A 41,787-nucleotide genomic window follows, 5' to 3' on the forward strand; every position below is an offset into this window, starting at 1 on the left:
TGGGGACGCCTTCTTTCATTTCATTTATCGTGTAGGTTCTGTACGGTGATCCCGTTCCAGTTCCTCTGTCGGTTTGAACAGTAATCCAAGATTGATCAGTCCTGAAATTCCGACCAGACCATAGATGATCCGGGAAAGTCCGGCACCTTGTCCTCCGAAAATGGCGGCGACGAGGTCGAATTGGAAAAATCCGATCAGCCCCCAGTTCACGGCACCGATGATGGTGAGAACCAATGCAATACGTTGTAAAGCACTCATGTTTGTTTCCTCCTTATTGTATGGTTCACTATTACTATGCCCCGATCGTCAATGGTTATGTGCTGGCCTTTTTAAATTTTTGGGCAAGTTCTTTGCATTTTACGCCGGGTCTCATCCATAATAAAAAAGGTGAACACGAACATATACTCTTTAGGAGGTATTTATAATGAATGAATTTACGTTTTATAATCCGACGAAATTGATCTTTGGTAAAGGTCAAGTCGAGCAGCTGAAGGACCTTGTCCCTCAATACGGTAAAAAAGTGCTTCTCGTATACGGTGGCGGAAGCATCAAGAAAAGCGGCCTTTATGACCAAGTGACGGCTGTCTTGAACGACATCGATGCCGAAGTATTCGAACTTGCCGGTGTTGAACCCAATCCACGTTTGACCACGGTAAGACGCGGTGTGGATATCTGTAAAGAAGAAGGCATCGAGTTCCTGCTTGCCGTAGGTGGAGGAAGCGTCATCGACTGTACCAAAGCAATCGCTGCCGGTGCGAAATATGATGGAGATGCATGGGATCTTGTCACGAAGAAAGCTTTTGCTTCAGAAGCCCTTCCATTCGGTACCGTGTTGACCCTTGCTGCGACCGGTTCTGAAATGAATGCAGGATCCGTTATCACAAACTGGGAAACCAATGAAAAATACGGTTGGGGAAGCCCAGTTACATTCCCTCAATTCTCAATCCTTGATCCGGAAAACACATTCACTGTTCCTAAAAACCACACGATCTACGGAATGGTCGACATGATGTCCCACGTGTTCGAGCAGTACTTCCATAATGCTACGAATACACCGCTTCAGGACCGCATGTGTGAATCCGTACTGAAAGTGGTTATTGAAACAGCTCCTAAGCTGATCAACGACCTTGAGAACTACGAGCTTCGCGAAACCATCCTATACTCTGGAACCATTGCCCTCAACGGCATGCTTCAAATGGGTTACCGCGGAGACTGGGGAAGCCATAACATTGAGCACGCTGTGTCTGCCGTGTACGATATCCCGCATGCAGGCGGTCTGGCGATCCTGTTCCCTAACTGGATGAAGCACAACCTGAACGTGAACCCTGCCCGTTTTGCACAGCTGGCTGAGCGCGTATGGAATGTCGATCCTGAAGGCAAAACACAGGAAGAAGTAGCGCTTGAAGGAATCGAGAAGCTTCGTGAATTCTGGTCCAGCATCGGTGCCCCTTCACGCCTTGCTGACTACGACATCGACGACAGCAAGCTTGACCTCATTGCTGATAAAGCAATGGCCAACGGCGAATTCGGTAACTTCAACAATCATCAATTGAACAAAGAGGACACGCTCAGCATCCTGCGCGCATCTCTATAAGACTCATGGCCGGTCCGATATTGGACCGGCTATTTTAAGAAATACGAAGATCGTGTAAAAACTTTTGAATGAATGCGTTTTCAATCATCTGCGTTTCTTGATTATGAAGGGCGGATTCGATAAAGTGAGATAGAAGCAAAATAAAACAATCGGAGGATGGTTATGACACACATTCGTTTTGATTATTCAAACGCGTTATCCTTTTTTGGTGAACATGAAATTACATATCTACGTGATGCCGTAAAGGCAGCACACACCTCCCTGCACGAAAAAACGGGTGCAGGAAGCGACTTCCTAGGGTGGATCGATCTTCCTGTCGATTATGATAAAGAAGAATTTGCCCGCATCCAAAAAGCGTCAGAAAAAATCAACAAAGACTCCGATATCCTGCTCGTTATCGGAATCGGAGGATCTTACCTTGGTGCAAGAGCGGCCATTGAAATGCTCAATCACAGCTTCTTCAATACCGTTTCAAAAGAAAAGCGTTCAGCACCACAGGTCCTCTTCCTTGGACAAAACATCAGCTCTACCTACATGAAGGACCTGATGGATCTTCTTGAAGGCAAAGACTTCTCGATCAATGTCATCTCGAAATCCGGTACAACAACCGAGCCGGCAATCGCCTTCCGTATCTTCCGCAAAATGCTTGAGGAGAAATACGGAGTGGAAGAAGCACGCAAACGCATCTATGCGACAACGGATAAGTCAAAAGGAGCGCTTAAGACCCTTGCAAACGACGAAGGCTACGAAACATTCGTTGTGCCTGATGATGTCGGCGGTCGTTATTCTGTCCTGACGGCTGTAGGTCTCCTGCCGATTGCCGTAAGCGGTGTGGATATCGAAGCGATGATGGACGGAGCAGCAAAGGCAAGGGAAGACTTCGGTCAGTCCGAGCTTTCTGAGAATCCGGCCTACCAATACGCAGCCGTGCGTAACGTTCTGTATAACAAAGGCAAAACGATCGAAATGCTCATCAACTACGAGCCGGGTCTTCAATACTTCGCTGAGTGGTGGAAACAGCTCTTCGGTGAAAGCGAAGGAAAAGACCAAAAAGGGATCTATCCTTCATCTGCAAACTTCTCGACCGACCTTCACTCACTTGGTCAATATGTACAAGAAGGCCGCCGCGATATCTTTGAAACCGTCGTGAAGGTTCAGGAATCGCGCCATGAACTTGTGATCGAAGAAGCTGACAGCGATCTTGACGGCCTGAACTACCTTGCTGGCCAAACCATCGATTTCGTCAACAACAAAGCTTTCGAAGGAACCTTGCTCGCCCATACAGATGGAGGCGTTCCGAATCTGATCGTCGAAATCCCTGCCATGGATGCGTATACGTTCGGATACCTTGTGTATTTCTTCGAGAAGGCATGTGCCGTGAGCGGTTATCTCCTTGGCGTCAATCCATTTGATCAGCCTGGGGTAGAGGCGTACAAAGTGAATATGTTCGCCCTCCTTGGTAAACCTGGATTCGAAGAAAAGAAAGCTGAACTTGAAAAACGATTGAAATAATAGAAGAATAGACTGGGACAAACTCGTTTCAGTCAAATGAACATCCGAACGAATTCGACAAAGATCGAGTTCGTTCGGATTTTTTGCATCATCCATTTGGTAAGTCCGACTGTTGATTGGAATGCACGTGATTACATTCTTTCACCATTAGAGGGAGCCCTGAAGTTGCTCCCTCTTTTTAATTCCCTTAAAAATCATTCGTGTCCCGTAAAGTTATTTACCTTAAGTTGTAAGAAATCCATGTCTTTTTGAAGCGTGGGTCAGCATGACTGCCGTCACATATCTTTAGGATAATGATGGAAGCCTCCATAGACCATGGATGCCATTTCGTTAAAACGGAATATCTTTCTTTGACGGAGCTGAAGGGGAGGGTTTACCATCTTGGTAGACCGAGCGATCGGTTTAACATTGGAGAAAGAAGGCGTATAGAAATGTGTGGAATTGCAGGCTGGATTGATTGGAGTAAAGACTTACGAGAACAACAGCATATTTTAAAATCCATGACCGATGCCATTGAACATAGGGGGCCGGATGCAGAGGGTGCCTGGGTGAGCGAACATGCAGCCCTTGGACACCGTAGACTCATCGTCATCGACCCGAATGGCGGGAAACAGCCAATGATTTATCAAAACAACCATCATCAAATCGCACTCACTTATAATGGTGAGCTTTATAACTATCTTGAGCTTAAAGAAGAATTGACGGAGAAAGGCCACACCTTCAATACCAGCTCGGATACGGAAGTTCTGCTTCACTCTTATCTTGAGTGGGGGGAAGATTGCGTTCGTCACTTTAACGGGATCTTCGCATTCGGAATCTGGGATGAAGAAAAGAACCAACTCATGCTTGGTCGCGACCACCTTGGTGTGAAACCACTGTTCTTCACTGAAGAAGGAGATGGACTTCTATTCGGTTCCGAAATCAAAGCGCTCCTTGCCCATCCGGATGTAGACGCAGAAATCGATCAAACGGGTCTTTCTGAGTTATTCGGAATGGGGCCGATGAGAACACCGGGACAAGCCATCTTCAAGAACATCCAAGAAGTCCGTGCCGGACATTATATGATCTACAATGAGCAAGGAAAGAAAGACGTCCAATATTGGACACTTGAAAGCAAGAAGCATACGGATGATATGGATACGACCGTGAATACGATCAAAGAGATTCTTGAAGATACGGTCAAGCGTCAGCTCATTGCCGATAAGCCGCTTACCACCATGCTGTCGGGAGGACTCGACTCAAGCGGATTGACCGCTATTGCGGGGCGTGAATACGGTGAAAAGACGCTCTCCTCTTATTCCATCGACTTTGTAAATAATGAAGCGGACTTCGAGGAAGACTTCCTCCGCAGGGATCTTGATGAGCCGTGGGTGAAACGTGTGTCCGAACACGTAGGGACGGATCATACGTCCATCGTGTTTGATGCCAAGAAGCTCGTCGACAACCTATTGGTTCCCATGAAAGCAAGAGATCTCCCTGGTGTCGGTGAAATCGAGACGTCCCTTTACCTCTTGTTCACGGAAATGAAAAAGACCGCAACTGTCGCCCTCTCAGGAGAATCAGCGGACGAAGTATTCTCAGGCTATCCTTGGTTCCATCAGGAAGAATACCTTGATGCAGGTGTGTTCCCATGGCTCTTGAACATCGGTGGTATCGCCGACTTCATGAAGGATGATCTCCTGGATCGACTCCATATCGAGGACTATCGCAAACAGCGCTATCAGGAAGCACTGAAGGAGCTTCCGACCCTTGAAGGGGAGTCCGACATCGAAGCGAAGCAAAGAAGGATGTCCTTCATGTTCATCACGCGTTTCCTTCCGTTCATGCTAGACCGGAAAGACCGTGCCAGCATGATGACAGGCTTTGAAGTGCGTGTGCCATTCTGTGATTATCGCCTTGTGGAGTATCTTTGGAATATCCCATTTGAAATGAAAAATGTGGATGATATCGAAAAAGGGATCCTGCGTCGTGCACTGAAGGATTATCTTCCGGACGACGTGCGCAATCGCAGGAAGAGTGCTTATCCGAGTACGAAGGATGAGGCCTACTATGAAGGCGTGAAGGACTGGATGCTGTCGATCTTAAATGATCCAGCTTCCCCGATCCTGAATCTGATCGATGCGGATAAAGTGCGTGCCATGATCGATGATAAAGAACAATCCACCACCATGGTGAAGTCGTTATTCGATTACTTGATCCAAGTGAATGAATGGCTGAAGGAATATGATGTTTCAGTCAAGCTGTAAGACCTACATGTTTTCCCGCTAAAAGGAGAAACTATCCCTAAAATGAAAGGGGATGGATGATGTGATCGAGATTTCATCAAGCCTTGAAGGGAAGCATTATCAGCTTTACAAATTGGAACAGGAATTGAAGCCACTGGGGTATTCCATCGGGGGAAACTGGGATTATGACCATGGATATTTCGATTATAAAATCGATGATGAGGTGGGGTATCAGTTCCTCAGGCTGCCGTTCACCTCGGTGGACGGGCAGTTGGACTCAAGGGGGGCGACGGTCAAGTTCGGGAAGCCATTCCTCCTGTCCCATAAATATCAGATAGGGCTGGATGATCATGCCTCGACCGGGAATCTTTCAGGATCCTTCAATCAGTTCTCGGAGCCACAGGATTCAGATGCCAGCTTTCCTGAGGAATACATTGAAGTAGGCAGGGAGCTCGTGAAGGAACTCGAGCAGACCCTGCTTCATTAATTGGATATGACAAGCAGTTCGTCTGTGGTTTCGACCACAACGTCCATGGGGGGATTCACTAACGTGTTTTCCCCCTTTTTGATGCCTAAAAGGATGACCCTTTCCTTCAGCAGCAGGGCACTGAGGGATTGGAATGTAGACCCGGCGTGCTCATCCATGACGGGAATCAGCTTCAGGTTATTGCCTTTCAGATGATTCAAGAGCTTAAGGATCGTCCTGGACATTCCTTGGGAGATGATGCTGTTCATCATGACGAGGCTGGTCTGCATATTCGTCTGGATGACTTCATCTGCGCCTGCCCGCTTCGCATTTTCGACCTGATCCTTCTGAAGGACTTCCACCACAGTATGGAGGGACGGTTGGTTTCCTTTAATGGCAAGCAGGGTCAGGATCGTGTTCATATCCGACGTCATCTCATCCTTATTCTGATCTGATGTGACCAAGGCGATCTTCGCTTCCCGGAGATTGGCCTTTTGAAGGATGGTGTCCTTGAAAGGGGAACCTTTGACGAAATGGACATGGTTGTTACGATAAGGGTTCTTCTGAAGGGAATCATCAATGAGGATTACATCGCAGCTTGATTGCAGGGATGTGAGCTGATGGATGATTTCACGGGTGCGTTCGTTCCACCCGATGATGATGACCTGTCCTTTTCCTTTATAAGCGGTCTTCCCCTCCATATATCCGTTTTGGGTGGTCACGGTTTCCGTTGCCAGCATGACGAAATAGGTGGAGAGAAACCCTGCCCCTACCAGGATGAGGAGGATACCCAGGGTTTTCCCTTCAGCGGTCTTGGGGACGAAATCTCCGTATCCTACAGTCGAAGTCGTGATGACCGCCCACCAGATCCCGTCAAAAAATGAGGGGAAGGTGTCCGGTTCGAGATAGTGGATCATGACACCGCAGGTGCTCATGACGGCGAGGGCCATGATCAAGATCCGGATGACAAGCGGCCAGCGCAAAAAGCCGTGGATGAGTTGTTGCATGGGTACCAGCTCCTTTTTATCTGCACTGACCATTATTGCCGAATCGGGGCTAACTCATAACTCCGTCTGCCCATTCTTTCTTCAGCATGCTGTAGCTGTATACATCATGCGACTGCTGATTCTGCATGATGTAGTCACGGAGCAGCCCTTCCCTTGTGAATCCAAGCTTCTCCACGACGCGTGAAGACCCCGCGTTCTCCGGGATGATGACCGCCCCGACCCTGACGACGCCTTTTTCACGGAACAGATAGTCGATGACGGGCTGCAAGGCTTCCGTCATGTATCCTTTCCCCCAGTGGGAGGGCATGAGGTCATAGCCGATTTCACAGCGTTTGTGGGGCACGGAGGTTGCGTGAAATCCGCATGTGCCAATGAGGTTGTCCCCCTGATCGGCGATGGCCCATCGCATAGGGGCGAGTCCTTCGGCTTCCTGTCTCGCTTCGATGATTCCTTCGGCTTTGGTGATGGATTCGAGGGGCTCCATGCCGAAGTAGGTCAGCACTTCAGGTGTCGTGTAAAGGGTGAAGAGCGCTTGTGCGTCCTTTTTGTGGAGCTGTCTGAGCGTAAGTCTTGGAGTGGTGAATGTCGGATAGGTGGTCATGGTGGGATTCCTCCTTTATGTATGAAAGGATTATACCATGATTATCCAGTTCGGGGTGCGGGATTTTTCAACGGATCCCCTTGTCCAGGTTATATTGGAAATGAAAAAAGTGCCGCTTGAACGGCACTTCCGGGGTCAGTCTCTGAACTTTTTCTCGATCTCATCCACTTTTTTCTTCATGTCATCGGACGTCTCTTTGATTTCGTCCTTTTTCTCTGATTCCAGACCGCTCATGTAATCCTTGATTTTCTGGTTTCGCTCATCCAGGATCGCGAGGATTTCCTGTTTCTTGTCCAGGTCGATCAATTCATCGTTTACAAGGGCATTGACTGCATCAAGGAAGCGGTCATTCTCGAGGCTCCTCATAGTAAGGTAAGAACTGTAGAGTTCCCGCAGATTATTATAATGGTCGACGGACGTCCAGATATTGTCGCTGAAGTTACCTGATTTCCACCAGATCCACGTCCCTTCACTGATGCTGTCCTTCCAGGAGGTTTCAATGTCTTTGAGCTCTTGTTTCGTTTTGACGGAGGTGTACTCACCGCCTCCTGCCCGGGCGACGTTTTTAAGCTGGTCGTCGGCTTTGGAGTCGACGTCGAAGCCGATGATGTTGACCTGGACGTCGGTATTGTCTTCCTTCACTTTCTTCGCGGCTTCGACGGGGTCTCCGTCACAGGTTTCGATCCCGTCGCTTACCACGTAGATGAAGTTCTGGGCATCCTTCGGGAACTGGTCATTGGCAAGGAGGATGCTTGAAGCGAGTGGGGTCCATCCTTTAGGGTCGAAGCCGTCCAATGCGCTTGCGAATTTCCCTTTGTCATATTCCTCCATCGGATAAAAGGATTCAACGGCTTTACAGCTCATTTCCTTATCGCTGTCCGATCCGGTCCCTTTATGGCCGAAGGCGATCAAGGAGACATTTGCGCCTTCAGGAAGTTCACCGGCAAAGTTTTCTAGGCTTTCCTTTGCCAGTTCCATCTTGCTTTCACCGTCCACTTCCGCTTTCATGCTGCCACTGGAGTCAATGAGGAGGGCAATGTTGATTTCCTTTTGTTCTTCCGTCAGTTCTTCAAGCTCGACGTCCTGAAGGAGGCGTCCATCGGGGAGCTTGATTTCATCAAATACCACATCATAGTTTTCAAGCTCTCCTGCTTTTCCCTTATAGCCGGTCCTGAGATTCTCGGTGATGGAGGCCGCCCATCGTTCCGCATCCCAGTCCTCGGTATCTTCTTTTTTGATGTGTTCAAGGTACTCATCTGCTGCATCCTCTGAAGCGGATCTGGCTGCGTTTTGGTTGTCATCTGGTGAAATATGCTTCTCATAGATCTCGCCGTTCGTTTGGTCAATCAGTTCTTCCGTTGTTTGGGAGGACACCTTTTCCACTTTGGTCTCCTGGGGGGGTGCGGCTTTTTCTTTCTTCCCGGTCGGTTGTTTTTCGCTCTGGCATCCAGAGAGAATGAACACTAGAATAAGGGGGAATAACCATCTTTTCTTCATTTTTTCATCTCCTTTGGGTGGATCTTGTATGTAGGGATTCCGTGGACAAGGTTATCCAATAATTTACTGTAAATCCAGTACCCAATGACCCATGACGATAAACCTAATGGTGGAATGTGTTGGAAGACGGGACAAACACCCCTTCGGATCAAGGAGCTCCTTCATACGATACGAGTAAGGAATGTAAGAAGGAGGACTACAGTTGACTAAAAAGACGTTACAGTGGAGCGGATATGAGTGGATCGTGAAGAGCGGTGCCAGGAAGACCGGACCTGGACCGAATTACTTCGCCGCGGAAAATGCATGGGTGGACCGGGATGGCCGTCTTCATTTACGAATCACGAAACACAAGAACACATGGAGATGTGCCGAGGTGACGCTGAGCGAGACACTGGGGTATGGGACGTACCGGTTTTGGCTGGAAGGAAGACCGGACAGGATGGACCTGAACGGCGTACTTGGATTATTCACCTATGATGGAAGCTCGCCTGAGCATCACCATCGTGAGATCGACATAGAGTTTGCCAGATGGGGAAATCCCGGAGGGCACAACGCGCAGTATGTGGTCCAGCCCTATTCAATACCGGGACATCTCCACTCGTTCCCCATGAAATTGAACGGAAACTGCTCGACCCACACGTTCAAGTGGACGCCCCGTAGCATACGGTTCATGTCCCTGCACGGACATTACACCGATCTGCCGTCACCCCTTGAGTGGTTCAAGATCCAGGATTGGGAGTTCACAGGGGACATCCCGGACAGCAGGGAAGAAAAAGTGGGCATCAATCTGTGGCTCATGGACGGAAAAGCTCCTGCTGAAGGAATGGAGATCGTCGTGGACCGGTTTGAATTTGAGCCGCTAACCTGACAGGTGGGAATCTAAATAAGGAAATAGAAAAGGAGAATGGGGGATGGCCTCCATTCTCCTTTTCTAGTAGGTTTCAGTTCATGAGGATACTAGGTATAGTTAGTCCTCATTCCCCTCACGATCGGCTTCTTCCCGGATCTTTTTATCCTCATCCGTGACGTAGCCGTTATGTAAGACCTCTTCAATCAGATTGCGGTTGAAAAACACGTTGTAGTCAGCAGATATATTGCCTTCGGGATATGGAACCCCGATGTAATCAAACTGCTTTTTTGTACTAACTTGAATTTGATTGTAGCCGTAGATCATCACCAATTTATCCATATTCGAAAGCTTGACCACCGTTCCGATGGGAAGCAGCTTGGTAGGGTCAAGGCTGACTTCTTTTGCTTCTTCTTTTTTGCCTTCTTCGGTTGTTTGCTGACTGCATCCGACTACCATCAATATGGTGAGGATAACCACCAGGATCCGTTTATGAGTCATCAGCTTCCTCCTTATTCCAATTTGTGAATCGATGTGATTTAACCTTTCCTTAGTGCTACAGCCTCTTGATGGAAATAGAGTGTCAATCAGATGCCTTCCTGATCTTCAGGATATCTCTCATCTTTCTTGAAGAAGAAGGCGCGGATGAAGAGGGAGATGAGGCAGGGGAGATAAAAGACCAAGGCCAAGGTCACCACAACAGGTAGTTGGGAAAGCAAATCTTCTGGTGGTATTCCCCAAGTGACCAGAACAATTAAGCTGGTGGTACCCATGGTCCCAAAAAAAATGGGGAACAAGAGGAGAAGCAATCGGAATAATTTTTTGGGCTTTTCTTTGGTGAATGTCATATCATTCTCCTTCATAGCTTTCCTTACTATCATGTTGACAGTTGGTAGAGTGTGGTCCTCCGTTGTCAAGATGAATGTCATCCATAGGATATTGAATGGATAAGCGATCGCTCTTGAAACAAGAAGAGTTAATATTTACCGTATACCCAAATAGTGGGTTTGTAATCCTCTTTGATCTAGTGTCAGAAGTGGTATAGACGAAGCCGAGTTTCAACTAACTTGGGCATGGAGGCAGACGAATGCATCCATGCTTTCTGCGTGGATGCATAAAAAATCCGGACGCGTTCCCTGTCATGGCATGACAGTGGAATTCCAGTCCGGATTTTGTGATCACTTCGTTTTCTTACCTTTGGATTGGTTTTATTCGAACCTCAACTTCTTGACCTCGACTTTATCATAGTAGACGGTTCCCACGGAGTAGGAGGTAATGAAGCAGATCACTCTGGCTGATGAGGCATGTTCCGGTGCTTCAGTGGTCACGTATACCCTTTGCCATCTGTTCAGATCTTTGTCTGTGTGGACCGGCGTGGAAGAGAGTTCTTTCCCATTCTTATCGAAGTATCGGATCATGAAGCTTCCTGTCCCTTCTCTGATGAAGAGGTTTGTGGAGGCTTCGATGGTATCCCCTCCTTTGACCGGGATGGGGTCACTCATCAGTGCAACGGATTTATTCCGTGCTTTGTCTGTCAGTTTCAGGCTCTTTCTACCGTGGGAATGTTCCTCTCCTGATTGTTGATACTTCACATCACCTGAGGTCTGGAACATGGAGGTCCACCCCGGTATGGCATCTTTTTTAAGCGGCTGTTCGAACTGATGATTCGTGACCTTGAGGTCGTCTTTCCCCTGCAGCGACTTGACTTCCATTTTGTGAAGCATCGTCCGGTTTTCCCTGGATGCGTAATAGATGTTGCCATCTGGAGCAATGGTGTAGGCATAGACCCTGGCAATCTGTTTATGCTGAAGGCTGGTCGGGTCGATGGCAGTGAGGTTCCCGCTGAAGTCGGCATACAGGAGACCTTCGTACCATTGGAGCTTGATTTTATTCCAGGCACTGAGTGGTGGAGAATCGTAGAGTTTCTTGCTTTTCACCACTTCCAGGGTGTCCGGATCCAGGGCGAATACCGTTCCGATGGCAGCTCCCCATAGGAGTCCGTCTGGACCGAATGACAGATCCCCGATCGATTCGGGTTTATCCAGGCCATCGATATCCAATGAGACTTCCTGGATCTTTTCTACTTTTGCCACGTCCCATACAAAGATCTTCGCTTCCTCGGCCGTCGGGTCAGCCCCCAGTCCACCATTGATCGTCGTGGTTCCGTATACCTTCCCATCTCTGTATGCAAGACTGTTCACGCTCTGGTCCTGCACGACATTCCTATAGACCGTATAAGGGTCATCTTCCTTATCGGGATCATAGACGGTCAGTGCACCTCCGAGCTCCCCGTAAAACGGGATGCTTCCAATGAAGGCTTTTCCGTCACCTTCTACAATGGAACTGACACGATTTTGGCCCTCTCCCAATGTGAAGAGCTTTTCCGGATTGGTGGATGAAGGTTCAAGGGACGTATCATATTCCCTCACATCACCGGCAGGATAAACACCGAACAGGACATTCTTCCCGAAGGATGCAATGGCATCTCCCTGCCCCATATCGAACACCTTCTTGGTTTTCCCGATGGGGTCATAGATGGCCCCTTTCCCTGTCTGTACCCCGCTTATATAGAGGTTCCCATCGGGTCCTGTATGGATCTTGTTGATGACATTGGCCGTTCCCTGAGCGAGGGGAGGGGTCCGGACCGTTTCCCCCTTTTCGAGATTGAGAATGGAAACGTATCCCGAGAAATTGATCGTCACAAGGCTTTTTCCCGGAAGGTCGGGCGTCCCGAACTCGACCCAATCCACACCCCGGAATCCACTCTCATATTGAATACCCGAGTCTTCGATTGCCAGGGTGTCTAAGTTCAGCGTTTGAAGTTTGTTTTCTGTATTCATGAAATAGATCTTACCTTCATGCGACGTTTCGGGAACATGGAGACCGCGTGCCTTTGGAATGACGACATCCAGCCATTTTTTCTCCTGTGTATCATAAACATATGCGTTGCTTGAAAGCTCGTAGCGTGCGAACAGGTAACGGTCATCCACTTTATCTAGATCATAGATGTGGCCCGGCTCCCCGATGGAAGCAGCGATGTCTTCTTTCTCGCCGGTTGCGCGGTCATAATGGATGATTTTCCCGTGACCCGTACCGGAATAGGCATCATCCCCGATCACGGCAAGGGAGCGTATGTACTCCTGTGAGGACTCCCCGATCATCCTTCCGTAATCATCCACCTTACCGGTATCGGGTTCATACTGATACACTTTTCCGTTAGGATACGTTCCGACATACACGTTCCCCTGATCAGATGTGATGGCAAAGGGGAAGCTCTCACCCGGGAAGGTGGCGACCACTTCCGCTTGATCGGAACCAGGGGTGTATTTCCACAGCTTGGCGCCACCGCCGATCGTGGCGATGTAGAGATCTCCATTCGGCAATACTTCATGTGCCCATGTGTTCTCGGCTCCTTCAAGGGGAATGACGCGCAGCAGCTTCTCCGACTGGATGTCAATGACATTCAACTGTGCCGGAAGCCCCTTGGTCGTGGTATACATGACGGGTTTCCCGTTCTCTGTTCCGACAGCCCCGTTGAAGATACTGATTGCATCCGTCAGAGGAGTGAGCAGTTCCTCAGGTGCACCGTAATGGGTCATATCAAGTTTACTTGGCGCGGCGCCCGCCGTCATCGGTGTAGCAGACAGAATCAACAAAAAGATTACAAAACGTATCATGACTTTTTTCATCCTGTTCGCCTCCTGTTTATAGGATCCTTCTCCTTCATGGTAGAGGCGATGGAAGAGAAAACCAATATTATAGTAGGAATGTAAAGGCCCTTCTGCCTTCAATCCTTGTCTAGTAAAGGAGGGGAGGGACTTGACGAAAAAAGGACCGATAGTCCTTGAATTGATCACAAAGGAGACGGCAGGTCCAATGGTCCTGTCATCAACTGGGTCAAGAGCATTAGATGGAACCCATTTATACGCTAGAAGTCGGGATAAAGGATGGGTATGCAACCTATGGACTAAAGAGGAGAAGAAAAAATCCTTATATCAGCATAATGAGAGCCCATTCTAATTGATCAGCAGCTTTCTTAATCCATACGTTTAACCGTCTTTTAAAAGACGTTAATGATCAGGAAAACAATGATCGATTATGCTCATGAACTCCAACGCTAGAGGAGAAGGGGCTTTTCCCTTCCTTGTAATGTAACCGATGTTCCTTACCAATTGCGGTTCAAGGGATGCATAGCAGAGATCCATCGATTCCTCAGGAAGTGCAAGATTGGGCATGATGCTAATGCCAAGGTTCTTGGACACCATTGAAATGACGGTCTGATTGTCCTTGATATCATACGAGATGGATGGGGAGACACCATGTTGTTTAAATGCTTCCTCGATAAGTGTTTCGCATCCCGAGCGTAGCATAATGAACGATTGGCCGGTCATATCTTCTACATGGACTGTGCCTCTACCAAAAAAGGAATGTCCTTTAGGGATCACTACATAAAGGGGGTCTTCCAGCAAGGGGATGAAATCCACTTTTTGAACAGGAAGGGCGGTGAATCCGATGTCGACCGTTCCATCTTGGACCCACTTGCGGATGTCTTCATATCCTCCTTCATAAAGGTGGACATCAATTGTTGGGAACTGTTCCTTGAATAGCGCAAGCAATGTAGGAATATACCGTGCAGAAAAACTGGGAAAGCTCCCGATTGACAGTCTCCCAATGGTCAATCCATTCAGGGCAGCCACTTTCTGTTCAATCTGTTCCATGTGGCCAGCAATTTCCCGCATATGGGCAATAACAGTTTGCCCCTCTGCCGTCAATGAAGATCCAGTACGAGCTCTGTGTAATAACGCGATGCCCAGTTCGTTCTCCAGCGCTGTGATGATATGGCTGACGCCGGACTGGGTTAAACCAATCTGGTCCCCTGTCCTGGTGAAGCTTCCGCTATCTATTACTTTTAATAGCACCTTGAGTTGAAATGAATTCAAGTGAGCACGCTCCTTATAATGTTATGCAAGAGAATCTCTAATGGTAAAGATAATTAACATTCATTTCCCTTATGTTAAATAGAAGAATACACTATTAATAGAACAAAAACCAGATAGGAGATGGATAAAATTGAACAATCAGTATCTTGAATTGACGACACCATATGTACTTTCACCCAATGCGATCCTTAAGAACAGGCTTGTGATCGCTCCCATGACGACCTATTCAGGGTGTGAGGATGGCAGAGTGTCAGAAGAAGAGTTTGCTTATTACGGTAGAAGGGCTGGGGGGGCAGGGATGTTCATCACGGCTGCAGCCGCCATTTCCCCCGTCGCCACAAGCTTTCCCCGACAGATGAAAGCATATGGGGAGGAAGCAATCGATGGTCTAACGAAGCTTTCTACCATCATCAAGGAGAAGGGAGCTAAGGCTATCCTTCAATTACATCACGGTGGGAGTGAAAGTCTTCCGGGGTATACCCAAGGGGAGCGCCTCGTCAGCCCAAGCGGTGTAACAGCAACAGTGTATGAAAGATGTGGATGGGAATATCATCCCAGAGAGATGACGCACGAGGAAATCCTGGAGACGATCAGGGATTTTGGACAAGCTGCTCATATCGCCATCCGAGCTGGTTTCGACGGAGTGGAAATCCATGGAGCCAACGGATATTTGATTCAGCAGTTCTTCTCCCCATTTTCCAATCATCGAACCGATCACTGGGGTGGGACACGATTGAAGCGGATGAGGTTTGCAGAAGCAGTCATCGATGAAATCAAGCGGGTACGTGACCTGTATGCAAGGGAAGGATTCATTATCGGGTACCGTTTCTCCCCGGAAGAACCGGAGAAATCGGGACTGAAAATGGACGATACGGTCGAACTTGTCGATGCATTGGCAGATAAAGGGTTATCTTACCTTCATCTTTCCGTAAAGAATGTATGGTCCATGCCGAGAAGCGGATCGAACTTGAACATGACACGGACCGAGATTTTCCGTGATGTTATTGGAGTAAGGACAAGCTTTCTCACCCTCGGGTCCATCCATACACCTGATGAAGCCATTGTCGTCATTAAAAAAGGAGTGCCCCTGTTTGGATTGGGGAGGGAAATCCTGATGGAGCCTGACTGGATGGAAAAGGTGCAAAGTGGACGTCAGAGTGATATCAATACGTTTCTCCCCAGGAATAGTCGGCATAGACTTGTCATCCCTGAGCATATGTGGAACAACATTTTGAAAAGGGATGGGCTACCGGCACATCCGTAGAAAAGAGGAAGCCAGAATGCATCAAGCTTCATTGCTCCGTTTCGCTTTGGCGATGGCCTTATTTGGATCCGTCGGTTTTTTCTCGAAACTCACCGGATTGCCATACATAAAATTGATTGCCGTCCGCCTTCTGTGCGCAGCCCTGCTCCTGTTTGTTGTTTGGCTTGTTAAGCGAGAGGGCGGAATGGATAAGTTGGACCGGAGAGAAGTGGGCATGATCTTATTATGCGCCGTGGCAAATCTATTAAACTGGATTTGCCTGTACGCATCTTTTGAAAAAACATCCGTAACGATTGCGATCTCCCTGTATCGTCTTGCTCCCATATTCGTCCTGATTGCAGGGAGGTTCTTATTCAGGGAGAAGTGGACCACGCGGACGCTCCTTGCCCTCTCCCTTTGTTTCATCGGTACAATCTCCATCATGGGACTGAAAGCCGGCGGCCATCCCGTCTTGGGCGGGGAAGGGATTGCCTGGGGTGTGATGGCTGCTTTCTTCTATGCCGCCACCATGTTGCTAGGGAAAAGTGTGACGAAATCAAGCCTGTATTTGGTCACCTTCCTCCAGATGGTGATAGGACTCCTTATCCTGTTGCCCTTCGTTGATTACACAGTTTTTTTTTTCTCTAAGTAGAGAGCAATGGATGTATTCAATTTTCACAGGGGTGGTGCACACCGGTTTTGTGTACCTGTTATTCTTTCAAAGTCTACGCCATTTGACAGCCAAGACCATTTCCTTCATGGTTTTCATTGATCCCGCTGTCGCCATTTTACTTGATATCCTACTGTCAGGATTCCGCCCAGATCGATTTCAATGGGCAGGTATCATCCTGATTTTTTCCGGGATGCTTGCCACGATCTCCCCACGGGAGCGTAAAACCCGAAGAATGATAAGCTGATTTCATGATAATAAAACCCTCACTGATTCAAGTGAGGGTTTAAAGATGTATTGAAAGCCTTTTATTTTCCCGTTGTCGGGGAGTGAAGGATGACGTAAGATAGATAGGCATAAACGACTGAAAGGAGGGGGGACATGATCCACCTCATTCCACTGATGATCGAGCGAGTAGGCATCGTCCTCATTGCCGCCTTCTTGTTCTCGCAAGTGAAATCATTCAGGAAGCTCATTGAACAACATCAAGGGGGAAGGGATAAAGTATTGTTGGTCCTGATCTTCGGCCTCCTCGGCGTTGTGAGCAATTATACCGGCATTAAGATTTTCCCGGAAACCATTACGGGCAATACATGGCTGATGGAAGTGGAGCCGGATAGCGCCATCGCCAACACACGGATCATGGGGATAACGATCGGGGGTCTCCTCGGAGGTCCCGTCGTGGGGATCGGAGTTGGTCTCATATCGGGGATCCACCGCTACTTCCTTGGGGGATTCACCGCCACTGCCTGTGCCGTCTCGGCGGTACTGGCAGGGGGCGCGGCAGGCTATCTTGGCCTTTGGAGGAAAAAACGAAAATCCATTACGGCCGGTTACGCAGTTGGCGTGGGGGTATCGATGGAAGCGGTTCAGATGCTTCTGATCCTTGCCTTAACAGATCCGTTCAGCCGGGCTTTCCGACTGGTCGAAGTCATCGCATTCCCGATGATCGTCGTGAATGGACTCGGGATGCTCCTGTTCATGCTGATCATCCAAAATATCGTACGGGAGCAGGAGAAGACGAGGGCCTTGCAGACAACGAAAGCGTTTACGATTGCTGACCGGACGCTCCCGTATTTTCGTAAGGGATTGAACGGAGAATCCTGTCAGGAAGTTGCCAGGATCATGCTGGACCTGACCGAGGCCGATGCGATTGCCATCACAGATTCAGAAGGGGTCCTGGCCCATGTAGGGTCTGCCGAGGATCACCACAAGCCAACGAAGGGGTTCGCCACCGAACTGACGAAAAAAGTATTGAAGCAAGGGGAGGTCCTCATGGCGAAGAGCAGGGAGGAAATCCTGTGCCGGAATGAAGACTGCCCCCTTTTGGCTGCCGTTGTCCTTCCGTTGAAAGTGCACGGGGAAACGGTGGGAACGTTGAAACTGTACTTCCATGATCCCGCATCCCTGACGGAAGTGCAGCAGCAGCTCGCAGAAGGGTTGGCCAAGCTGTTCTCGACGCAGCTTGAGCATGCGGATGCCGAAGAGCAGCTGAAGCTCCTGAAGGACGCTGAAATAAAGGCCCTGCAGGCGCAGATCCACCCGCATTTCCTATTCAACTCGATCAACACGATTTCCGTCCTCTGCCGGACACAGCCGGAAAAGGCGAGGGAGCTGCTGCAGGAGCTCAGTCACTTCTTCCGCAGCAATCTGCAGGGAGCCCGGAATCTGGTCATTCCCCTTGAGAAGGAAATCGAGCATGTGAAAGCCTACCTTTCCCTTGAGCAGGCGAGATTTCCCGATCGATATGAGGTTTCATGGGAAGTGGAGCGGGGACTTGAAGCAAGGCTCGTGCCCCCGTTTGTCCTCCAGCCTCTCGTCGAGAACAGCATCCGTCACGCCTTCACCCGCAGAAGGGAGAAGGGGGAGGTCCTCGTGAGGATCACGATCGAGGGGAGCGACCTCCACATAAGGGTCTCGGACAACGGGAATGGGATTCCCGAAGAAAAGCGCATGATCCTCGGGAACGAAACCGTCCCGTCCAAGCACGGGACAGGGACGGCGCTCGTGAACATAAAGGAAAGGTTGGATGGCATCTACAGTCACCGCGCACGATTTGCCATCACGAGTAAAGTAGGGACGGGTACGGAGATATCCATCCGGATTCCCTATGAGAGTACAGGAGGTTTGCAATCATGAAGCTGAATGCATTTATAGTAGACGATGAGCCACTCGCAAGGGATGAGCTCGCCTACCTATTGAAGCGCACCCATGAAGTGGAAGTCATGGGACAAGCAGGGGACGTGGAAGATGCCCTGGAACAGATCCGCTCACAGAGGCCCGACATCCTGTTCCTGGACATCGAGCTGTCCGAGGAAAGCGGCCTTATGTTGGCGACGGAGATCAACAAGATGGATCAGCCTCCTTTTATCATCTTTGCAACGGCGTATGATGAGTTTGCACTGGAAGCTTTTGAACTGAATGCAGTGGACTATCTGTTGAAGCCGTTCGGGGAGGGGCGCGTGCGTCAGACGATTGCCAAGGTGCGGTCGATGATGCAGCGGTCGATACCCGTCGAAGAAAAGAAAAGCAGGCCGAACCTCGATACAGGGAAGTTCGCCATCGCGACGGATGAGAGGATCTTCCTGATCGATAAAGACGCCATCGTGTATATCGGTACGTCAGAAGGGAGAACCGAACTGAAGACAGTGGACTCGGTCTATCAGATACCGGAGCCCTTATCCGTGGTGGAGAAACGGTTGGACTCCCCTGCTTTCCTCAGGGTGCACAGAAGCTATATCATCCAGCTGACATGCATTGAAGAGATACAGCCCTGGTTCAATTCAACGTACAACCTGATCATGAAAGACGGCTCCAAAGTACCCGTGAGCAGGACCTATGTGAAAGAACTGAAGCAGCTGATCGGCTTCTGATGCATTTCAACCCTCGAATTCTGCAGGTCAATCCGATTTGCAGGCCTCTCATAATGAAAACGCTATCAGTAAGCGTTTTATTTGATATAGTGAACCTACTTAATCGTCAACGGGAGGTTTGAGAGATGAATGCCATTACGATGGTGATCGGTTCGATTTGTATTCTGATGATTGCGTACCGGCTTTACGGTACATTCATGGCTGTGAAAGTCTTGAAATTAGAAGAGATGGAGAAAAAGAGAAAGACCCCGGCCCATGAGCTGGAGGATGGAAAGGATTATGTCCCGACCAGTAAATGGGTGACATTCGGCCACCATTTCGCCGCCATCGCTGCTGCTGGTCCCTTGGTCGGACCGATCCTGGCCGCCCAGTTCGGATACTTGCCCGGCCTGCTTTGGCTCTTGATCGGTGCCGTGATCGGAGGGGCCGTCCATGATGCCGTCGTCCTTTTTGCTTCCATGCGACAAAACGGTGAATCCCTTGCTGAAGTCGCAAAAAAGGAGCTTGGACCGGTAGCGGGATTCTGTACCGGACTTGCCATGTTGTTCATCATCACCATCACGATGGCGGGTCTATCCATGGTCGTCCTGCATGCACTGGAGCGGAATCCTTGGGGTACATTTGCTGTCGGGATCACGATCCCGATTGCCATGGGTGTCGGTCTATATCATCGCAAGACAGGTAACCTGAAGGGGGCTTCCATCGTCGGGTTCCTGCTGATCATGCTGGCTGTCTTCGTGGGTCCTTACATCCAGGATACCAAGCTTGGGGATCTGCTCACACTTGATGTGAAGACGCTATCCATCATTCTGCCAGTCTATGCATTCTTCGCAGCGGCTCTGCCGGTCTGGCTGCTTCTGGCACCCCGGGATTATCTGAGCAGCTTCATGAAAATCGGGGTGTTCGTGGCCCTCATTGCCGGAGTTTTCGTCGTGAATCCTTCCATTCAGATGCCGGCCTTTACAGAATTCATCCACGGAGGAGGTCCTGTCCTGAATGGTCCTGTGTGGCCGTTCATTTCGATTACCATTGCCTGTGGTGCCATTTCCGGGTTCCATGCATTCGTCGGATCAGGTACGACACCGAAGATGCTCGATCGCTGGCGTGATATCAAGTCGGTCGGCTTCGGTGCCATGCTGGTGGAATGTGTGGTGGCAATCATGGCATTGGTTGCGGCCACTGCCCTTCATCCGGGTGACTACTTCGCCATCAACGCCACTCCGGAAGTTTTCAAGACGCTCGGGATGTCCACGGTCGACCTTCCGAAGCTGAGTGAAGAGATCGGGCTCAATCTTGAAGGAAGAACGGGCGGTGCGGTCACGCTCGCGGTCGGGATGACCTATATCTTCACCGACATTGCCTGGTTCGATAAACTGGCTTCGTTCTTCTTCCAATTCGTCATCATGTTTGAAGCCCTGTTCATCTTGACGGCGATTGATTCCGGTACACGGGTGGCACGCTACTTGATCCAAGACTTTGGCGGTGCATTCTACAAACCGCTGAAGCGTGTGGACTGGATACCAGGGAACATCTTTGCGAGTGCCCTTGCCTGCCTCCTGTGGGGATATCTGCTCTTCTCGGGTGATATCGGTTCCGTCTGGGCCCTCTTCGGGGTATCCAATCAGCTCATGGCCTCGATCGGACTGATCATCGGAGCGACCATCATCCTCAAGGTCGCGGACAAGAGAAGATACATGCTCACCTGTTTGATTCCGCTTGCCTATCTGTATGTGACCGTCAACTATGCCGGTTACTGGATGGTCAAGAACGTATATCTGAATCAGGCAGCGTCTGGATACAATGTGCTCAACGGGATTCTTTCCATCGTGATGCTCATACTCGGACTGATCATCATCCTCACGGCCATTAAAAATTGGATCCAGAATTGGAACAACCCGGCCCTTGCCATGCAGCGCAGGTCGGCGTAAAAGGTACGAAACGTCCCGGAAGCATATCCGGGACGTTTTTTTATCGGAAAAATTTAAACATCATGTTCCGATAGGAGTAGAATCCGTCCATCCATCCGTTTGATAAAGTAGTTTTGTAAGCGCTTTATTAATAGGAAGGGAGAATGAGAGTGAAGAATATTTTCAGGTGGATGGGGGTTATCTTGATGCTCGGGTCATTATGGACACTATCTGGTACAAGCGGCTCTGCTGCAAAGGGGGATGATGCGATTTTCGGCTATGTCCCATTATCGGGGGATTGGAAGCAGGGGAAGAAAGGGAACGTCGATGGAGAAGCAAGGAAAAAGGCCCCTGCCCTTATGGTGTCGGCGGATAAGAAGGGGGGATATGCAGAGTATGAAACAGCGATCACCGCGGACAAATCGGCCTCGTTCATCCTCGGTGCAGATGAACGGGGAGAAGGGGGAGTGGAGATCCAGTTCAACGTGAAGAAAGATAGCGTCATCCTCATGTCACGGAGTGATGGGGAAGTTTTGAAAAAAATAAAGCATGCGCTCCGGTCCAAAAAGGAAGTATCGATCAAGGTGAGAACCGATGGGACAACTGCAAGCCTTTGGTTGGATGGGGATCAGGTGATGCAAGGGGTGGAGACCGGCCCCGTCCACGGACATCATGGATTCCTTGTGGAAAAAGGCAAGGCCCATTTCCGTCAGACAACCGTAAGCGAGTGGCGTGCCAACCTTGATGGGGTGAAGATCGGGAGCAAGGGTTGGGCGCTTACCCCGGGCGGTCTGAAATCAGTGAAAACGAACCAACAACTCCTATCGGATACAAAGGCGGAGGATTTCTCTTTCGAGACCCGGCTTTACCTGACAGAACCTGACTCTTCGGCATCCCTGATCTTCGGGATTGATGCTACAGGGGAGGGAGGATGGCAAGTGGAAGTCGACGAAAAGCGGGACCTGATCCGTTTAGTGGACCTGAAAGGAGGAAAGACCCTGCAGTCGGTTTCAACCGGGATACAAGAAGATATCCTGTATCATGTGAAGATCGTGGCAGAGAGCGGCAAGGTCCACGTTTTCTGGGGGGAAGACCCAGGCCCGCTCCTGACCGATGAGGAGGTGGGTACGACTGAAGGATATCTGGGGTTCGCGGCTGAAAAAGGAGCCGTCTTCCAGGATGCGAGGGTGAGCGGGCTCGAAGGGAACCTTGAAGGGTGGACCCCTGACAGGGGAGAGTGGCTCCCCCATTTGCAAGGGGTGATGGGTACCAGTGATGGAGAAGACAACGCATTCCGCATGGCCACCACTGTTGGGAATGATTTTATCCTGGAGGGCGATGTGACTATCCAAGATGATTCTTCCTACGGGACGGCCGGTTTGATCTTCAGGTCCGATGGGGCATCCGGATATATGCTTCAAGTCGATCCGAACCTTGATCGGATCCGGCTCCTGGATCTGAAGGGCGATCGGACAATCGGGGAATCCAAACGGGAACTTTCCCCGGGACAGACCCACCATGTCGAACTCCACGTCGTGGGGGCATCGATCAAGGTATATGTGGACGGATATGAAGAACCTGCAATCGATGTTGTCGATCCCGCTTATTCCGAAGGGAGATTCGGGTTGAATGTGTATAACGGCAGTGCCATCTTCCAGCATGTGTATGCGACGCCGCACGAGGAGTATTACAGTGAACTATACCGTCCTCAATATCACTATACCCAGGCAAGGGGATATGCGAGCGATCCGAATGGACTTGTCTATTACAAAGGGGAATATCATCTCTTTCATCAGGACGGCGGTAAGTGGGCACATGCTGTCAGTACCGATCTCGTCCATTGGAAGAGGCTGCCCATCGCCATTCCCTGGAATGAGATGGGGCACGCCTGGAGCGGGTCTGCCGTCATCGACCACGATAATTCTTCTGGCCTCTTCCCGGAGCAAGGTTCCGGGATGATCGCGTACTACACCTCCTTCAACCCATCAAAACCGAATGGGGATCAAAAAGTGGGGCTGGCCTACAGCAAGGATGAAGGACGATCATGGCAGTTCCATGAAGGGAATCCGATCATTCCGAATATCGGTGAGTTTTATGATAGCGGTGGATGGGACTTCCGGGATCCCAAAGTCGTCCGTGATGAGGAAAGGGATCAATGGGTCATGGTCATCTCCGGAGGCGATCACATCCGGTTCTTCACCTCCAAGAACCTCATCGATTGGGAAATGATCGACTCATTCGGATATGGAGACTATGTCAGGGGCGGAGTATGGGAATGCCCTGATTTCTTCCCGCTAGCTGTTGATGGGGATGAAGGCAATCAAAAATGGGTCCTATCCATCAGCATGGGAGCGAATCCCAAAACAGACGGATCCGATACCGAATATTTCATCGGATCATTTGATGGAAAGAAATTCGTCAGTGATCATCCTGCGGGGACCGTACTGAAGAATGAATACGGAAAAGAAATGTATGCAACGATGTCCTTTTCGGATATTCCAAAAGAGGACGGTCGCCGGATCTCACTCGGATGGATGAGCAACTGGGACTACCCATTTGCTTATCCGACGTCCCCCTGGAACGGTCAGATGAGCATACCGAGGGAGTGGGAGCTGAAAACGTTGGCTGACGGAGAGGTCCGAATGGTCCAACGTCCCATTGGGGAATTGAAGGGAATCCGCGGGAACAAAACATCCTTCGGAGTGATCTCGCTCTCCCCGGATTCAAAGAACCCCCTGGCCGGAACTACAGGTATCGCTTATGAAATCGAGGCGGATATAGAGCTGCTGGAGGATGATTCAGGATTTGAAATCGGGCTGAGAGAGTCAGGGGACCAGGAGACCCTCGTCGGATTCGAAGGGGCGGGACAGACGATGTATGTTGATCGCTCCAGGTCGGGAGAGGTCGATTTCTCCGAGAAATTCTCCACGAGGCATGAAGCAGGAATGGATCCAGCCGACAGGCGAGTGAAGCTGCGCATCTTTGTTGACGGGTCTTCTGTGGAGGTTTTTGCAGGGGACGGAGAGATCGCTTTCTCAAATCTCATTTTTCCGGACGGGGCGAGTGACGGTATGAGCCTGACGTCCACCGTTGGAAACATTAAGGTCCACCAGTTCGATGTGTATCCCCTGGACACGGTATGGAAGGAAGCCAATGGGGAACGCCTTCAAATGGATCATGATCGGTTGAGCCTGAAGAAGGGCGAGAGTCATACCCTCTCCGTCAGGTCCGACTCATCCTCTGCCATCCACTGGTCGTCCTCCAACCCCGAAGCGGTCGAAGTCCGGGATAAGGGGACCGGGGAAGCAGACATCACGATGAAAGGAAGCGGCCGCAGCATCATCACGGCGAAAACCAAAGGTGGAAAGCTGAAGGGGGAGACCGTGGTCGACAGCAGGGAGGCGTACACGATATCAAGAGGGGTTCAAGGCCTTGCACTGGAATCACCGGTGGAAAACGGCTCCACCGTGTTGATGGGAGATCCCGTTCAGCGATGGGAATTCTCCCTTCGTCCAGGAGGCGGCTACAGCGTGACGGCTATTGACAGTGGGAAGGTACTCGACTCCTCGGGAAGTATGCGCGGGGATGCGCTTCAAGTATGGGACGATCTTGGCTATCGAAACCAACAGTGGGAGGTGACCCCTCTGGGAGATGGTACCTTCGCTTTCAATGTCCTGAATAGCGGGCGCTCTCTTGGAGCAGTGGATGAGGCACATGGGGGCGGGGTCGTACTCCATGAGGTAGGTATGGAAAAAAGGAGAGGGTGGAGAATCATCGGCAAAGAGTAAGGAGGGGCCGTCCAGATACACTGGGCGGTCCTTTTCAATCCAGCAACTTCCTGGCATCTTCTGCCGAATCAATACCCTCCAACTGCCGGAAATTGAATGTCCTGGTATTTTTCGTAGAAATGACATCGGACTGATGTTCATAAAGGGCGGGATAGTCAGAGAGTTCATTGACTTCCACAATGGTGAGTTCAAAACCGGTCTTGGTGAGCTCGTCTTTGATGGTTGTTAGGGAAGAGGCCGCTCCTGCCAATGCTTCGGCATCGGATTCCTCCAAAGGCATCTTCCTGTACAGAAAGAGTGCTGTTTCAAGGTCATGCAGATCCCATGTATCCCCGTCCCTGTAGTAGTTGGTCAAATGGGGATGCTCAAATCCGAGTGTTTTCAACGTTGCAGCTTCCGGGGAGTCCTCGAGCCACTTATTGAATTCCAGGAGGAGCCCGGCTTCACCATAATTATCATAGAGGACCTTGGATGAGAATGTTTTTTCTTCCATTTCCATCAGGAAAACGACTTCCGGTTGGTCCGTCCTCTTGACGATGAAGATGGTCGGATGCTCATGTTTCGTGCTCATGATGGTGACATTGAATCCGTACTTCTCTTTTGTATAGTGATTGAGCACCTTCTCGACTCCAGACTCCCGGGAAAGTAGCCAAGCGAAAAGGAGGATGAAAATGATGGCGGCTGCCAAGATGATCCATGTGTTCTTTTTCATTGCATCACCTCCTTCTCATTCTACCTCATTATGAAGCAGGAGATGGGTCCTGTTTATTCCATGACCTGTCTTTTCATGGCGTATAAAGACAGGAGGAAATAGCCTTCCGATTGTATGATGAAGAAGAAAGAAAGGGGTATCGCAGATGAGAATACAGTACATTACTATCTTACTGCCGGAACACAATGAGTGGGTCGATGCCTTGATCGGGTTCATACGCCCTCTTCAAAATCCCTCTTTGCAGGGAATCGCCAAGCCTGAAGTGAGGTTGATGCGCTCCTCCGTCAAGCATCCGGAAATCTGCTTGGAAGGAGGGGATGAAGACGCCCGTCTCATCTTGGAAGGGATGACCGTTTCACCTTCACCGATGGGACAAGGGGAGATCCCTCAACTGCCGGAATGCACCTGGGGCGTCATCAGCATAGAGGAGTGCGCAGATTTACTTCAGGATCTCATTGAAGGCGTGGACCATGTCGGCCTGAATATCCCCACGCGGCAGGTGGGGGAGAGGGAGTGGCAAACCTTCAGAACGTCCTTGAGTAAAGGAACATCCCTTTACCGGTATCCAGGGGAGGAATGGCCCTTCACCATTCCTTCAACAGACGAAGAATTTCATGATGACATACGGACTTTTTCATATGATAGGGCCCCGAAGTTTGAGTGGGTATATGATGAGTACGCTGATCTGCCGTATTTGCAGTTTGCCCTATATACAAAAGCGACGCGCAGCGAATTGGAGAAGCTTCTTCCATCGCCGGTTGCCTTTTCCATCCAGGGACTAGAGGATCATTTTCGATCGCTTTTCATAAAGAGCCCCTGGCCGGGATTGGGGATCCGGATGGATCTATACTACAGTGAAAAGGAAGATAGGCAGTGGAGGACCGGTGAGTGGCTGGTGCGGGAGGGAAGACGGATTGGATCTGCAGGATAATACTATAGAAGAAAAGCGGTATGACATTCAATGAAGAGACAAAAAAGAACGGCTTCCGTGGAAGCCGTTCTTTTTCTGTGTCGTATGTATGGAGCATAGGGGGCTCGAACCCCTGACCTCTACGCTGCCAGCGTAGCGCTCTCCCAGCTGAGCTAATGCCCCATGAAGAATATGTATGGCGTATTCCCTCACTGAGGATACTTTTATATTATAACGTCAGAGTGGGAGAATTGCAATACAAAAACGATAATTTTTTATGTTTGGCACAAAATGAATAGTCCATTCATTACGCGACCATTTATTGAATAATTATTCTATTATTGGTATGTTTTATGTATAAAATATCAAGGAGTAGAGGGATGAGAGAGCTTGCAATCGAAGAAGTGGAACGCCACGCTGCAGCATCATGGCCGAGTGTTCAATCAGAGTCCTTAGGAGATTGGAAGTTGCGTGCTACATACGGAGTGACGAAGAGGGCGAACAGCGTCCTGACAATCGGGGAGCCTTCCCCCGGATGGATCGAAACAACTGAGCATTTCTATCAAAAGCTCGGACTTTCTGCTATTTTTATGATTAGTGCTAGTTCCCCAAGTGGAATCGACGAAGAGCTTGAGCGGAACGGGTATGAAAAGATCGATGAATGTTACACCATGGTGAAAGAGGCTGGCATCCTGTCACCTCCGGATTTGCATGAAGGGGATATACTCCTGGTTGACGAAGCTGACGATGCCTGGCTTCATTCTTTTCTATCGTTGGAAGGTTTTCCAAATGAAAGGGCGTCTGCCTATCAAGCGATCTTTTCACGCATTAATGGAAAAAAAGCATTTGCTGTCTATCGGGAAGCCGGTCTCACCCTTGCCGTAGGTACAGCAGTCTGTGAAGGAGATTTGTGTTGTATAAGCAATATCGTCGTGGGTGAAAAGAGCAGGGGGAAGGGGATCGCTAAGAAGCTTGTCTCCAGTCTATTGGAATGGGGAAGAGCCCTTGGTGCCGGTTACAGCTACCTGCAAGTGGTCAAAAGCAATGCACCAGCCATCGGGTTGTATGAGAAGTTGGGATTCACCCCGCTTTCGTCCCACCATTACCGCATCAAAAGTGAATAAGAAAGAGGCATCCGTCGACCAGGATGCCTCTTTTTCATTTTTGACCGATTGTTTTCAGCTGATGGACCAACCCGAGGGCTTCTTCATCTGCAATGACCGTAACGTGCGGGTGTTGATTGAGGATGGATGCGGGAAAGTCCTCCGTGATTTCTCCTTCGAACAATCGTTTCATCGCTTCCTGCTTCGCCTTGCCTGAAACCAGAAGCACGATCTCCCGGCTTTTCATGATCGTGGCGATCCCCATCGTGATGGCGCGTTTAGGCACTTCCGCGAGGGAGTCGAAATAACGGGCATTGGCCTCCCTGGTAGAGGGTGCAAGGTCCACGATATGCGTCCCCGAAGCAAATGACGTTCCTGGTTCATTAAACCCGATATGCCCGTTTTCCCCGATGCCAAGAAGCTGGAGGTCGATTCCACCGGTCTTCTCGATCATGGCGTCATAGTCCATGCATTCTTCTTCAAGATCTTCCCTCGTACCGGACGGCAAATGAACGGCATCTTCCGGGATATCGATATGATTGAACAGATTCGAGTCCATGTAGTGATAATAGCTGTTCGGATCCTCTTTAGGCAGGCCGATATATTCATCAAGATTGAAACTGGTCACATCCCCATAGCTTGTTCCGTTCTGTTCATGATCATGGATCAGGGCTTCATACAGTCCTTTCGGCGTCCCGCCGGTTGCCAGACCAAGTACGGGCTTTTTGATCGATTGGATCTTTCCGATGATAAGGTCAGCTGCGCGCTGGCTCATTTCGTCGTAATCCTTCACTTCAATCAGTTTCATGGGAATCCTCCTTCCTCTCATATGCGAGCGTTCCGTTGCAGTATGTCGCCATGATCTTCTGTGCTGCATCCATAATCACGATGTCTGCATCTTTGCCGGCCTTCAGGCTTCCTTTGCGGTCGAAGACACCAAGCTGCCTTGCCGGATTCTCAGAGGCCATTCTGATGGCATTTTCCATACCGGCGCCGGTGAAGTCCTGAACGTTCGTGAAGGCGTGATTCATTTTCAGGACGCTTCCTGCCAGGGTATCTGGATCGAGCAAGGCCACTCCATCTTTTACTGTGACCATCTGTCCACCAAGGTCGTATTGTCCATTTTTCAGACATTTTGCTCTCATGGAGTCTGTAATGAGGATGAAGCGCTCATCCGTCACCTGTCGGTAAGCAATGTTGACGACTTCGGGTTTTACGTGTACACCGTCGGCAATCAGTTCGACCATCAGTTCCGGGCGGGCAAAAGCGGCTCCGACGACACCGGGTTCCCGGTGGTGCAGCCCGCTCATCTGATTGAAGAGGTGAGTCACGTGGGAGAGACCCGCATCGATGGCATTCTCCATTTGTTCATAGGTTGCACTCGTATGTCCCGCCGAGGCGACGATCCCCTTGCTGCGCAGGTAGGAAATCAGGGCGTGGTCTCCATCGAGTTCAGGAGCAAGTGTGACGAGCTTGATGGTCCCCCCGGACAATTGCTCCCATTTCATGAATGCTTCAAGGTCCGGTTTCAAGATGCTCTGTACGGGTTGGGCACCTGCGCGCCCGGGGTTGATGAACGGACCTTCCAGATGGATGCCGAGGATCTCTGCCTGTCCCGCATGCTGATGCCGCTCCATATAGTCACGGACATTTTTCAGGGCATCCTCGATGACTGCTCTCTTCTCTGTGATCGTGGTGGCCAGGAAGCTGGTCGTCCCTTCCGCTGGAAGGATGGCTGTCATGACATCGAGGCTTTCCTTTGTAGCGTCCATCGTATCGGACCCATTTGCTCCGTGAATGTGTACATCGATCAGTCCCGGTATGATGGAATACTCCGTCGGCACTTGGACCACTTCGCAGCCTTCCATCGAATGAAGTTCTTGTTTGCTGCCCATGGAGGAGATCGATCCGTCTTCGATTTTCATGTAGCCTTCCTGAATGACCCCGTCTTCCCCATAAATGGTGCCGCCAAGAAGAATGATGGGTTTGCTGTTCATACGTATCCGCTCCTTTGTTGCGTTGTTACTCTTATTATACAATAAAAAGTATAGATGTCTATACCAGTTTGGTTTTGCGGAAGACATTGAATATCTGCAGGAATAAGAAGAAGTGGTCTATACATGCTGAATGTGCTACGATAGGGGAAACGAATGGAACGGAAGGAGAAGATCGATGATCAATAAACAATCGCCTCTTCCTTTATATTACCAACTCGAGGAATACCTTAAACAACAGATTGAATCCGGGGAATGGAAGCCCGGTGATATCATGCCCTCCGAGAGGGAGCTTTCAGAAGAGTTCAAAATCAGCAGGATGACGGTGCGGCAAGCCCTGACCAATCTGGTGAACCAGAACATCCTCTTCAGGGAAAAGGGGCGAGGGACGTTTGTTTCCCACCGTAAGTTTGAACAAAACCTCCAAGGGTTGACGAGCTTCAGCGAAGACATGGAGCGGCGCGGATTGGCTTCGGGAAGCAAGCTTCTTTACTTCGAACAGGTGAAGGCCGGGGAGCAAGTGGCGGAGGCGCTCGCCATTTCGCCGGGGGACCCCGTCTATAAGTTGAAGCGGATCCGTCTTGCCGATCAAGAGCCGCTTGCGGTTGAGACAAGTTATAACCCAGTGAGCCTTTTCCCGGAGCTTGATCAAAAGATCTTCGAAAAATCGTTATATCATTATATAGAAGAAAATCGACAGATGAGGATCAGCCACGGGACACAAACCGTGGAAGCGGCCCTCGTGACAGATGAGGATGCCCAACATCTCATGATGGAAGAGGGGCAGCCGGTCCTCTTGATTCAGCGGGTGACCCATCTCGAGGATGGAAGGCCGTTCGAGCTCGTCTGGTCGATCTACCGAGGGGACAGCTACAAATACCGGATCGAAATGAATCGGCGCTGAGGGTGTCTTCTCAACATTCATGAATCGTGTTACACTACTACAATCTTTAGCAACATGTGAAAGGAAGTTCATCATATGACCTATAAAATGATCGTTCTCGACCTGGATGACACCCTATTGAGGGACGACCAGTCCATCTCTCCTCGAACCAAAGAAGCGCTACTGCAGGCACAACAAGAAGGCGTGAAGGTGGTCCTTGCTTCAGGGCGCCCTACTTATGGAATGAAGTGGGTGGCGGAAGAACTTGAGCTGGCCCGTTATGGCAGCTATATTCTTTCATTTAACGGATCCAAGGTCATCAACTGCGAAACAGGGGAAGAACTCTACAGCAGGACCCTCTCAAAAGAATCGCTTCACCGCCTGTATGATATCAGCAAAAGGGAAGATGTGGGCATCCTTACGTACGTGGATGACGCCATCATCGTCGAAGAGGAAAATGAATTTGCCGATATTGAAGCCAAGCTTACCGGACTCTCAGTGAAGGTCGTCCCAAGCTTCAAGGAGGCGGTCGACCGCCCTGCCGTCAAGGCCCTCATGCTGAAGGATGCAGAGAGGTTGGCGGAAGTGGAGAAGCAATTGCAGGAGGAGCTTGACGGAGAGCTCAGCGCCATGAGATCCAAGCCGTTCTTCTTAGAACTGACCGAGCCGGGAGTCACAAAAGGGGCGAGCTTGGATATGCTGATCAAAACGATGGGGATCACAGCTGAAGAGGTGATCGCGGTCGGGGACAGCTATAATGATCTGACAATGCTGGAGTTTGCCGGTCTAGGTGTCGCCATGGGCAATGCACCTGCCGACATTAAAGAGATAGCCGATTATGTGGCCCCATCGAATATGGAGGACGGGGTCGCAGAAGTTGTCGAGAAATTCTTATTGAAGCAATTCACGCAGGTATAAAGGGGAGATGGGGCCAAGCAGGGCCTCATCTCTTTCTGATTTGTCCTATTATGATCCAGGGCACATATAATGAGTTTGGTATATTTTTCTCATGTAAAAATTGTTTGGGGTTTGTAAAATGGGGGAAATACCTTCTCTGATGACACATCGCCTATGGATATTTGTAGCAGATCTAGTACATTGTTGCAGCCTGATAAGCACCGTCCATTTTGCAGATAGTAAAGAAGTGTATCATCACAAGCTTTCCCCTTCAAATGTGACAAATTGTCGAATCCCCTTGAAACATTTTTGAGACGAATTACATTAAATTGTTATACAAAGGAAAATGATTTTTGTTATAATACATTCTGTTGATTCAATTGGTCTTTACATTCATGAAACACTCTTCATAAATCCAATCGGTCTTGAACCGAAAAATACAAGTCCAACCCAGGTTGACTTGAAAAAGGTGATGAAATATGAACTTCGTTAAAAATTTCTTTAAAACACAGTTTGAGGATCTCCGCACAGGTAAGCTTACGTTCTTTTTCATTGTCGTAGGATTATTCTGGGTCAAGACCTATGCCGTATATGTTTCAGAGTTCGAGTTGGGCATCCAGAATGCGATGCAGCATTTCCTGCTGTTCCTCAATCCGTTGAGTTCGGCGCTCCTGTTCTTCGCGATCGCGCTCTTCTGGAAAGGAAAAGGACGCAACGCGGCGTTCCTCGTCATCAATTTCCTGATGTCGTTCCTGCTTTATGCAAACGTCGTTTACTACCGATTCTTCAATGACTTCATTACAGTGCCGGTTCTTCTTCAAGCGAAGACGAATAACGGACTTGGAAGCTCGGCCCTTGAGCTTCTCAGACCATGGGATATCCTTTACTTCCTGGATTTCTTCATTATCATCGGCCTTATGCTCTTCAAGAAAGTGAAAGTACAGGAAAAACTGCGTTTCCGCTCCGTCATGGCACTCATGACATCAGCGGTTCTGATCTTCCTGTTGAACCTTGGTCTTGCCAATATCGACCGTCCTGAGCTTTTGACTAGAAGCTTCGACCGTAACTATTTGGTGAAATACCTCGGTATGAACAACTTTACGATCTATGACGTCATCCAAAACTCCAAGACCTCTGCAAAACGCGCGCTGGCAGACAGCAACGAAGTGTCCGAGGTCGAGAACTATGTGAAGGCGAACAAAGCTGAGCCGAACCCGGAATATTTCGGTAAAGCAAAAGGTAAAAACGTCATCTACATCTCCATGGAGTCCCTGCAATCCTTCGTGATCGGCAGAGACCTTAACGGAGAAGAAATCACACCGTTCCTTAATTCCCTCATTGATGACAAAGAGGCCATCTACTTCGATAACCTCTTCCATCAAACGGGTCAAGGGAAAACGTCAGATGCGGAATTCATCATGGAAAACTCCCTATACCCACTTCCGCAAGGGGCCGTATTCATGACGCATGCGAACAATACGTATCAGTCATCACCGGCCATCCTTAAAGGGGAAGGATACTCATCAGCGGTCTTCCACGGGAACTACAAAACGTTCTGGAACCGTTCTGAAATGTATCGCTCAATGGGATATGATCAATTCTTTGATGCCACTTATTACGATATGAGCAAACCGGAAGAACAACTTCCATATGGATTGAAGGATAAACCGTTCTTCGAAGAGTCCATCCCGTTGCTCAAGTCAATGAAACAGCCGTTCTACAGTAAGTTCATCTCACTATCGAACCATTTCCCGTTCGACCGTCATGAAGAGGATACCGATTTCGGTCAGGGTGATACAAAAGATGGTGTCGTGAACCGATACTTCCAAACGGCCCACTATATGGATGAAGCGCTGGAAGACTTCGTCAACGACCTGAAGGAAAATGGTCTCTATGACGACACTATGATCGTCCTTTACGGTGATCACTATGGTATCTCAGAGAACCATAACAAAGCCATGGCTGAAGTCCTTGGCAAAGAAGAAATCACCGATTTTGATAACGCACAGCTGCAACGTGTACCACTTCTGATCCTGAACTCTGGAGCTGAAGGCGGGGTCGACCATACGTACAGCGGACAAATCGACGTACGTCCGACCGTATTCCATCTTCTTGGAATCGACACAACGGATTATATGAGCTTCGGTCAGGATATGCTGTCCAAAGAGCACAAACAAATCGTACCGTTCCGTAACGGTGATGTGATCACGGATAAGTACTCCGACATCAAAGGTGTATGCTACAACAATGAAACGGGTGAACCAGTCGATGAGGCAGATGCCAAAGCCTGTGACGACGCAAGTAAAGAAGCGAATAAGCGCCTGGAACTCTCAGATAAAGTGGTCTATGAAGACCTCTTGAGATTCTATACGCCAGAAGGCTTCAAGCCAATCAACCGTTCAGACTATAACTACAACAATCCGAATCCGAAAAGCACCCAAGAATCAGACTCGGCTCAAACAGAACAATAACCAAAGAACTGCCTGGAAGATCCCTTAGGATCACCAGGCAGTTTTTTTGTATTCCGATTGTGTTTAAACAAGAAAATATGAGATGAAAAAGAGAACCAATCATATAAACCTGATTCTTCCGTGGTAATAAGAATGAAAATACTACAGAGTGGAATGAAGCGAAGGAAATTCGACTCTTCGGAAAAGCGTGCAGGAAGGTTCTTGCAGGCAGCGCCGAGCGACCTGCAAACACTCGTTCAGTAGAAAAATTAATCAAACCAAGAGAAACATGATCACCCCAACCAACGAAGAGGTGCACTTCACCCATCAAATAACCACAGAGTGAAATGAAGCGAAGGGAGCTCGACTCCTGCGGAAAGGCGTGCAGGTAAGACCCTGCAGGCAACGCCGAAGCGGCTTACCGCACGCCCCGCGGAAAGCGAGCTCCCGCAGCGAAATGAAACGAACCACTCCCATTTATACCTCCATTAAATTCTAAAACATGTTTATTTATGATAAACGATGATTGTTTTTGAAAGAATGTGCTCATTTATGAAAGAAAATGATTGATTTCTGTAAACGTTGTCATTATAATAAGGTATGCAAAGTGATTAGAAAGTAGGAGAAAACATGTTGACCGACGAAAGGCACCGCATCATCCTTGACCTGTTAAAAGATAAGGAAACGATCAAAATCCACGAAATCGTCGATATGACTGACGCTTCTGAATCTACCATCCGTCGTGACCTGACGCAGCTTGAACAGGAGAAATTCCTCAAGCGAGTACACGGTGGTGCATCCAGACTTCAGGGCAAACTGAAAGAACTGAGTGTATCTGAAAAATCTTCCAAAAACCTTCATGAGAAACGACTGATCGGTCAATACGCCGCGAGCCTCATAGAAGATGGAGATTGTATCTTCCTGGATGCCGGAACCTCTACGCTAAGCCTGATTGACTATCTTCCGCAGATGGATATCGTGGTTGTCACCAACGGATTGACCCACGTCGATCTTCTTTTGCAAAAGGGATTCAAAACCTATCTCATAGGAGGAATGGTCAAGCAGACCACCAAGGCGATGATCGGGAGCGGGGCTGTCGAATCCTTGAAGCATTATCGGTTCGACAAAGCCTTCATGGGGGCAAACGGTATCCATGCTCAATATGGGTTTACAACCCCCGATCCGGAAGAAGCACAGGTGAAACGGGTGGCGATTGAACTATCAAGGGAAGCCATGTTCCTCACCGATGATTCCAAATTCGGAGAAATTTCATTCAGTAAAATCGTTGATATAGATAAAGCAATGGTCATCACGAATGCTCTTGATGAAGAGCAAGATACCGCCATTATGAAACAAACTACGATAAAGGTTGTGACAACATGATCTATACACTGACATTAAACCCTTCGGTTGACTACATTATTGAGGTTGCCGATTTTACAAAAGGCGGCTTGAACAGGAGCGAAACCGAAGCAGCACTGCCGGGCGGGAAGGGGATCAATGTATCCCGAGTCCTTCATACGCTTGGCGTTGAAAGCGCCGCTTTGGGCTTTGCATCCGGTTTTACGGGAGAATATATCAAGCAATTCCTGCAACGAGAAGACGTCCGTACCGATTTCGTTGAGGTGGGCGGGATTTCCCGGATCAACGTAAAAGTGAAATCGGACGATGAAACGGAAATCAACGGAAGCGGACCGGAAATCAGCGAGGAACATCTGGATGAGCTTCTCGGGAAAATTTCTTCCCTGACAGATGAAGATGTCCTGGTGCTGGCAGGAAGCATCCCATCTTCCGTGCCGAAGACGTTCTATCATCAGATTGCTTCTCAGTGCCGTGAACAGGGTACCAAGGTAGTGATCGACGCTGAAAAGAACCTGATCGAACCAGTCCTGCCGCTTGCTCCTTATCTCATCAAGCCGAATCATCATGAACTTGGTGAAATGTTCGATGTGGAGATCCAATCTGAAGACGATGCGATTCACTACGGACGGAAACTCCTTGAAAAAGGTGCGAGGAACGTCATTGTATCGATGGCGGAAAAAGGTGCTTTGCTTCTTACCGGAGATCGTGTATTCGTCTCTTCTGTTCCGAATGGTGAGCTGAAGAGCTCGGTAGGAGCAGGGGACTCCACTGTGGCGGGCTTCCTTGCAGGGTTGAAAAAAGGGTACAGCATCGAGGATGCCTTCCGTCTTGGAACATCTTCAGGATCTGCCACTGCCTATTCCATCGGGCTATGCAGTGCAGAAAAAGTGGAGTCACTCTATAACGACATTACGATTACGGAGAAATAGGAGGTAAGGACATGAGGATTACAGAACTACTCACAAAAGAAACCATTCAGTTGAATATTTCTTCTGATTCAAAATCAGGCGTCATTGATGAATTGGTTACGGTTCTAGATAAAGCAGGTAAACTGCAGGATGTACAGGAATTTAAAAAAGCCATCCTCAATCGTGAAGCTCAAAGCACGACGGGGATCGGAGAAGGAATTGCCATTCCCCATGCCAAAACGGCAGCGGTGAAATCACCGGCCATTGCATTCGGGAAGTCGGTAGAGGGGCTCGACTATGAGTCCCTTGACGGTACACCTGCACACTTATTCTTCATGATTGCGGCGACAGACGGTGCCAACCAGACGCATTTGGAGGCCCTGAGCCGTCTTTCTTCCCTCCTGATGGATCCGGAAGTGCGCCAGGCGTTGCTTTCTGCAAAGTCTGAAGATGAAGTGATTACGATCATCAATACGCATGATCAAGAGGACGAGGAAGAAGCGGTAGAAGAATCTTCTTCCTCTTCGAATAAAATTCTTGCGGTGACAGCTTGTCCGACAGGTATCGCTCATACCTATATGGCCGCTGATGCCCTCAAAGCGAAGGCGAAAGAGCTCGGTCTTGACGTGAAGGTCGAGACAAATGGCTCAGGTGGTGCGAAAAACATCCTTACCGCGGACGAAATTGAAAACGCTCCAGCGATCATCGTGGCGGCCGATACAAAGGTTGAGATGGAACGCTTCAAAGGGAAACGCGTCATCCAGGTACCGGTGGCTGAAGCCATTAGGAAACCTGCGGATCTCCTCTCCCGTGCAGAAAAGCAGGATGCACCCGTATACAGCGGTGGCGGTAATAAAGAAGAAGATACGTCCAAGGAAAGCAAAGGGAAATCAGGATTCTATAAGCATTTGATGAATGGTGTATCCAATATGCTCCCGTTCGTTGTCGGCGGTGGGATCCTCATTGCGATCTCCTTCTTATTTGGTCCTGATTCAGCCGATCCTGATTCTTCTGAATATAATCAATTTGCAGCGATCATCAACACGATCGGTGGAAGCAATGCGTTCTTCCTTATGATCCCTGTCCTTGCCGGGTTCATCGCTTCCAGTATCGCAGACCGTCCCGGTTTTGCCCCTGGTATGGTCGGTGGTCTAATTGCAGCAACCGGTGACAGTGGATTCCTTGGTGGTCTTATCGCCGGTTTCCTTGCCGGGTATGTCACTCTTGGTATCAAACGCGTCACAAAGAACTTCCCGCAGGCATTGGAAGGGATCAAACCTGTTCTGATCTATCCAGTGTTCGCTATTTTCATCACGGGCTTCATTATGCTTCAATTCCTTGTGGAACCACTGAGTGCAGTCAACACTTGGCTGCAGAGCTGGCTTGAGGGTCTTGGTACAGGAAACCTTATCTTCCTCGGACTTCTCCTTGGTGGTATGATGGCAATCGATATGGGTGGACCGATCAACAAAGCGGCCTTCGCATTCGGTATTGCCACAATCGAAGGTGGGAACCTCGCTCCCCATGCAGCCATCATGGCTGGCGGGATGGTACCTCCCCTTGGTCTCGCTCTTGCGACAACCTTCTTTAAAAGCAAGTTCAATGAAAATGAACGGAAAGCAGGAATTCCGGCATACTTCATGGGTGCTTCGTTCATTACAGAAGGAGCGATCCCGTTTGCGGCAGCAGATCCCCTCAGGGTCATCCCGTCGGCTGTTGTCGGTTCGGCCGTTGCCGGTGCTTTGACGATGGTATTCCACATCGGGCTTCCTGCCCCTCACGGAGGAATCTTCGTCTTCCCGGTCGTCGAAGGGAATGCGTTCCTTTACCTGCTGGCCGTCCTGATCGGTTCGGTGATCACAGCAATCATGGTAGGGCTCCTGAAGAAACCGGTGAAATAAAACGAAAGAACCAGGCGTTGGTGAGCCTGGTTCTTTTTATTTTGGTTGATGCCTTGTTTTAGAATTTCACTTGTTGGTTAAAGGTATAAAGAAGAAATCTTCAGGAAGGGGGGAGTCAGATGGAGCATTTAGGTCTTCCGCCATTGTCTCCGGAATTTATGATCGTCATCAAGCGGATCCTCCTCATCGTACTGTTGAGCGGGTTGATCGGATTGGAGCGGGAATCGAAGAATCATCCCGCCGGTCTCAGGACCCATATTCTTGTGGGGGTCGGCTCCTGTTTACTCATGCTTCTCTCCATCTATGGGTTTCAGCCTTTCCTGGACGAGCATCCCGAGCTTAATGGATTCGATCCGAGCAGGATTCCATCCTATGTGATTTCAGGAATCGGTTTTCTCGGTGCAGGAACGATCCTCGTACACCGAGGTGTGACAGTCAGGGGGCTCACGACGGCAGCCAGCATATGGGTTGTTGCCGGTCTCGGCCTTGTTGTGGGGATCGGGATGCACTATGAAGCCATTTTTACGACGGCCATCATCGTACTTACCCTGCTCTTCCTCACGAGGGCAGAACAGTACTATAGGGGAAAGCTCAGGAAGAAACGGTGGTACACGCTGGTCATCCGGATGCAGGCAGGTGAATTATCGGCTGTCAGCACCTCCATGCAAAAACATGGCCTCGAAGTCGCCGAACTGGATGTTGAGCAAGGGGCCGGGCTAATCTTCTACTCATTCATGGTCTACTCGATCGGAGAGGATCCCATCCATACTGTCATGGAGGAATTGATATCCTGGAATGGTATTGAACAGGTGCGACTGATGAAAAAATGATTCACAGACTTTCGATTTCTACATCGATGATGCCCGGAATCTCCGAAATCGTATAATATATGTCCACGGTCTTTTTTCGGAAATCGACAATGATCTTCAATTCGAGGAGATGGAGATCATTTTTTAAATCCTTGATCCGAATGTTTTCGATCGTGATTTCTTCCGATTTGATCTGTTCGATGATGGACTTGATTTCCTTCTTTTGTTCTATGGTTGCTTTCAGGGAAAGCTCTTTTTCCCTGAGTCTCCTTGGCCCCAGATACGTGATGATGACCGGTATCACTTCCACTGAAAAAATCAATAAAATGACTCCAACGGTCGCTTCCCAGTAAAAACCCGCTCCGACGGCGATTCCGATTCCAGCGGCTCCCCAGATCATGGCGGCTGTCGTGAGACCGGAAATGCTGTCATTCCCTTTCCTGAGGATGACGCCTGCGCCTAGGAATCCGATACCTGATACAATTTGGGCTGCAAGACGTAGGGGATCCATGGTGATATTCACATGATCGGATTTGGGGGATACATAGGCAGCCTCGATGGAAACAATCGTCAAAAGGCAGCTGACGATGCAGATGACGAGTGATGTCTTCAATCCTACAGGCTTACGCTTCAGTTCCCTTTCAAGTCCGATGATCAATCCGAGTATCGCAGAGATGCCCAATTTTAAAAGCAGGGTGGTGTCAATCGGCGTCATCGTTCCCCCTCCATTTGATAAAAAGATATAGTTTTTTCATGAACGAAGTAATAAAATGAGGAAAATATCGTTTTCACGTTCAGGGGTGCTCTAACTCATGTCAGAAGCAAAAATCAATCCATATCTACTACTGGCGATCGGTGTCATTTCCGTATCCACATCCGCCATCATCGTCAAGTTTTCGGCAGCTCCTGCTGGAGTGCTGGCATTTTATCGCCTTTTCTTCACGGTCCTGCTCATGACACCGTTTTTTCTCCTACACTATGTAAAAGAACTGAAACTTATTACCGTTAAGGACTGGGGTCTCTGCCTTCTCGCAGGCGGCTTCCTCGCTTTTCATTTCATCCTATGGTTTGAATCCCTCAACTATACGTCTGTGGCGAGTTCCACCGTCCTGGTGACTCTCCAGCCGCTTTTCGCCTTCATGGGCGCATATCTCTTTTTCGGTGAAAAGCTTACGGGTAAATCGGTGGTGTCCGCCATACTTGCAGTATCCGGCAGTTTTGTGATCAGTTGGGGAGATTTCAAGATCAGCGGGACGGCATTGTGGGGGGATCTTCTTGCACTGGTGGCATGTGCCCTGGTGACGGGGTATCTTCTGTTCGGCCAAACCATTAGGAAACGCCTTTCGCTCATGACGTATACCTATATCGTATATGCCATGAGTGCGGCTGTCCTATTCATCTATTCGGTGGTCAAGGGTGATTCATTTTACCCGTATGCAGGTGAAGAATGGGTGTACTTCCTGCTGTTGGCTGTCATTCCTACGCTCCTGGGTCATACCTTGTTCAACTGGTCGCTGAAGTGGCTCAGTACTTCGACCATTTCCATGGCGATCTTATTTGAACCGGTCGGTGCAGCGATTCTGGCCTATTGGCTCTTATCCGAGAAGATTTTACTCACTCAAGTCATCGGTGCAGGAATCATTCTGCTCGGAGTGACGATTTTCCTTATGGAAGAACGGAAACTGAAGAAAGCAGTGAAAGAGTTGAGAAAGGTGGAGGGAAGAAGTGGAGTTCCGTTATAGAAAGGCGTGCCTGGCTGATGCGGGTGGGATTGCCGCCGTACATGTTGGAAGTTGGCAATCTACCTACAGGGGGATCGTATCAGACCGGTATCTGGATTCCTTGTCAGTGGAAGAGAAGAAGGTGAAGTGGGAGGGGATCCTGTCGGATGATCATCACACCCTTGTATGCACAACGAAAGACGGTTTAGTTGTAGGTTTTGCATCCGTCGGAAGAGAGAGAAGTGGTGAGTACGAAGGGGAGCTGTATGCTATCTATCTATTAAGGGAGTACCAGGGGAGGGGGATCGGCAGGGAGTTATTCTCTCGGAGCATCTCCTCCCTCAAGGCTCTTGGGTTTCAGGATATGTTCATTTGGGTATTGAGGGAGAATTCATCCAAAACGTTCTACTATTCCTATCAGACTGAAATGGTTAAAGAAGAGCCGATCATCATAGGAGATGAAGAGCATGTAGAAGAAGGTCTTCTACTAACCTTTTGACTGTGATGCTTTATGAAAAGGTATAAGTCAGTCCGGAAAAAATGACTGCCATCGTGGAGGAGAAGATGAATGTAAGCGCGGAACCAAGTTTGATGCCTGCGCTTTCGCTTATCTTCAGTGCTTGTATATAAGAATACGAAAACAGGTAGACAGCCATGATGAAGGATATGGCTTGTCCGATCGGCAGTAGTAGCATAAGTGAAGCAGCCCCTTTCAATGCAGTATGGAATCATGTATATGAAGGGCCTTTTAAAAAAAGAACTCTTTTATAAAAAAAGTTTAAAAATATATTGCAATAATAATTATAGCGTGATATATTAATACATGTCGCTGACGCGCAACGGATTTTACATAAAAAGAAGTTGACACGAATCGACGATATATGGTATATTTAGTTGGTCGCTTCAGAGAGAAACGAAGCGCTTACAATCCACTTGAACCTTGAAAACTGAACAAAACAAGACAAAT

General features: G+C 49.1%; 37 protein-coding genes and 1 tRNA gene. 24 read left to right on the forward strand and 14 right to left on the reverse strand.

Annotated elements, in window-relative coordinates:
• Window positions 1–24: 24 nt before the first annotated feature.
• Window positions 25–258: a DUF378 domain-containing protein gene (locus tag ACNA6I_RS18975; protein WP_048006980.1), complete on the reverse strand. Its 234-nt coding sequence runs from the start codon at window positions 256–258 to the stop codon at window positions 25–27.
• Between the two features lie 166 nt (window positions 259–424).
• Here ACNA6I_RS18975 and ACNA6I_RS18980 point away from each other — a divergent pair, with 166 nt between their 5' ends.
• From ACNA6I_RS18980 to ACNA6I_RS18995, 4 genes are all read left to right on the forward strand, one after another.
• The gene (locus ACNA6I_RS18980; protein ID WP_048013257.1) at window positions 425–1,594 is read left to right on the forward strand and encodes an iron-containing alcohol dehydrogenase; all 1,170 of its coding nucleotides are present in this window, start codon (window positions 425–427) and stop codon (window positions 1,592–1,594) included.
• 162 nt (window positions 1,595–1,756) lie between these two features.
• Window positions 1,757–3,106, forward strand: a complete 1,350-nt coding sequence (locus ACNA6I_RS18985) for a glucose-6-phosphate isomerase (RefSeq protein WP_048006978.1) — start codon at window positions 1,757–1,759, stop codon at window positions 3,104–3,106.
• A 431-nt stretch (window positions 3,107–3,537) separates the two neighbouring features.
• On the forward strand, window positions 3,538–5,352 hold the full coding sequence (gene asnB / locus ACNA6I_RS18990; RefSeq protein WP_416313960.1) for an asparagine synthase (glutamine-hydrolyzing): 1,815 nt from the start codon (window positions 3,538–3,540) through the stop codon (window positions 5,350–5,352).
• Window positions 5,353–5,413: 61 nt separating this feature from the next.
• Window positions 5,414–5,818, forward strand: a complete 405-nt coding sequence (locus ACNA6I_RS18995) for a YugN-like family protein (protein WP_048007200.1) — start codon at window positions 5,414–5,416, stop codon at window positions 5,816–5,818.
• Here ACNA6I_RS18995 and ACNA6I_RS19000 read toward each other — a convergent pair.
• The 3 genes from ACNA6I_RS19000 to ACNA6I_RS19010 all read right to left on the reverse strand — a co-directional run bounded on the left by ACNA6I_RS19000 (window position 5,815) and on the right by ACNA6I_RS19010 (window position 8,902).
• Window positions 5,815–6,804 carry a potassium channel family protein gene (locus tag ACNA6I_RS19000; RefSeq protein WP_048014658.1) on the reverse strand — a complete coding sequence of 330 codons (990 nt, stop codon included), beginning with the start codon at window positions 6,802–6,804 and terminating at the stop codon, window positions 5,815–5,817. The two genes, ACNA6I_RS18995 and ACNA6I_RS19000, sit on opposite strands and share 4 nt — an antisense overlap.
• Window positions 6,805–6,853: 49 nt before the next feature.
• Entirely contained in the window at window positions 6,854–7,405 is a 552-nt protein-coding gene (locus ACNA6I_RS19005) for a GNAT family N-acetyltransferase (RefSeq protein WP_063191371.1), read from the reverse strand.
• A gap of 135 nt (window positions 7,406–7,540) precedes the next feature.
• Window positions 7,541–8,902, reverse strand: coding sequence for a vWA domain-containing protein (locus tag ACNA6I_RS19010; RefSeq protein ID WP_416313961.1), 1,362 nt, complete (start codon window positions 8,900–8,902; stop codon window positions 7,541–7,543).
• Window positions 8,903–9,104: 202 nt separating this feature from the next.
• On the opposite strand from ACNA6I_RS19010, the gene ACNA6I_RS19015 reads away from it, so the two are divergent.
• Window positions 9,105–9,770, forward strand: coding sequence for a glycoside hydrolase family 16 protein (locus ACNA6I_RS19015; RefSeq protein ID WP_416313962.1), 666 nt, complete (start codon window positions 9,105–9,107; stop codon window positions 9,768–9,770).
• A 99-nt stretch (window positions 9,771–9,869) separates the two neighbouring features.
• Here the strand turns inward: ACNA6I_RS19015 and ACNA6I_RS19020 are convergent, their stop codons facing one another.
• The 3 genes from ACNA6I_RS19020 to ACNA6I_RS19030 form a co-directional block, all read right to left on the reverse strand.
• A complete protein-coding gene (locus tag ACNA6I_RS19020; RefSeq protein WP_416313963.1) occupies window positions 9,870–10,250 on the reverse strand; it encodes a DUF4176 domain-containing protein in 381 nt (126 codons plus the stop codon).
• Between the two features lie 86 nt (window positions 10,251–10,336).
• Window positions 10,337–10,597, reverse strand: coding sequence for a hypothetical protein (locus ACNA6I_RS19025; RefSeq protein WP_148796531.1), 261 nt, complete (start codon window positions 10,595–10,597; stop codon window positions 10,337–10,339).
• Window positions 10,598–10,957: 360 nt separating this feature from the next.
• A complete protein-coding gene (locus ACNA6I_RS19030) occupies window positions 10,958–13,438 on the reverse strand; it encodes a hypothetical protein (RefSeq protein ID WP_148796533.1) in 2,481 nt (826 codons plus the stop codon).
• Between the two features lie 130 nt (window positions 13,439–13,568).
• On the opposite strand from ACNA6I_RS19030, the gene ACNA6I_RS19035 reads away from it, so the two are divergent.
• Complete coding sequence (locus ACNA6I_RS19035) at window positions 13,569–13,769, forward strand: hypothetical protein (RefSeq protein ID WP_048006972.1); 201 nt, start codon at window positions 13,569–13,571, stop codon at window positions 13,767–13,769.
• A 50-nt stretch (window positions 13,770–13,819) separates the two neighbouring features.
• On the opposite strand, the gene ACNA6I_RS19040 is transcribed toward ACNA6I_RS19035, so the two are convergent.
• Window positions 13,820–14,689, reverse strand: a complete 870-nt coding sequence (locus ACNA6I_RS19040; protein WP_416313964.1) for a LysR family transcriptional regulator — start codon at window positions 14,687–14,689, stop codon at window positions 13,820–13,822.
• A 130-nt stretch (window positions 14,690–14,819) separates the two neighbouring features.
• On the opposite strand from ACNA6I_RS19040, the gene ACNA6I_RS19045 reads away from it, so the two are divergent.
• From ACNA6I_RS19045 to ACNA6I_RS19075, 7 genes are all read left to right on the forward strand, one after another.
• Window positions 14,820–15,953 carry an NADH-dependent flavin oxidoreductase gene (locus ACNA6I_RS19045; protein WP_416313965.1) on the forward strand — a complete coding sequence of 378 codons (1,134 nt, stop codon included), beginning with the start codon at window positions 14,820–14,822 and terminating at the stop codon, window positions 15,951–15,953.
• 16 nt (window positions 15,954–15,969) lie between these two features.
• Window positions 15,970–16,584, forward strand: a complete 615-nt coding sequence (locus tag ACNA6I_RS19050) for a DMT family transporter (RefSeq protein WP_416313966.1) — start codon at window positions 15,970–15,972, stop codon at window positions 16,582–16,584.
• A gap of 10 nt (window positions 16,585–16,594) precedes the next feature.
• Window positions 16,595–16,849 carry an EamA family transporter gene (locus ACNA6I_RS19055; protein ID WP_416313967.1) on the forward strand — a complete coding sequence of 85 codons (255 nt, stop codon included), beginning with the start codon at window positions 16,595–16,597 and terminating at the stop codon, window positions 16,847–16,849.
• Between the two features lie 134 nt (window positions 16,850–16,983).
• The gene (locus ACNA6I_RS19060; protein WP_148796536.1) at window positions 16,984–18,741 is read left to right on the forward strand and encodes a sensor histidine kinase; all 1,758 of its coding nucleotides are present in this window, start codon (window positions 16,984–16,986) and stop codon (window positions 18,739–18,741) included.
• Window positions 18,738–19,475, forward strand: coding sequence for a LytR/AlgR family response regulator transcription factor (locus ACNA6I_RS19065; protein WP_048013249.1), 738 nt, complete (start codon window positions 18,738–18,740; stop codon window positions 19,473–19,475). The genes ACNA6I_RS19060 and ACNA6I_RS19065 overlap by 4 nt, the downstream gene beginning before the upstream one ends.
• 125 nt (window positions 19,476–19,600) lie before the next feature.
• Window positions 19,601–21,403, forward strand: coding sequence for a carbon starvation protein CstA (gene cstA, locus ACNA6I_RS19070; RefSeq protein ID WP_159129956.1), 1,803 nt, complete (start codon window positions 19,601–19,603; stop codon window positions 21,401–21,403).
• A gap of 170 nt (window positions 21,404–21,573) precedes the next feature.
• Window positions 21,574–25,170: a GH32 C-terminal domain-containing protein gene (locus ACNA6I_RS19075; RefSeq protein WP_416313968.1), complete on the forward strand. Its 3,597-nt coding sequence runs from the start codon at window positions 21,574–21,576 to the stop codon at window positions 25,168–25,170.
• A gap of 34 nt (window positions 25,171–25,204) precedes the next feature.
• Here the strand turns inward: ACNA6I_RS19075 and ACNA6I_RS19080 are convergent, their stop codons facing one another.
• Window positions 25,205–25,882, reverse strand: a complete 678-nt coding sequence (locus ACNA6I_RS19080; protein WP_048006966.1) for a hypothetical protein — start codon at window positions 25,880–25,882, stop codon at window positions 25,205–25,207.
• A gap of 145 nt (window positions 25,883–26,027) precedes the next feature.
• On the opposite strand from ACNA6I_RS19080, the gene ACNA6I_RS19085 reads away from it, so the two are divergent.
• A complete protein-coding gene (locus ACNA6I_RS19085) occupies window positions 26,028–26,813 on the forward strand; it encodes a hypothetical protein (RefSeq protein WP_053071968.1) in 786 nt (261 codons plus the stop codon).
• An 89-nt stretch (window positions 26,814–26,902) separates the two neighbouring features.
• Here the strand turns inward: ACNA6I_RS19085 and ACNA6I_RS19090 are convergent.
• A tRNA-Ala gene (locus tag ACNA6I_RS19090) sits at window positions 26,903–26,975 on the reverse strand.
• Between the two features lie 197 nt (window positions 26,976–27,172).
• Here ACNA6I_RS19090 and ACNA6I_RS19095 point away from each other — a divergent pair.
• Window positions 27,173–27,916 (forward strand): GNAT family N-acetyltransferase, encoded by a 744-nt coding sequence (locus ACNA6I_RS19095; protein WP_048006965.1) that lies wholly within the window; start codon window positions 27,173–27,175, stop codon window positions 27,914–27,916.
• 34 nt (window positions 27,917–27,950) lie between these two features.
• On the opposite strand, the gene nagB is transcribed toward ACNA6I_RS19095, so the two are convergent.
• Window positions 27,951–28,703, reverse strand: a complete 753-nt coding sequence (gene nagB / locus ACNA6I_RS19100) for a glucosamine-6-phosphate deaminase (protein WP_048013247.1) — start codon at window positions 28,701–28,703, stop codon at window positions 27,951–27,953.
• Window positions 28,690–29,892: an N-acetylglucosamine-6-phosphate deacetylase gene (nagA, locus tag ACNA6I_RS19105; RefSeq protein ID WP_048013246.1), complete on the reverse strand. Its 1,203-nt coding sequence runs from the start codon at window positions 29,890–29,892 to the stop codon at window positions 28,690–28,692. Before nagA ends, nagB begins: the two co-directional genes overlap by 14 nt.
• A gap of 175 nt (window positions 29,893–30,067) precedes the next feature.
• Between nagA and ACNA6I_RS19110 the strand changes: the two genes are divergently transcribed.
• From ACNA6I_RS19110 to ACNA6I_RS19140, 7 genes are all read left to right on the forward strand, one after another.
• A complete protein-coding gene (locus ACNA6I_RS19110) occupies window positions 30,068–30,793 on the forward strand; it encodes a GntR family transcriptional regulator (protein ID WP_048006962.1) in 726 nt (241 codons plus the stop codon).
• 75 nt (window positions 30,794–30,868) lie between these two features.
• Entirely contained in the window at window positions 30,869–31,690 is an 822-nt protein-coding gene (locus ACNA6I_RS19115; protein ID WP_048006961.1) for a Cof-type HAD-IIB family hydrolase, read from the forward strand.
• 458 nt (window positions 31,691–32,148) lie between these two features.
• A complete protein-coding gene (locus ACNA6I_RS19120) occupies window positions 32,149–34,140 on the forward strand; it encodes an LTA synthase family protein (protein WP_048013245.1) in 1,992 nt (663 codons plus the stop codon).
• A gap of 609 nt (window positions 34,141–34,749) precedes the next feature.
• The gene (locus ACNA6I_RS19125; protein WP_048006959.1) at window positions 34,750–35,502 is read left to right on the forward strand and encodes a DeoR/GlpR family DNA-binding transcription regulator; all 753 of its coding nucleotides are present in this window, start codon (window positions 34,750–34,752) and stop codon (window positions 35,500–35,502) included.
• A complete protein-coding gene (gene pfkB, locus ACNA6I_RS19130) occupies window positions 35,499–36,410 on the forward strand; it encodes a 1-phosphofructokinase (protein ID WP_416313969.1) in 912 nt (303 codons plus the stop codon). The genes ACNA6I_RS19125 and pfkB overlap by 4 nt, the downstream gene beginning before the upstream one ends.
• 11 nt (window positions 36,411–36,421) lie before the next feature.
• Complete coding sequence (locus tag ACNA6I_RS19135) at window positions 36,422–38,290, forward strand: PTS fructose transporter subunit IIABC (RefSeq protein ID WP_048006957.1); 1,869 nt, start codon at window positions 36,422–36,424, stop codon at window positions 38,288–38,290.
• A gap of 119 nt (window positions 38,291–38,409) precedes the next feature.
• Window positions 38,410–39,120 carry an MgtC/SapB family protein gene (locus ACNA6I_RS19140; protein WP_416313970.1) on the forward strand — a complete coding sequence of 237 codons (711 nt, stop codon included), beginning with the start codon at window positions 38,410–38,412 and terminating at the stop codon, window positions 39,118–39,120.
• Window position 39,121: 1 nt separating this feature from the next.
• Here ACNA6I_RS19140 and ACNA6I_RS19145 read toward each other — a convergent pair whose 3' ends face one another.
• Complete coding sequence (locus tag ACNA6I_RS19145) at window positions 39,122–39,814, reverse strand: MgtC/SapB family protein (protein ID WP_048006955.1); 693 nt, start codon at window positions 39,812–39,814, stop codon at window positions 39,122–39,124.
• 97 nt (window positions 39,815–39,911) lie between these two features.
• On the opposite strand from ACNA6I_RS19145, the gene ACNA6I_RS19150 reads away from it, so the two are divergent.
• Both ACNA6I_RS19150 and ACNA6I_RS19155 read left to right on the forward strand, forming a co-directional pair.
• Window positions 39,912–40,841: a DMT family transporter gene (locus ACNA6I_RS19150; protein ID WP_048006954.1), complete on the forward strand. Its 930-nt coding sequence runs from the start codon at window positions 39,912–39,914 to the stop codon at window positions 40,839–40,841.
• Window positions 40,825–41,319, forward strand: coding sequence for a GNAT family N-acetyltransferase (locus ACNA6I_RS19155; protein ID WP_048006953.1), 495 nt, complete (start codon window positions 40,825–40,827; stop codon window positions 41,317–41,319). The genes ACNA6I_RS19150 and ACNA6I_RS19155 overlap by 17 nt, the downstream gene beginning before the upstream one ends.
• 10 nt (window positions 41,320–41,329) lie before the next feature.
• Here ACNA6I_RS19155 and ACNA6I_RS19160 read toward each other — a convergent pair whose 3' ends face one another.
• On the reverse strand, window positions 41,330–41,515 hold the full coding sequence (locus ACNA6I_RS19160) for a hypothetical protein (protein WP_048006952.1): 186 nt from the start codon (window positions 41,513–41,515) through the stop codon (window positions 41,330–41,332).
• Between the last annotated feature and the right edge of the window lie 272 nt (window positions 41,516–41,787).

The organism is Rossellomorea sp. FS2 (assembly GCF_047915635.1).
Lineage (GTDB): Bacteria > Bacillota > Bacilli > Bacillales > Bacillaceae_B > Rossellomorea > Rossellomorea marisflavi_A.

Coding starts and splice junctions, on each gene's coding strand:
- ACNA6I_RS18975 (WP_048006980.1), bottom strand. CDS start 258: ATGAGTGCTTTACAACGTATTGCATTGGTTCTCACCATCATCGGTGCC.
- ACNA6I_RS18980 (WP_048013257.1), top strand. CDS start 425: ATGAATGAATTTACGTTTTATAATCCGACGAAATTGATCTTTGGTAAA.
- ACNA6I_RS18985 (WP_048006978.1), top strand. CDS start 1,757: ATGACACACATTCGTTTTGATTATTCAAACGCGTTATCCTTTTTTGGT.
- asnB (WP_416313960.1), top strand. CDS start 3,538: ATGTGTGGAATTGCAGGCTGGATTGATTGGAGTAAAGACTTACGAGAA.
- ACNA6I_RS19000 (WP_048014658.1), bottom strand. CDS start 6,804: ATGCAACAACTCATCCACGGCTTTTTGCGCTGGCCGCTTGTCATCCGG.
- ACNA6I_RS19005 (WP_063191371.1), bottom strand. CDS start 7,405: ATGACCACCTATCCGACATTCACCACTCCAAGACTTACGCTCAGACAG.
- ACNA6I_RS19010 (WP_416313961.1), bottom strand. CDS start 8,902: ATGAAGAAAAGATGGTTATTCCCCCTTATTCTAGTGTTCATTCTCTCT.
- ACNA6I_RS19020 (WP_416313963.1), bottom strand. CDS start 10,250: ATGACTCATAAACGGATCCTGGTGGTTATCCTCACCATATTGATGGTA.
- ACNA6I_RS19025 (WP_148796531.1), bottom strand. CDS start 10,597: ATGACATTCACCAAAGAAAAGCCCAAAAAATTATTCCGATTGCTTCTC.
- ACNA6I_RS19030 (WP_148796533.1), bottom strand. CDS start 13,438: ATGAAAAAAGTCATGATACGTTTTGTAATCTTTTTGTTGATTCTGTCT.
- ACNA6I_RS19050 (WP_416313966.1), top strand. CDS start 15,970: ATGCATCAAGCTTCATTGCTCCGTTTCGCTTTGGCGATGGCCTTATTT.
- ACNA6I_RS19055 (WP_416313967.1), top strand. CDS start 16,595: ATGTATTCAATTTTCACAGGGGTGGTGCACACCGGTTTTGTGTACCTG.
- ACNA6I_RS19060 (WP_148796536.1), top strand. CDS start 16,984: ATGATCCACCTCATTCCACTGATGATCGAGCGAGTAGGCATCGTCCTC.
- ACNA6I_RS19065 (WP_048013249.1), top strand. CDS start 18,738: ATGAAGCTGAATGCATTTATAGTAGACGATGAGCCACTCGCAAGGGAT.
- cstA (WP_159129956.1), top strand. CDS start 19,601: ATGAATGCCATTACGATGGTGATCGGTTCGATTTGTATTCTGATGATT.
- ACNA6I_RS19075 (WP_416313968.1), top strand. CDS start 21,574: ATGGGGGTTATCTTGATGCTCGGGTCATTATGGACACTATCTGGTACA.
- ACNA6I_RS19080 (WP_048006966.1), bottom strand. CDS start 25,882: ATGAAAAAGAACACATGGATCATCTTGGCAGCCGCCATCATTTTCATC.
- ACNA6I_RS19085 (WP_053071968.1), top strand. CDS start 26,028: ATGAGAATACAGTACATTACTATCTTACTGCCGGAACACAATGAGTGG.
- ACNA6I_RS19095 (WP_048006965.1), top strand. CDS start 27,173: ATGAGAGAGCTTGCAATCGAAGAAGTGGAACGCCACGCTGCAGCATCA.
- nagB (WP_048013247.1), bottom strand. CDS start 28,703: ATGAAACTGATTGAAGTGAAGGATTACGACGAAATGAGCCAGCGCGCA.
- nagA (WP_048013246.1), bottom strand. CDS start 29,892: ATGAACAGCAAACCCATCATTCTTCTTGGCGGCACCATTTATGGGGAA.
- ACNA6I_RS19110 (WP_048006962.1), top strand. CDS start 30,068: ATGATCAATAAACAATCGCCTCTTCCTTTATATTACCAACTCGAGGAA.
- ACNA6I_RS19115 (WP_048006961.1), top strand. CDS start 30,869: ATGACCTATAAAATGATCGTTCTCGACCTGGATGACACCCTATTGAGG.
- ACNA6I_RS19120 (WP_048013245.1), top strand. CDS start 32,149: ATGAACTTCGTTAAAAATTTCTTTAAAACACAGTTTGAGGATCTCCGC.
- ACNA6I_RS19125 (WP_048006959.1), top strand. CDS start 34,750: ATGTTGACCGACGAAAGGCACCGCATCATCCTTGACCTGTTAAAAGAT.
- pfkB (WP_416313969.1), top strand. CDS start 35,499: ATGATCTATACACTGACATTAAACCCTTCGGTTGACTACATTATTGAG.
- ACNA6I_RS19135 (WP_048006957.1), top strand. CDS start 36,422: ATGAGGATTACAGAACTACTCACAAAAGAAACCATTCAGTTGAATATT.
- ACNA6I_RS19140 (WP_416313970.1), top strand. CDS start 38,410: ATGGAGCATTTAGGTCTTCCGCCATTGTCTCCGGAATTTATGATCGTC.
- ACNA6I_RS19145 (WP_048006955.1), bottom strand. CDS start 39,814: ATGACGCCGATTGACACCACCCTGCTTTTAAAATTGGGCATCTCTGCG.
- ACNA6I_RS19150 (WP_048006954.1), top strand. CDS start 39,912: ATGTCAGAAGCAAAAATCAATCCATATCTACTACTGGCGATCGGTGTC.
- ACNA6I_RS19160 (WP_048006952.1), bottom strand. CDS start 41,515: ATGCTACTACTGCCGATCGGACAAGCCATATCCTTCATCATGGCTGTC.